The organism is Kitasatospora sp. NPDC093550 (genome assembly GCF_044764985.1).
GTDB lineage: Bacteria > Actinomycetota > Actinomycetes > Streptomycetales > Streptomycetaceae > Kitasatospora.
The window spans coordinates 56,412-110,936 of the sequence record NZ_JBIWJF010000015.1; the positions used below are offsets into that span (position 1 = coordinate 56,412).

Below are 54,525 nucleotides of genomic sequence, written 5' to 3' on the forward strand. Positions count from 1 at the left end.
AGCCGCGAGACGTGCATCTGGGACATCCCCAGCTCGGTGCTGATCTGGGACTGGGTCAGGTTGGCGAAGAACCGCAGCATCACGATCCGGCGCTCCCGCTCGGGGAGCTGGACCAGCAGATGGCGGACCATGTCGCGGTGCTCGACCTCGGCCAGCGCGGAGTCCTCGTAGCCGAGCCGGTCGAGCAGGGCGAGCCCGCCCTCGTGCTCCTGCGCGGCCTCCAGGGACGCCGCGTTGTAGGCCCGCCCGGCGTCCAGGCAGGCCCGGACGTCCTCCTCGGGGATCCGCAGGCTGGCGGCGATCTCGGGCACCTTGGGCGCCCGCCCGTGCAGCACCGTCAGTTCCTCCATGGCGCCGCTGACCTGGACCCACAGCTCCTGGAGCCGGCGCGGGACGTGCATGGTGCGGACGTTGTCCCGGAAGTAGCGCTTGATCTCGCCCAGGATGGTCGGCAGCGCGTAGGTGGGGAACTGGACGCCGCGGGTGGGGTCGAAGCGGTCGATCGCGTTGATCAGGCCGATGGTGCCGACCTGGACGACGTCCTCCATCGGCTCGCTGCGGCTGCGGAACCGGGTGGCCGCGTAGCGGACCAGCGGGATGTTCACCTCGATCAGGGCGGCCCGGACCCGCTCCCGCTCGGGGGCGTCCGGGGGCAGTTCGGCGAGCCGCTCGAACAGCACCCGGGTCAGCGTCCGGACGTCCACGGCGGGGCGGCCGCCGGGGCCGCGCAGCCCGTCCGGGCGGAGCTCGCCGGCCGGGCTGATGATCGCCGCCAAGACCTCGTCCACGGACACGTCACCCCTCCCAAAGTCGACAACGGCGGGCCCTGCGGATCGGGTGTCGCGGCTGGTTGGTCACCTCGCCATGTCCGGCAAAACCGGTCATAGCATCACAAGGTGGGCGCAGGTCGGGCAAGCACCCGGTGGAGGTGTGTTGGTGGGGTGTTCGACCTTCGCCGGGCCCGTCGGTGAGGCGTGGCAAGGATCGTTCCCGGACGGAGCAAGGCGCCCCGTCCGGAGGCCGGACGGGGCGCCGCGGTCCGTCCGGGGGAAGGCCCGGGACGGGTGCCGGCCGTGCTGCGGCCGGACGGGGGATCAGACCTCGACGTCGGCGATCACCCAGGTCGCGAACTCGCGCCACTGGCCGGCCGCGGCCTGGTGGGCCGGGTGGGTCAGGTAGGCCTGCAGGGCGTCGCGGTCCTCGACCAGGCTGTTGATCGCGTAGTCGTACGCGATGTCGCGGTCGGTGGTGTTCCAGCCGCACTCCCACTCGCGCAGCTCGGGGATGACCGAGCCGAGCTCGGAGAACGCCTTGGCGCCGGCGAGCGCGCGCTCGTCGTCCTTGCTGACGCCTTCGTTGAGCTTGAACAGGACCAGGTGCCGGATCACGATTGCCGCTCCTCGCGGACGGGGGTAGAGGGTCGCGCCCACCGTAGCCGGTGCCGAGGTGCGGGTGAACGGCCCGTCCGCCACCCGGGCAACGGGCGGTCGGGCCGGGCCGGCTACTTGATCAGTCCGGTCATGAAGGTGCCGACCGCCTTGGCCGCGTTCGAGATGCCCTCGAAGCCCAGCTGGACCAGCTCGGCGGACCGGGCCGGCGAGGTGATGATCGAGTAGAGCACGAAGATGAGCAGGAGGATCATGCCGATCTTCTTCGCCTGCGCCATCGGGTGGCCTTCCTCCCAGCTGTGGGCCGCCGTCATCCGGTCCCCGAGCGGCCTGCAGGGGGCAGCTTATCCACCCGGACGGGCTATCAAGTGTGCGACGCGTTCGGCCGGCGGGACGAAGGTCCCCGCGAGTGGGGCCTTTCTCCGGGTGCCCGGTCGGGAGCCGGACGGCAGGATGGACGACGTACCGAGGATCTGGCAGGAATCCCCGGTGCGTGGATCCGGAGCTCCCCGCTGTGGGACCGGTCGCCGCGGCTTCCCCCCGACGCGGTGCCGGTTGTGGGACTCCGCCGGGGGAGCGGTCAGTCCCCCCGAGCCGCTCCCCCGCCCAGGCTCCGTACGGGCCGGGCCCGGTGGTCATCGGCCCGGTGTGCGGAGCCCTTTCCGCGTCCGAGGGTGCGCGGAAACGCCGAGGGCCCGTCCGGATCGGACGGGCCCTCGGGCTTTCTGGCGGTAGCGGTGGGATTCGAACCCACGGTGGAGTTGCCCCCACACACGCTTTCGAGGCGTGCTCCTTTGGCCGCTCGGACACGCTACCGAGGGGAACTCTACCGGACGGGTGGCGCGGTCACGAAATCCGTATCGGGATGGCCGTCGGGCAGGGGTCAGCGGTGGGTGTCGAAGAACGCCCGCAGCTGCTCGCCGCACTCGTCGGCGAGGACGCCCCAGATCACCTCGGGGCGGTGGTTGAGCCGGCGGTCGCGCATCACGTCGAAGAGCGAGCCGGCCGCGCCGGCCTTCTCGTCGAGGGCGCCGTAGACCACCCGGTCGATCCGGGAGAGCACGATGGCGCCGGCGCACATCGTGCACGGCTCCAGCGTGACGACCAGCGTGCAGCCGGAGAGCCGCCACTCCCCGGTCTTCTCCGCCGCCTGCCGGATCGCCACCACCTCGGCGTGCGCGGTCGGGTCCCCGACCGCCTCGCGCTCGTTGTGGCCGCGCCCGATCACCTCGCCGTCCGGGCCCAGGACGAGCGCCCCGACCGGGACGTCACCGGTGGCCGGCGCCAGGGCGGCCTCGGCCATGGCGAGGCGCATCGGCGCCGCCCAGCGGTCGCGGACCGGGTCGGGGCGGACGGGGGCGGGCAGCGGGGGGACGTACGGGACGGTCTGCACGGTGGATGCGGGCTGCATGGCATCCAGTGTCGGGCATCCGCCCGCTACCGGACCGCCTCCAGGACCTCGCCGCAGCCCAGGGCCTCGGCGATCTCCTCCAGGGCGTCGCCCGGTACCGCGCCCTCGCCGCTGAGGGCGAGCAGCTCGTCGGAGGGCAGGCCGAACTCGGTGAGCAGGTGGGAGTCGCCGAGCGGGCCGACCGGGACTCCGCCGCGCGGCTCGGCGTCCTCGTCCTCCTGGTCCTGCGTCTCCGCCTCCTCGTCCAGCAGGTGGTCCAGGTCGCCGAACTCGCTCTCGCCGGCCTGATCGACCAGCTCGTCGGTGAGGACGGAGCCGTAGGAGCTGCGGGCGGCGGCGGCGCCGTCGGACACGAAGATCCGCGGGTCGTCCTCACCGTCCACGCGGACGATGGCGAACCAGGAGTCCTCCTGTTCGATGAAGATCAGGACGCTGTCGTCGTCCTGCGCGGAGTCGCGGGCCAGGTCGGCCAGGTCGGCCAGGGTTTCGACGTCGTCGAGCTCCGTCTCGCTCACGTCCCACCCGTCCTCGGAGCGAGCAAGCACTGCAGCGAAGTACGCCACCAGGGACACTCCCAAGATCATCGGTCTCGGCTGTGGCGCGCTCGGGCAACGCGGAAATCTGGCCGCCCCCGCGCCAGAGGCGGTCCGCTGTTCGGACCGTCCCATCGGAATCGTGACAGAAAGGCAGCGCTTGCGGGGGGTGTTCTGCAGCGCGTCTTTGCAGGTCGTGTCAGAAGGACCGGGTGGCGGAGGGCGGAGCCGCGCCGGGGCGGTCCGAAGCCGGTCGAAATTTGTTCCGGAGGCCCGGCGGGGCCGCCGGAGAGCCCGGTCGCAGGCCCGTCAGATCCGGAAGGTTCGCATCCGCATCGCTTCGCGCATCCGCCGTTCCTTGGTCCGGCGGGGCTGCACCCGCTCCCGGAGCTCGCGGGCCTCGGTGAGCTCGCGCAGGAAGACGGCCCGCCGCTTGCGGCGCTCCGCCTCCGTCTCCGGGTGGTCGTCCGGCGGGCCCGCCCCGCCGACGGGCTCGTCCGCCGAGCCGCCCCCGGCCTTCGGGTTGCTCGTCATAAGACGTGACATTCCCAGAACGGCCCGGTTGATACCACAGGAGACGCTTCCGTCCTGACATTCGCCCTGCGTCACGGCGTGTCACGGAGTGGTCACCCGCTCCGGCGTCCGGGTCGGGCACGGCGTGTCGTACAGGCGTCCAGACCCGGGCTAACCTCGGTACATGCGTCTCCACGTCGTCGACCACCCCCTGGTCGCCCACAAGCTCTCCACCCTGCGCGACGAGCGCACCGACTCGCCGACCTTCCGTCGCCTGACCGACGAGCTGGTGACCCTCCTCGCCTACGAGGCCACCCGGGACGTCCGTACCGAGGAGGTGGAGATCACCACGCCCGTGGCGGTCACGCTCGGTACCCGGCTCAGCTACCCGCGCCCGCTGGTCGTGCCGATCCTGCGGGCCGGTCTCGGCATGCTGGACGGGATGACCCGCCTGCTGCCGACCGCCGAGGTCGGCTTCCTCGGCATGGTCCGCAACGAGGAGACCCTCGAGGCCTCCACCTACGCGACCCGGATGCCGGACGACCTCTCCGGCCGCCAGGTCTACGTGCTCGACCCGATGCTGGCCACCGGCGGCACCCTGGTCGCCGCGATCAGGATGCTGATCGAGCGCGGAGCCACCGACGTCACCGCCGTGGTGCTGCTGGCCGCCCCCGAGGGCGTCGAGGTGATGCAGCGGGAGCTGGCGGACCTGCCGGTCACCGTGGTCACCGCCGCCCTGGACGAGCGGCTCAACGAGAACGGCTACATCGTCCCCGGCCTCGGCGACGCGGGCGACCGGCTGTACGGCACCGCGGGCTGATCCCGGACCGGTAGAACGACGAGGGCCCTCCGGCAGCGCGCCGGAGGGCCCTCGTCGTGCGTGCCGGGCGTCAGCAGCTGCCCGTGGTGGTCGGGGTGGGGGAGGGCTTGGTGGCCAGGGCGAGGGCGGCGGCCGCCTGGGTCTCGTCCAGCAGGGCGTTGTAGCTGTCGCCGATCACGAAGTCCACGCTGGCGTCGGTGCGGGCGTCGGCGGTGACGGCGGCCCCGGCGATCTGCGAGCCGACCAGGGTGCCGGCCCCGGCGCCGGCCGGGCCGGCGATCACCTGGGCGGTGCCGGGCACCTTCTTGTCCAGCTCGGCCGGGGCGTTGCCGACCTTGCCGATGGTGAAGCCGCGCTTCTTGAACTCCTCGGCCGTCCGCCCGGCCAGACCGGCCTTGGTGGTGGCGTTGTAGATGTTCACCGTGACGGCGGCGGGCTGCGGGACGGCGTGCGGGTCGCCCTGGCCGGCGGGTGCCCCGGAGGCGGCGGGGGACCCCGGGGTGGCGCCCGGGGTCGGGGCGGCCAGCGGCTTGCCGGAGGCGGTCGCGCAGGCCTGGGCGGAGGAGTTCTTGTTCCGGCCCGTGAAGATGTCGTACAGCTGCAGACCGCCGAGGGCGATCAGGGCCAGGGCGAGCAGACCGGCGAGTGCGGCGATCACCTTGCGGCTCTTCTTGGGGGGCCGGCCCAGCCGCGGGTAGGAGTTGCCGGTGACGCGGTACTGCTTCCCCTTGAGGCCTTGGGGAGTCAACATGCTCATGGTTTGTCTCCCCCTCGTACCGGGGCGGGGTCGGGATGACGGATCGGCCGGGTGCGGGCATCCCCCGGTGCGGGCGGATCCCCTGGTCGCGGCCGTAGTCAGCAGCGTAGTGCCGGACTGCCGTGAAGGTACTAAACGATCATCATCTGGAGTACCCCGGTACCCGAAAGGGGGTACGGGGGTACGCGCGGACCGCCCTCCGCCCGGAGGCGAGGGGGCGGTCCGGAAGCCTGTGGGTCGGTGCGACGAGCCCGGCGCCGGCGGCCCGTCACTCCATTTCGAGGACGCGGGCGTGCAGCACCTGGCGCTGCTGCAGCGCGGCCCGTACGGCCCGGTGCAGCCCGTCCTCCAGGTAGAGGTCGCCGTGCCACTTCACCACGTGGGCGAAGAGGTCCCCGTAGAAGGTCGAGTCCTCGGCCAGCAGGGTTTCGAGGTCGAGTTGGCCCTTGGTGGTCACCAGCTGGTCGAGCCGCACCGGACGCGGGGCGACGTCAGCCCACTGTCGGGTGCTCGTCCGGCCGTGATCCGGGTACGGCCGCCCATTGCCGATGCGCTTGAAGATCACACGGAAAGCCTACCGTTTGGGCGGCGAATGGCGCAGCAGCCGCGACGGCGCCACGCGCGGCGGTGTGAACTGCGGGTGGACGAATGCGGCTGTTTGATGGGAAATGTCGCGAACATCGCTCCGGGACCGATCGGCTTCCGGTGCCGATGTCGACGCGTTCCGTCGCGTTCCGATGCGTTCCGATCCGCCCAGGAGTGTGCACCGATGTCCAGCGCCCCCACACCGCAGACCGTCCGGGAGATCGCCGAGGGGTACGCCTTCACCGGGCCCGCCCTCGACCTCGGTGCGGTGCTGCTGGACGGCACGGCCTACCCGGACGCCCAGGTGCGCATCCCGCTGGGCGTGCTCAACCGGCACGGACTGGTCGCCGGGGCCACCGGCACCGGCAAGACCAAGACCCTCCAGCTGATCGCCGAACAGCTCTCCGCGCAGGGCGTGCCGGTGTTCCTGGCCGACATCAAGGGGGACGTCTCCGGGGTCGCCGCGCCCGGCACTCCGAGCGAGCGCACCAGCGCCCGGGCCGCCGAGGTCGGGCAGCAGTGGACGGCGCGGGGCTGCCCGGCCGAGTTCTACTCGCTCGGCGGGCAGGGCACGGGCATCCCGATCCGGGCCACCGTCACCAGCTTCGGGCCGCTGCTGCTGGCCAAGGTGCTCGACCTGAACGAGACCCAGGAGTCCTCGCTCAGCCTGGTGTTCCACTACGCCGACGGCAAGGGCCTGGAGCTCTACGACCTCAAGGACCTGACCGCGGTGATCGCCTTCCTCGCCTCGCCCGAGGGCAAGGAGGAGCTGAAGACGATCGGCGGCCTCTCGGCGGCCACCGCCGGGGTGATCCTGCGCGCGCTCACCGTGCTGGAGACCGAGGGCGCCGGGGCGTTCTTCGGCGAGCCCGAGTTCGACACCGCCGAACTGCTGCGGACCACGCCGGAGGACAGGGGCGTGGTCTCGGTGCTGGAGCTGCCCGCGGTGCAGGACCGGCCGCGGCTGTTCTCCACCTTCCTGATGTGGCTGCTCGCCGACCTGTACCAGGAGCTGCCCGAGGTGGGCGACCTCGACAAGCCCAAGCTGGTGTTCTTCTTCGACGAGGCGCACCTGCTGTTCAAGGGCGCCTCCAAGGCCTTCCTGGAGGCGATCACCCAGACCGTGCGGCTGATCCGCTCGAAGGGCATCGGGATCTTCTTCGTGACCCAGACGCCGCGGGACGTCCCGTCCGACGTGCTGGCGCAGCTGGGCAACCGGGTGCAGCACGCGCTGCGCGCCTTCACCCCGGACGACGCCAAGGCGCTCAAGGCCACCGTCTCGACCTTCCCGCGCTCCTCGTACGACCTCGGCACGGTGCTGACCTCGCTCGGCACCGGCGAGGCGGTGGTGACCGTCCTCTCCGAGAAGGGCGCGCCGACACCGGTCGCGGCGACCAGGCTGCGGGCGCCGCAGTCGCTGATGGGCCCGATCGAGGCGGGGGCGCTACGGGCGGCCGTGGACGCCTCGCCGCTGACGGCGCGCTACCGGGACGCGATCGACCGGGAGTCGGCGTACGAGAAGCTGGCGGCGCGGGCGCCCCGGCCGGAGGCGGCGCCGACCGGGCCGGGCCCGGAACCGGTGGGGGAGCCGGACCGGGAGCGGGCGGCGGAGCCCGCCGGGGGGCGGCGGGAGTCCCGCGCGGCGGAGAAGGAGGGGGTGGGCGGGTTGCTCGGGTCGCTGCTCGGCAATCCGACGGTGAAGTCCTTCGCGCGCTCGGCCGGGCGGCAGCTCGGGCAGGAGATCTCGCGCAGCCTGTTCGGGACGTCCAAGCGGCGGCGGTGAGTCCCCGGCCGACGGGCAGGCGGGTCCCCCGGCCGACCGGGCTCAGCCGGAGAGGGCGGCGCCGATCCGGTCCAGGGAGGACAGCCGCATCAGCCCGTAGTGGTAGAACTCGACCTCGGGGACGCCGAGTTCGCGCAGGACGGCGATCTTGGCGGCGAGGTTCTCCGGGCCGTCGCAGTCGGAGGACATCGGGCGCAGGATCACCGCGAGGTCCCGGGGGTGGACGCCGTGCAGGGCGAAGGCGGCGACCTTCTCCCGGACCGCCTCCGGGGTCCTGGCGTAGCCGAGCGTCTCGATCCGGTCGGCGGCCTTCGCCAGGGCGGGCAGGTCGATCCCGGCGAGCCAGCCCCGGCCGGGGCCGCCGCCGTCCATGAAGGTCAGCCGCATGCCGTGCCGACGGGCCTGCTCGGACAGGTCCGCGGCCAGCGCGGTGACGGTGGCCGCGGAGGCGTCCACGTACGCGGCGAAGGCGCCGTCGGCGAGGGCGCTCAGGTCGGCGGGCTCGGCGGCGGCGGACTCGTCGGCCAGCCGGCGGCGCAGCTCGGCCCGGACGGCCTCGGCGGCCTCCTCGGCCGGCACTCCTGCGGCGGTGGCGGCGGCGCGGCAGTGCGGGCAGAAGCAGACCCCGAGCAGGGCCTCGGCGGTCGGGCCCAGCTCCTCGAAGAAGCGCTCGTGGTGGTAGCCGTGGCGCAGGCCGTGGAAGTGCAGCGACTCGGCGCGGATCGCGTCCACGCCGTAGCGGGCCAGTTCGGCGACCAGGGTCAGCGCGTACGCGCGGACCTCCGGGTGGGCCGGGCAGAGCTCGGTGAGGTGGCGGTCGCCGAAGGCGTTGGCGGGGGCGCAGTCGGGGTGGACGAAGCCGAGCCGGTCGTTGTGGCAGAAGACCGTCCAGGCGTGCAGCTTCAGGCCGCGGCGGCGGGCCTCCCCGGCGGCCTCGGCGAAGGGGTCGCGCTCGCCGATGGCGGTCGACGGCACGGGCGCCAGGCGGCGGCCCCGCCAGGCGGCCGGGTCGGGGCGGAAGTACGCGGCGCCCGGCTCCAGGTAGCGGATCACCCGGCGGGGGTTGTGCGGGAAGACGTCGCGGGCCTCGTGGTAGACCGAGGCCAGGGTGACGCCGCCGACCCCGGCGCGGTCGGTGAGGTTGCCGAAGAAGGTGTCGGCGCCCTCGTCGAGCAGGTCGGTGGCGAAGGCGAGGACGGACGACTCCACGGTGCGGCTCCGGGGCTGGGGGCGGGGGCGCACCTCACGCTAGCCGCAGGGGTGGGGTTGGTCTAGACCTGACAGGGCGTGCTGCTCGCTCGGCGAGCGGCGCTCACCCGGCGAGCGGCGCTCACAGGCCCAGGTCGTCGAGCTCCTTGAGCAGGGCGGACCGGGAGTCGGCCGGGGTACCGGGCTTCGCGGCGGGCGCGGAGGCGGGATCCGGCCGCGCCGCCCGGTGCCGGTCACGGAGCAGGACGGCGGCGGCCAGTCCGCCGACCAGACCGCCCAGGTGGCCCAGCCAGCTGACGCCCTGGGTGACCGGCAGCACGCCGATCAGGAGGGTCGAGTAGACCGCGGCGACGGCGATGCCGACCACCGCGTCCAGCACCTTGCGGTCGAGCACCCCGCGCAGCACCACGTAGCCGAGGTAGCCGTAGACCATGCCGCTCGCGCCGGCCGTCACCGTGTTCGGCCGCTCCAGGAGCCAGACCGTCAGCCCGCCGGACACCGCGATCACCAGGCTGGCCAGCAGGAACCTGCGCATGCCGCGGAAGGCGGCCAGGAAGCCGAGCACGAACAGCGGCCAGGAGTTCGCCTCGATGTGGTCCCAACTGAAATGCAGGAAGGGCGAGGTGAACATCTCGGGCAGGTCCCCGAGCTGCTGCGAGCGCAGACCGAACTCGCGCGACAGCCCGTAGTCGTCCAGCCAGTTCACCACCTGGACCGACCAGATGACGGCCTGGAGGCCGAGCATGGCGAACAGCGCGGCGCGGGAGTCGGAGAGCAGACGGGTCATCCTGGTGGCCATGCCCCGACTGTAGGCGCCGCCGGATCGGACGTGCACCCCATTACAGTGACCGGTGTCATTCCGATCGCGAGAGGTGACCATCCATGAGCAAGCGTCCGCCGCTGCCGTACGAGTTCCTGCCGCAGGTCCCGTCCTTCCCGCTGAGCAGCCAGGACATCACCGAAGGCGGCACGCTGGACCGGGAGTTCATCCACGGCGGCGGCAACCTCTCGCCGCAGCTGGCCTGGTCGGGCCTGCCGGAGGGCACCAAGGGCGTCGCTGTGACCTGCTACGACCCGGACGCGCCCACCGGCTCCGGCTGGTGGCACTGGCTCGCCCTCAACCTGCCCGCCGACACCGTCGAACTGCCGCGCGGCGCGGGCTCCTCGGACGACAGCCTGCCGGGCGCGGCCTCCTTCCACGGGCGCAACGACTTCCCGGGCAACAAGTACGACGGTGCCGCCCCGCCGCCCGGCGCCCCGCACCGCTACGTCTTCGCCGTGCACGCCCTGGACGTGGAGAAGCTGGACGTCACCCCGGACACCCCGCCGGCCCAGGTCGGTTTCCACCTCACCTTCCACACCCTCGGTCGGGCGCTGCTGACCGCGGAGTACGGGGTCTGAGTCCGATGCCGGTGTCCGACCGTCCGGTCGAGGTCTGGCGGCTGCCCGAGGAGGAGCGGCGGGCGGGCCGCCGGGCCGCGGCCTGGACGGTCGGGCCGGCCGGGGAGCCGGCCGTCCTGCTGGTGCCGGAGGAGCACCTGACGCCGGCCGGGTCGTGGCGGCTGGTGAAGCCGCCCTACGACGGCGAGGTGGTCGTGCCGGCGGCGCGGGGGGAGTGGCGGGTGCCGCTGTCCGGCGTCGAGGTCGGGCCGGACCACCTGGCGCTGCTGCCGGGCGGCCGGGTGCTGCTGACCGAGGGCCGGGCCGAGCAGGTCGGCGCGGACTGGGTGCCCAACGCCGCGGTGTACGGGCCGGACGGGACGCCGGACCGGGTGCTCGGCCTCGGTGACGACATCCGGGCGCTGGTCACCGACCGGGGCGGCCGGATCTGGATGGCCTACGGGGACGAGGGCATCTACGGCGACCACCCGATCTCCGCGGCGGGGCTGCGGGGCGTCGACACCCGGGGCAGGGTGGTGTGGACCCCCGAGCAGAAGAAGCTGCCCGACTACCCGCTGGAGGGGCTGGCCGCGGCGACCGAGGGACCGTACGCCTGGCTGGCCTGGTACCCGAGCTCCTCGGGCAGCTACCTCACCCGGATCGATCCGGCCGACGGCTCCTCCACCACGGTGCCCTGCCCGGTGCGAGTGCCCCTCGGGTTCGCGGTCCGGGGCAGGGAGGCGGTCTTCCTCGACCGGGGAGGCGAGTTGACCTGGTACCTGCTGGTCGGCAAGGAGTGGAAGCGGACCGGGCGGCGCGGGCTCGACCGGTCCGGCCCCGACCTGCCCGGTGAGCTCGACCGGCGGCGGGCCCACGGCCGGGACGGGGCGCTGTGGTTCCGCCGCGGCGACGGCTGGTACCGGGTGGAGGCCTAGGGCCTCTCGTTGGGAGAGGGTCTAACCCTCTTCTCCTGCCGCGTGGTTGGCGCGTTCGGCGAGCCGCCGGAGGTGCTCGCGCAGCTCCGGCGGCTCGTGCACCTCGAAGGCGCGGTCCAACGACAGCAGCCGCATCGCCGTCCACTCCAGGGAGTCGGAGCGGGAACGCAGCCGGCAGCTGTGCTCGTCGACCGGCTCGATCTCGGAGTCGCCCGGGCGGAAGCGCTGCCGGACCAGCTCGGCCGGGGCGTGCACGGTGGCGACCACGGTGCCGCTCGGGGACGGGCGGCGCAGCTTGCCCGCCACGTACGCGGCGGCGTCCTCGGCCGGGAGCGGGCGCGGGGTGAAGCGGGCGCCGGTGGCGAAGGGCTCGCTCAGCCGGTCGACCCGGAACAGCCGCCAGTCCGCGCGGTCCAGGTCGTAGCCGACCAGGTACCAGCGGCGGCCGACCGAGACCAGCCGCTCGGGCTCGACGTTGCGGCTCGTCCCGGTGCCGTCGTACGAGCGGTACGCGAAGCGCAGTCGTTCGTGGTTGGTGACGGCCCCGGCGATCAGTGTGAGGTCGTCCGGGTCGACGGTCGGGCCGTCCCCGCCGAGCAGCGGCACGGTCGCGTTGTTGAGCGCGCCGACCCGGTGCCGCAGTCGGCCGGGCAGTACCTGGAGCAGTTTGCCGAGCGCCCGGACCGAGGCCTCCTCGATGCCGACCACCGCGTGACCGGCGCCCGCCCGCAGCCCCACCGCGATCGCCACCGCCTCCTCGTCGTCCAGCAGCAGCGGCGGCATCGCCGTACCCGCGACCAGCCGGTAGCCGCCGACCGCGCCCATGGTGGCCTGCACCGGGTAGCCGAGGTCGCGCAGCCGGTCGATGTCGCGCCGGATCGTCCGGGGGCTGACGCCGAGCCGCTCGGCCAGCTCGCTGCCGGGCCACTCGCGCGGCGTCTGGAGCAGGGACAGCAGGTTCAGCAGCCGGGCCGGGGTGTCGGTCATGCCGTCCAGCATGCCGGATGAAGTGGGACAGGATCTGACCTAGATGGCCCGTACCGTCGTGGACGTCGAGATGAGCGGGAAGAGCGAGAAGTCGAGGAGTACCGAATGACTGCGGCGGGAGCCGACCGGCGGAGGTGGATCGCGCTGGCGATCGTGATGGTGGCCTCCTTCATGGACCTGGTGGACGTCACCATCGTCAACATCGCCATCCCCAGCATCCAGGCGGACACCGGCGCCTCCTTCAGCGCCGTGCAGTGGGTCACCGGCGGGTACGCGCTGGCCTTCGCGATCGGGCTGATCACCGGCGGGCGGCTGGGCGACATCCACGGCCGCAAGCGGCTGTTCCTGATCGGGATCGGCGGCTTCACCCTGGCCTCCGCGCTCTGCGGGCTGGCCACCGGGCCGGAGATGCTGGTCGCGACCCGGCTGCTGCAGGGCGGGACGGCGGCGCTGATGGTGCCGCAGGTGCTGTCGATCATCCACGCGACCTTCCCGGCGGAGGAGCGCGGCAAGGTGTTCGGCATGTTCGGCGCGGTGGTCGGACTGGGCGCCGTCTCCGGTCCGATGATCGGTGCGCTGCTCACCGAGTGGGACCTGTTCGGCCTGGCCTGGCGGCCGATCTTCCTGATCAACCTGCCGGTCGGCATCGCGGGCCTGCTGCTCGGGCGCCGCTTCATCGACGAGTCGAAGGCCGACCAGGCGCTGAAGCTCGACCTGGTGGGCGTGCTGCTGGCCAGCCTCGGCCTGCTGATGCTGATCTACCCGCTGACGCACGGGCGGGAGGCGGGCTGGCCGCTCTGGGGCTACCTGTCGATGGCCGGCAGCCTGCCGGTGTTCGCCCTGTTCGTGGCGTACGAGAAGGTCAAGACGCGGCGGGACGGCTCCCCGCTGGTGGAGCTCGCGCTGTTCCGGGTGAAGTCCTTCGCGGCCGGGATCTGCGTGCAGCTGGCCTTCGGCGTGGCGCTCGGCATCTTCTTCCTGGTCTGGACGCTCTACATGCAGGTGGGCCTGGGCTGGAGCCCGCTCAAGGCCGGCGCGACCGGCATCCCGTTCTCGATCGCGGTCTCGGTGGCGGCCGGGCTGTCGGTGCAGCAGCTGGTGCCGCGGTTCGGGCGCAAGGTGCTGCAGGCGGGCGCGCTGGTGATGGCCGCGGGCGTGCTCACCTACATCTGGGAGGCCGACCGGTACGGGACGGCGATCGCGCCCTGGCAGATGGCGCTGCCGCTGGTGGTGATGGGCCTCGGCATGGGGCTGATCGTCGCGCCGATCACGGACGCGGTGCTGGCCGAGGTGCCGCGCGAGCACGCCGGTTCGGCCTCCGGGCTGATCAACACCGTGCAGCAGGTGGGGAACGCGCTCGGGCTCGGACTGGTGTCGGTGGCCTTCTTCGGGGCGATGGACGACGTGGTCCCGCCGGAGGCGGTCGGCACGGCGTTCGGCGGGGCCTTCGTGCACGCGCTGTGGTGGGTCGCGGGGGTGCTGCTGGCGGTGTTCCTGCTGATGTTCGCGCTGCCGCGGCGGCGCGGGGCGGCGGTCGCCGCCGCCGGTGCCGAGGACGCGGCGGAGGACCGGGAGACCGTGCTGGTCTGACCGGTTCCGTCGGCACCGGTTCTCCAGCCGGCACCGGTCCGCCGTCCGGCACCGGTACGGCACCGGGCGCCGGGCGGGGAACGAGGGCCTCGGTCGCACTGCGCGGCCGGGGCCCTCGGTGCATGCTGGGAGAGCCATGGAACGTACGGCGGTGGACTCCTCGGTGCTGCGCTCGGTCGGCTACGACCCGGTGGCGCGGGTGCTGGAGCTGGAGTTCACCGGTGGGTCGGTGTACCGGTACGCGGGGGTTCCGGCGCGGGTGCACCGGGAGTTGCTGGCGGCGGAGAGCCTCGGGCGGTACTTCCTCCGGCGGGTCCGCGGGCGGTACGACTACGCCCGCCTGGACGCCGGGGCCCGCTGAGCGCTGTCGGGTGCGCCCGTCCACCGGGTGCCGGGCACGGCGCTACCGGCCGGCGGTCGCCGCCGCGGCCGTCGTGCGGGTGGTGGTGCGGGGCTTGGCGGCGGCCTTGGCCTCCTTCGCGGCGCGCTTCATCTCCTGCTTGAACTCCCGCACCAGGACGAGGGATTCGGGACCGGTGATGTCGGCGACCGAGCGGTGCGCGCCCTCCTCGCCGTAGGCGCCGGCCGCCTCGCGCCAGCCCTCGGGCCGGACGCCGTACTGCTTGCCGAGCAGGGCGAGGAAGATCTGCGACTTCTGCTTGCCGAAGCCGGGCAGGGCGTTGAGGCGGCTCAGCAGTTCCTTGCCGGTGCGGACGTCCTTCCACAGCGCGGCGGCGTCGCCGTCGTACTGCGCGACCAGGAACTGGCAGAGTTGCTGCACCCGTTTGGCCATCGCGGCCGGATAGCGGTGGACGGCGGGTTTCGCGGAGAGGAGCGCGACGAACTCCTCCGGGTTGTAGGTGGCGATCTCGTGGGCGTCCAGGTCGTCCCGGTCGAGGCGCTGCGCGATGGTCAGCGGGCCGGTGAACGCCCACTCCATCGGGACCTGTTGGTCGAGCAGCATGCCGACGAGCGCGGCGAGCGCACTCCGTCCGAGCAGTTCGTCGGCCTCGGGCTGCTGTGCGAGCCGAACGGTGACGTTCATGGGCTTGCCCTCCTCGGAGTTGACGTCGGGTCGGCGCCCAGTCTGGTGGACGCGGGGTTGACGGGGGCCGTCAACACGCCCGTACCGGGGGAAGTCTTGGTGTTCCAGGCCTTGCCATGCCTGCTTTGTTCGTTGGCGGAGCGGTTGTTGGGGGTCTGCGGGGTCGGCGCGGAATATTTTTTGCCCGCGCCGGTCACATCCCTCGCGGGCGCCGGGTCAGAGGAGTGTCGAACCGAACAGCCATCGAGTGGGGAGCACTTCAATGTCCGTCGCCTGCACCGTCGTCACCGTCCTCGGCGCCCTCATGGTCGGCTTCTCGGCCTACTCGGTCTTCGCCGGCGCCGAGTACGTCGTGAAGCCCCTCGCCGACTACGGCGTCCCGCGCGCCTGGTGGACCTGGCTCGGCGTCGCCAAGGCGGCCGGCGCCCTCGGCCTGCTGGTCGGCCTCGCCGTCCCGGCCGTCGGCTACGCCGCCGCCGTCGGCGTGGTGCTCTACTTCCTCGGCGCCGTCCTCACCGTGATCCGGGCCCGCGCCTACGCCCACATCCCCTTCCCGCTCGTCTACGCCGCGCCGGCGGCGGCCTCGCTGGTCCTGGGACTGGCGGTCTGAGCGGGCGGGCCGGGGCCCCGGGACTCGGCCTTCGCAGGGGCGGACCGCGATCGCGGTCCGCCCCTGTCGGTCGTGTTCGGGGCGGGGCTCGGGATCCGGCGCGGGGCGCGTGGGGGTGGGGGTGCGCTCGGCCGGGTGGGTGGTTCGGGTGGGGCGGGAGGGGCAGGGGGGGGGGGCCGTACGTACGTTCCGGGGCTGGTCGGTCGCTCGGGCGATCGTTCGATCTGGGGTTCGAGCAGGTGGGTCATCTCATATGACTGTTCCTGTTGTGCCGGTGTGGCGTCCGGGTGGCGGGTCATTCTTGGTCCAAACGACGCGTCCAGAAAGGCTCGCCCGCCGTGACCCAGCCGTTCGAACTGCCGTCCTTCTACGTGCCGCACCCGGCACGCCTCAACCCCCATCTGGACGAGGCGCGGACCCATTCCACCGACTGGGCCCGGGAGATGGGCATGCTGGAGGGCTCCGGCATCTGGGACCAGGCGGACCTGGAGGCCCACGACTACGGCCTGCTCTGCGCCTACACCCACCCGGACGCCTCCGCCGAGGCGCTGTCGCTGGTCACCGACTGGTACGTCTGGGTCTTCTTCTTCGACGACCACTTCCTCGACATGTACAAGCGCACCAACGACCGGGAGGCGGGCAAGGCGCACCTGGACCGGCTGCCGCTGTTCATGCCGGCCGACCCGGCCACCCCGGTGCCGGAGCCGGAGAACCCCGTCGAGGCGGGCCTGGCCGACCTCTGGCGGCGGACCGTGCCGGCGATGGGCGAGGACTGGCGGATCCGGTTCGCGCGGAGCACCCGCAACCTGCTGAACGAGTCGCTCTGGGAGCTCGCCAACATCGACGCGGGACGGGTCGCCAACCCGGTCGAGTACATCGAGATGCGCCGCAAGGTCGGCGGCGCGCCGTGGTCCGCGCAGCTGGTCGAGTACGCCGCCGGGGCCGAGGTGCCGAAGGAGGTGTCCGGCTCTCGGGCGCTGCGGGTGCTGATGGACGCCTTCTCCGACGGCGTGCACCTGCGCAACGACATCTTCTCGTACCAGCGGGAGGTGGAGGACGAGGGCGAGCTGAGCAACGGCATCCTCGTGCTGGAGCGGTTCCTGGAGTGCACCACCCAGGAGGCCGCCGAGGCGGTGAACGACCTGCTCACCTCGCGGCTCCAGCAGTTCGAGAACACCGTGTTCACCGAACTGCCCGTGCTGTTCGCGGAGACCGGGCTGGACCCGGAGGGCCGCGCGAGGGTCATGGCGTACGTCAAGGGTCTGCAGGACTGGCAGTCCGGCGGGCACGAGTGGCACCTGCGCTCCAGCCGGTACATGAACGGCGGTGGGGCGTCGGCGGGTTCGGGCGGCGAGGTGGCACCCGGGGCGGGTGGCGCGCTGCCGGGGCTGCCGGGCTTGTCGGGGCTGCCGGGACCGTCGGGTGCCGGACGGTGGTGGGACCAGTACGCGATCGGCGGCATCGGGACCTCGGCGCTGGACATCCTGCGGGGTGGGGGCGCGGGTGCCGCGAGCGGGGCCGAGGCCGTCGCGGACGGGGTGGCCGGGGCGGACGGACCGGGCGGGGTGGCCGCCGCGAGCGGGGCGGTCGGTCCGGCCGAGCGGCGGGCGCGTTCGCACGCGCACGTGCCGTTCCAGGCCGTCGGGCCCTCCCTGCTGCCCGAGTTCACGCTGCCGTACGAGCGCAGGCTGAGCCCGCACCTGGACGGCGCCCGGGAGCGTGCGGTCGAGTGGGCCGGGCGGATGGGCCTGCTGGAGGCCGACCCGGCCGTCCCCGGATCCGGTATCTGGGACACCGAGGCGATCCGGGACTACGACCTCGCGCTCTGCTCGGCCGGCCTGTACCCGGAGGCCACCGCCGACCAACTCGACCTCGCCACCGGCTGGTTGGTGTGGGGCACCTGGGCCGACGACTACTACCCGAGGATCTTCGGGCGCGCCCGCGACCTGGCCGGGGCCAAGGCCACCAACGCGCGGCTGTCGCTGTTCATGCCGGTGGACGGCACCCCCGCGCCGGAGCCCGTCAACGCGCTGGAACGCGGGCTCGCCGACCTCTGGGGGCGCACCGCCGTCCTGCTGGACACCGAGGGCCGGGAACGGTTCCGCGCGGCGGTCGAGATCATGTTGGAGGCCTGGGCCTGGGAACTGGCCAACGCGATCCAGCACCGGATCCCGGACCCGGTGGACTACCTGGAGATGCGCCGCTCCACCTTCGGCTCCGAGCTCACCACCAGCCTGTGCCACATCGGCCACGGTGGGACCGTCCCGGACGAGGTGTACGACCACGGCTCGATGCGCGCGCTGGAGCACTCCGCGATGGACTACGCGTGCATGATGAACGACCTCTTCTCGTACCAGAAGGAGATCGAGTACGAGGGCGAGTTGCACAACGTCGTCCTGGTGGTGCAGTCCTTCTTCAACTGCGACTACGCGGCGGCGGTCCGGATCGTCGACGACCTGATGCACTCCCGGCTGAGTCAGTTCCAGCACGTGGCGCAGCTGGAACTCCCGGTCATGTACGAGGACTTCGGGCTGGAACCGGCGGCCAGGAAACTGCTCGACGGGTACGTCGGCGAGCTGGAGAACTGGCTCACCGGCATCCTGGGCTGGCACGAGGGCTGCCGCCGGTACGGCGAGGCGGACCTGGAACGGCACTTCGGTGCCGAGCGGGACCTGGCGGCGGCCGCGCGGGCGCGGCGGGCGGCGGGGCACTCCGGGGCGCTGCCGGGTGCGGCCGTTCCGGTGGCGCCTGTGCCGGCGGTGTCCGAGCGGTCGGTGCCGGAGCCGGCGGTGTCCGAGCGGTCGGTGCCGGAGCCGGCGGTGCCGGTGCCGAGCGGTGTGGTGCCGCTGGGCCCGACCGGTCTGGGCACGAGCTCGCTGCGGCCGCCGCTGAGCGGGGCGGTGCCGAAGCACTGAGCGGCCGGCGCGCGCGCAAGCGCCGCCTGAGTCTCCGGCGCACCCGTGCGGGCCATCCCGCGCGGGTGCGCCGCGTCGTGGCTAGGCTGACGAGTCGGGGGTCGGCGTGCGCCTGCCGGCGTGCGCACTTCGCCGCACACGAGGGCAGAGAGATGGCTGCGCTACCTGAGGGCACACCCTGTTGGGTCGACGCGATGTTCACCGACGTGGAAGGCGCGAAGGCCTTCTACGGAGACGTACTCGGCTGGACCTTCGGCGAGAGTTCGTCGGAGTTCGGCAACTACACGCAGGCCTACTCGGACGGCAAGGCGGTGGCCGCGGTCGTCCCGCCGATGCCCGGTGAACAGGTGCAGTCGGCCTGGTGCCTGTACCTGGCCTCGCCGGACGCCGGGGCCACCGCCGCGCGGATCCGCGCCAACGGCGGCGAGGTGGTCATGGGGCCGATGCAGGTCGGCGACTTCGGCACGATGGTGATCGCCAAGGACCCGGGCGGCGTCGTGTTCGGTGTCTGGCAGGCCGAGCGGCACGAGGGCTTCGAGAAGCAGGGCGAGCCCGGTGCGTACAGCTGGGCCGAACTGGTGACCCGGGAGCCGGGGAAGGCGGACGCCTTCTTCCCGGCGGTCTTCCCCTACGGCGTGAAGAAGATGGACTCCGAGGAGTTCGACTACCGGATGTTCCAGGTCGGCGACCGGCCGGTGCTGGGCCGGATGGGGGCGGAGGGCGACTTCCTGCCGCCCGAGGCGCCCTCGTACATCAGCGTCTACTTCGCCGTGGACGACACCGACGCCGCGATCGAGCGGCTGACGGCGCGCGGCGGAAAGGTCCACTTCGGGCCGATGGACAGCCCGTTCGGGCGGTTCGCGGCGGTCGGTGACCCGCAGGGTGCGGCCTTCGGGATCATCGACCTCGGACGGACCGTCGGCGACCAGCCGAACACGGTGGACGTCTGATGGGGGAGCGCGAGGACCTCGTCGAGACGCTCGACACCCACCGCGGCCTGCTGCGGCGCACCGTCCGCGACCTCACCGACGCCCAGGCGGCCGAGCGGACCACGGTCAGCGAGCTGTGCCTGGGCGGGCTGATCAAGCACGTGGCGGCGGTCGAGGCGCGGTGGGTGCGGTTCATGACCGGCGGCGCCGAGGCCATGCGGGCCGGGGACGCGGACCCGACCGGGGAGGACGCCGCCGCGGCGTGGCAGGCCCAGTTCCGGATGGTCGAGGGCGAGACGCTGGCCGGGCTGCTCGCCGAGTACGAGCGGGTGGCGCGCGGGACGGACGAACTGGTCCGCACCCTGCCCGACCTCGACCTCAGCCACCTGTTGCCGCCGGCGCCGTGGTTCGAGCCGGGCGCGACCTGGTCGGCCCGGCGGGTGCTGCTGCACGTGATCGCCGAGACCGCGCAGCACGCGGGGCACGCGGACATCATCCGGGAGTCGTTGGACGGGGCGAAGTCGATGGGGTGAGGGCGGCCGGCGTCGGGGGCGGCGGGTGTCGGGGGCGGGAGGTGTCGGGGGCAGGTCGTCGAGGGCGGGGGAGGGCGTCAGGGGGCTTCGACGCCGAGGAGTTCGCGGAGCGCCCGGCCGCCGTCCGGGGTGACCCGCAGGGCCCGGCCGGAGCCGATCCGTTCCACCCAGGCGCGGTCCAGGGCGGTCCGGCAGAGTGCCGCGCCCAGCGCGCCGCCGAGGTGGCTGCGGCGCTCCGTCCAGTCCAGGCAGCTGCGCACCACCGGGCGCCCGCCGCGGCGGCCCGTGCGTGGCGGCAGCTCGATCGCCTGCGCGGCCAGCCAGTCCCGGCCGCGCTCGGTGACGGCCAGCCCGGCCTCGTCGGCGACCAGGCCGCGGGCGAGCAGCGCGTCGGCGACGGCCACGCCGAGGCGGCCGGCCAGGTGGTCGTAGCAGGTCCGGGCGCGGGCTTCGGCGCTCAGCCGGGTGGCCTCGCCCAGGTTGCGGGGCGCCGGGGTGCCGGGGCCGCCGGACTCGGCGAAGGACGTCAGGTCTTCGAGCAGGGTGGCCACGGCGGGCGAGGCGATCCGGACGTAGCGGTGCCGGCCCTGCCGTTCCTCGGCGAGCAGGCCGCCCGCGATCAGCCGCGACAGGTGCTCGCTGGCCGTGGACGGTGCGACGCGGGCGCTCCGGGCCAGTTCGCCGGAGGTCCAGGCGCGGCCGTCGAGCAGCGCGGAGCAGAAGGCGGCGCGGGTCGGATCGGCGAGCAGGGCGGCGAGGGCGGCGAGCGCCGCGCCGCCGTGGCCGGAGGGCCGCCGGGGCGGGGAGCCGGGGCCGGCGGGGGAGTTCGGGCGCGGGGTCGGTGGGCGGGGCTCGGAGGGGTGGGGTTCCGAGGCGCGGGGTGTCGGGGGCATGCCTCCATGGTCGCTCCGGCACAGTTCGGCGGGGGCCGAAACGAGCCGGGGCCACGATGACGGCATGAGCGAAACGACGGTGGTCTCCGGCTCCGGAACCATGACCTTCTCCCACTACGACGACGTCACGGCGGCCCTCGCCGATCCGGCGCTGGTCCCGCTGCCCGCGGCGCCCGTCGCCCCGGGCGCGCCCGCCGGGGTGGCCTGGCTGCGGGCCACCGTCGCCCGGTTCAGCTCCGGCGAAGCGCACGCCCGGCGCCGGGCGCTGGTGCTGGCCGATCTGGCGCGGCTGGACCCGGCCGCGCTGCGGGTGGCCGCCGCGGGCGGCTTCGAGACGGACGTACGGCTGCGCGTGGTGCGGGTGCTGGCGTGGGCGCTCGGGCTGGCCGATCCGGAGGCCGTGGCGCGGGACGTCGCGACGGTCGCCCGCTCGTACTTCGCGGACGCGCCGGAGGACCCGGAGGCGGACGCGGCGGTGGCCCGGCTGCTGCCGGCGGTGGGCCTGGCCGGCGGCGCGGTCGAGGGGGACGGCGCTGCGGGTGACCCGGACGGCGGCGCGGCCGACCCGGCCCGTGAGACTGCTGCCAACCGGATCGGTCTGCTGGTCCAGGCCTGCGACGCCACCGCGGCGCTGGTGGAGCGGGCCCGTGGGCACCGGGACGGACTCGTCGGCGCGCTGCGCGAGGACCCGCCGGTGCGCGTGATGCGCCGGCTCGCCTCCCGGGCGACCGAGGTCGGCGGGGCCGCCGTACCGGCCGGAACGCAGGTGGTGCTGGACATCGCGGCCGCCCAGACGGAGGCGCCGGACGGCGTGGCACTCGGCTTCGGCGCCCCGCCGCGGATCTGCCCGGGCCGCTCGCACGCCCTGGTCCTCGCGGAGGGCATCCTGTTCGGCGCCTCCGACCCGGCGGACCCGTACGTGGCGGACGTGGGCGCGGCGGACCCGGACGTGGCGGAATCCGGCCCGGAGGAGGTGCTCGGCAAGGCCGAACTCGCTTCACTGGTGCCGGAGATGGTCGACCACGTGCTCACCGTGGCCGCGTCCTGGACGGCCTGGGACGGCCGCCCGATCGTCAACGAGGACGGTCGAACCTACGCACCGCACAAGGCCGTTCGCCGTGTCAGCGACCATCTCCTCGACCACCTGGCCGAGTTGGACGCCAGGATGGCCGGCGAGCCGACCGAGCCGGACCACTGGCACGCCTCCCACACCACCACCCCGGCCGACCTCGCCCCGTTCACCGCCGCCGACCTGGACGAGGCCCGCAGCCGTCTCACCCGGCTGGCCGGCATCTGGTCCCGCCGGGTGGCCGCCCTGCCGGAGGCCGTCCTGGACCACTCGCCCGGTACCGGCTGGAGCTTCCGGCGGATCGTCCACCACGTCGCGGGGTCCGGGTACTACGCGGATTCCGTGGGGTGCCTCCGGCGGCCGGAATGAGGCCGTCGGCCGCACGAGCCCGCATCAGTCCGTCCGAGCAGCACCGAGGAGACCGCGCCATGACCCCCGGAACCCCCATCACCCCCTTCGCCGCCCTGCACCACCGCCCCGGCCGTCCGCTGCTGCTCCCCAACGCCTGGGACCACGCCTCGGCCGTCGCCCTCGCCGCCGCGGGCCACGCCGCGATCGGCACCACCAGCCTGGGGGTGGCGGCCGCGGCCGGGCTGCCCGACGGCGCGGCCGCCACCCGCGCGGAGACCGTACGGCTGGCGCGGCGGCTCGGGCGCGGCGACTTCCTGCTGAGTGTCGACGCGGAGTCCGGCTTCAGCGACGACCCGGACGAAGTCGCCGAGCTGGCCGTCGAGTTGGCGAAGGCGGGAGCGGTCGGCATCAACCTGGAGGACGGTCGGGCGGACGGCACGCTGGCGCCGGTCGACGTCCACGCGGCGAAGGTGGCGGCGGTGAAGGCGGCCGTGCCGGAGCTGTTCGTGAACGCCCGTACCGACACCTACTGGTGCGGGCAGGACGACCCCGAGCCGGAGACCCTCCGGCGCCTGGAGGCGTACCAGGGGGCGGGCGCGGACGGCGTGTTCGCCCCCGGGCTGGTCGAGCCGACGGCCATCGCCCGGCTGGTCGGCGCCCTCTCCGTCCCGCTCAACATCCTCTGGACGCCGACCGGTCCGGCGCTCGCCGAGCTGGCCGCGCTCGGGGTGGCCCGGGTCAGCCTGGGCTCACTGCTCTACCGCTCCGCGCTGGCGGCGGCGGTGGCGACGGCGGGCGCCGTCGCCACGGGCGATCCGGTCGGGCCGGTGCCGGGCTACGCGGAGGTGCAGGCGTTCAACGAGCTTTAGCGCAGCCGGAGTTCAGTTCGCGTGGTGGCCGGCGGTCCGGGCCGCCCAGGCGGCCTCGACGCCGTCGAGGATGAGCCGGACGCCGCTGCGGAAGGCGGAGTCCCGGCCAGCCTCGATCTCCTGGCCCACGTGGGCGGTGTAGAGCCGGTGCAGTCGCGGGTGGTCCTTGGTGGCCTCGGTGACGGCGGGCAGGAGCTGCTCCATCCACTCCTGCTCGTCCCGGCCGCGCTTGGCCAGCGCGCTCAGCCAGGCGGCCTCCACGGTGGCCGAGCCGATGGTGTAGCCCATGACGACGCCCATCGCCTCGTTGGCGTCGACGAGGTCGAGCCCGGAGGTCTCCAGCAGGGTCAGGAAGGCCTCGGACAGCCGCATCCAGCTGGGGCCGAAGTAGACCATCCCGACGTCGCCGATCACCGAGACCATCCACGGATGGCGCAGGATGACCGCGCGCACGCCTTCGGCGCACTCTTCGATGGCGGGGCGCCAGGCCTTCGGGCCGCTCGTGGCGGAGTCCGGCTCCGGCAGCGGGATCTCGGAGAAGACCTGGTCGACGGCGAGGGCGAGCAGCTCGTCCTTGTTGGCGACGTGGGTGTACAGCGAGGTGGCGCCGGCGTTGAGGCGGGCGCCGAGCTTGCGCATGCTCAGCGCCTCGGCGCCGTCGCTGTCGAGGAGGGCGAGGGCCTCGGCCACGATCTGTTCGCGGCTGAGGGCGGGCTGCTCCCGGCGGGGTCGCTGCGGTCGGGTCCACAGCGAGGGGATGCCCGCCGTACCGTCCTCCGACTTGGCCGTCATCCGGCTCTCCTTCGTCTCTCGTCGTCCGGATCAGCATAAGTCGTTCCGCACACCGTACGGCGTTGCGAACAGTGTGCGGCGTCCGTACAGTGTTCGGAGCGGCGCACACCGTACCCGTGGGGACGGAGGGCGGTGTGCCCGCTCCGGCTTTCCGACGGGTTCGCGAAGGCCGCGAAGGTCGCGAAGTGCGAGAAGTACGAGAAGTGCGAGAAGTTCAAAGGGGGAACGCGGTGGAACGGAATCCGCGGCGCTGGTTCATCCTGGTCGTGCTCTGCCTCAGCAGCCTGGTGCTGGTGATCGACAACATGGTGCTCACGGTGTCCATCCCGCCCATCGCGGAGGACCTCGGGGCCGGGGCCCAGGACATCCAGTGGATCATCGATTCGTACATCCTGGTCTTCGCCGGCCTGCTGCTCACCTCGGGCAGCCTCTCCGACCGCTTCGGGCGGCGGAAGGTGATGATCGTCGGACTGGCGTTGTTCGGCGCCGCCTCCCTGGTCGCGGCCGTCGCCGACAGCCCCGGCCAGCTGATCGCCGGGCGCGTCCTGATGGGCGTCGGCGGTGCGCTGGTCATGCCGAGCACGCTCTCCATCCTGATCACCGTCTTCGACGACGACGAGCGGCCGAAGGCGATCGCCGCCTGGAGCGCGGTGGCCATGGTCGGACTGGTCGGCGGGCCGGTGCTCGGCGGTGCGCTGATCGCGCACTTCTGGTGGGGCGCGGTCTTCCTGCTCAACGTGCCGGTCGCGGCGGTCGCGATCCTCGCGGCGGTGCTGCTGATGCCGGAGTCCAAGGGGCCGTGGCGGCGCCCCGACCTGCCGGGCATGGTGCTGTCGATGGTCGGCATGACGGCGCTGGTCTGGTCGATCGTCGTGCTGCCGCGCGACGGCTTCACCAGCGCGGGCACGCTCGGCGCGATGGCCGTCGCGGTGGCCGCGCTGACCGGGTTCGCCGTCCGGCAGGTCCGTACCGACTCGCCGATGGTCCCCCTCAAGCTGTTCCGCAACCGGGTGTTCACCGGCGCCAGCTTCTCGCTCGTCCTGCTGACCTTCGCCACCGGCGGGCTGATGCTGGTGCTCACCCAGTACCTGCAGTTCGTGCTGGAGTTCTCGCCCACCGACACCGGGCTGGCCTTCATCCCGCTCGCCGTCGCCTCGCTGGTCTTCAACGGGGTGGGCGCCGCGCTCGGCAAGAAGGTCCCGGCGCGGGTGCTGACGGCCGTCGGCATGCTCGTCATCGCGGGCGGCTTCGGACTGCTGGCCACCCTCTCGGTCGGCGACGGCTTCACCAAGGTCGCCCTCGCCATGCTGGTGCTCGGCGTCGGCTCCGGTCTCGGCATGCCGGCCGCCGCCAACGCGCTGATGAGCGCGATCCCCGGCGAGCACGCGGGCGTCGGCTCCGCGCTCAACGACACCATCCAGCAGTCCGGCGCCGCGCTCGGCGTGGCCGTCCTCGGCACCGTCCTGTCCGCCACCTACACCGGCGCGATGCCCGACGGCGCCCCCGCCGCCGCGCGCCACGACATCACCGGCGCGCTCGCGGTCGCGGGTTCCACGGGTTCCACGGGCTCCACGGGCGACGGCGGGCTGGTCGCGGCGGCCCGCGAGGCGTTCAACACGGCCACCTCCACCACCTTCACGGTGGGCGGCATCGCGGTGGTGGCGGCCGCGGCGCTCACCCTGGTGCTGATGCGCGGGGGCGGGGCCGCGGGTGGTGCGGCGGACGCCGGGGATGCGGCGGCCGGGGCGGAACCGCTCGTGGACACGGCCGGCTGAGCCTCGGCCCGGACGGCCTGGTCGCGGGCGCCCGTTCGCCTGCTCGCTCGCCTGCCCGCCTGCCCGCCCGCTCGCCTGCCCGCCTGCCCGCCCGCTCGCCTGCCCGCTCGCCTGCTCGCCGCGGCCGGGCGCTCCCGGGTGCGGGCGCGTAGCCTTCGTCCCATGCCCCCCGAGTACGTCGAGCGCGCGTCCCGGCTGCTGCCCGGTGCGGTCGTCTGGACGAAGGGGGCCGTCGGCGTCGGCGACGGTGCCGCGGGCGGCCCGGTGCTGCCCGACGGCTGCATGGACCTGCTGTGGACGGAGGGCCGACTGCTGGTCGCCGGCCCCGACACCCGGGCGTTCCGCCCCGGACCCGGGCTGCCGGGCCCGTGGGCGGGCGTGCGCTTCCGCCCCGGCACCGCGCCCGCACTGCTCGGCGTCCCCGCGTACGAGCTGAGGGACCGCCGGGTCGACCTGGCCGACCTGCGAGCGGGCGCGGAGGTGCGGCGACTCACCGAGCGGATCGACGCGGCACCCGACCCGGCCGCCGCGCTGGAGGCCCTGGCGCTGCGCCTGGCGGCCGCGGCGCCGCCCGAGGACCCGCAGGTCCGGGCGGTGGTCGCCGCACTCGCCGCCGGCCGCTCCGTCTCGGCGACGGCCGAGGCGGTCGGCCTCGGCGCACGGCAGCTGCACCGCCGCTCGCTCGCCGCCTTCGGCTACGGGCCCAAGACGCTCGCCCGCGTCCTGCGCATGCAGCGCGCCCTCGCACTGGCCCGCACCGGCGTCCCGCTCGCCGAGACGGCGGCCCGGACGGGTTACGCGGATCAGGCCCATCTGGCGCGTGACATACGGGAGTTGGCGGGCATGCCGGTGACCGCCCTGCTGCGCGCCCAGGGCGCCTCCGGCGCGGCCTAGCCGAGCGGCGCGAGCAGGTCCACCCCATTGCCGTCCGGGTCGTGCACCACGGCGTACCGCTGGCCCCAGAAGGCGTCCCAGGGCTTCAACTCCCCGTGGTACCCGGCGCCCGTCAGCTCCTCGTACAGCGCGTCCACGTGCGCGGGGCTCTCGCAACGGAACGCCAGCGCCGTACGCCCACCGCCGGACGGCGGCTGCCAGGCGGGGTGGAACGAACGGATGGTGGACTCGGCGTCCAGCACCAGGAGCAGCCCGCCGGGCAACTCGGCCTCGACGTGCGGCTCCTGCTCGACACCGTCGGGGAACGCGATGCCGAGCCGCCGGTAGAAGGCGATCGAGGCGGCCACCTCCGAGACGGCGAGCCCGATGAAGGCGAACCGCGGTGCGGCGTCGATGGTTCCTGCGGTACCAGGGGTGCCCGTGGGGCTGGGTGTGCTGGTCATGCCCGTCACGCTAGGCGGCCCGGACACGGCGGGTCTTGAACGATTCGGACATCCGGTCAGTCGGTCCGGGGGTCCTCCTCCTGCAGGAGTTCGACGATGATCTCGATGCCGAGCGCGTAGGCCGGGGTGCCCGAGGTGATGAGCGCGGTCTCGGCGACTCCGATGAGGTCGGCGATGCCGGCGCCCGCGTGGAGTGCTCCCCGGGCGTGGATCCGGGCCGGTTCGGCTCGGCCGAGGGACAGCAACTGACCGAAGTGGACCAACTGCTGTACGCGGCCACCGAGCGGGCTGTCGGCCAGCACGATGTGCCGCAGGGCCGTGAACGCCTCTTCGGTGGGGAGCCGGCCGTAGGACCGGGCCACCCGCAGACGGTCCTCCACCGCGTGGGGGACGGCTCCGAGCGTCGCGCGGTAGCGGTCCCGCAGGGCTTCGGCACGCTCGGCGTCTGTGCGGTCGCTGGAGGCCCGGCCGGTGGAGGCGCGATCGGCGACGGTGTGGTCGGGGACGGCGTGGCCGGCGACGGTGTGGTCGGCGAGGGTGGGATCGGTCATGACGCGACCCGGGCGATCGAGGCCTGGACGGCTTCCAGGGCGCCCTCGGGGAAGTCCACCGCCCCGCCGATCGCGGCGGCGGCGATCTCGGCCTCGGCGCTCTCCTCGATCGCCACCACCAGGTGGGCGGCGGCCGCGGCGTCCGGGCCGAACACCAGCAGCCCGTGGTTGGCCAGGAGGACCGCGGACGTCGTCGGGCGCCGGTCCAGGACGTCGGCGATGCCCCGGACCGACACGTCCGACCCGCGCGGCCCCCAGGGCACCACCGGCACCTCCTCGGGCTGTCCGAAGCGGAGCATCGGCTCGGTGCGGCACGGCAGCGGCCGGTGGGCGACCGCGAAGGCCGTCGCGGCGGGCGAGTGGGTGTGGATGATCGCGCCCACCTGCGGGCGGGCGCGGTAGACGACGCTGTGCATGGTGATGATCTCGGCGCTGACGGAGCGCAGTTCCCCCGCCAGGACCTGCCCGTCGAGACCGACGGTCGCCAGCTGGTCGGCCTCCAGGTCGCGGACGAACCCCGGGGTCAGCAGGAAGCGGTCGGCGTCGAGCCTGACGCTCAGGTTGGCGTGCCCGGAGTGCGACATCACCCCCGCCACGAACAGTTGCCGGGCGGCCTCGACGAGCTGGTGGGCCCGGCTCTTCCCTGCGGATGCGTCTGTCATCTCGTGGTCTCCCAAATCTCCGTCGGCGGTGGCCGGTTCGCCGCCGCCGCAGCTGCCGGCCACTCTGCGACTTGAACTAAGGTTCAAGTCAAGCGCCGGGACGGGGACCGTAAGAGGAGGGGCGGAGCATGCGCCTGACGATCGGCCAGCTCGCCGAGATCACCGACGTTCCCGCGTCGGCCATCCGGTTCTGGGAACGCCACGGCCTGCTGCCCCCGGCCGAGCGCCAGAGCGGCCAGCGCCGCTATCCGCCGCAGGCCGCCGAGCGGATCGTGCTGCTGCGCAAGTTCCAGCGAGCCGGGCTGAGCCTGGCCGAGGTCAGGGAGTTCCAGCAGGACCAGCCGCGCCGGCAGGCGATGATCCGCGCCAAGATCGCCGAGATCGAGCAGCGCATGGTCGACCTCGACCACGCCCACCAGCTCCTGACCCACGCCCTCCAGTGCGGCAAGACGGACATCGTCGGCTGCCCGACCTTCCGGGACCAGATGGCGACGTGGAACCAGCCCGAATGACGAGGGCTCGGCCGGGCCGAGCCGCGGAAGGGGCGCGTGTAACGCCTTCGAGCGCCGGAGCCAAGTAGAGGTGTAAGGCAGTGCTCGTCGTCCCAAGGAGTCATCCGTGTCAGCGGAGCACCCGATAGCACCACCCTCGCGCGACCCGGCGGCGTTCGCCGTGTTCTACCGGCAGCAGTTCGACACCGTGCTCGGCTTCGTCACCCGGCGCACCGACAGCGTGCACCTGGCCGCCGATCTGACGGCCGACATCTTCCTGACGGCGCTGGAGCAGGCCGACAGTTACGATGCCCGCCGCGGCGCGCCCGCCGCCTGGCTGTACGGGATCTCCCGCAACGTCCTGGCCGCGCACTTCCGCGGCAGTGCCCGCGAGCTCCACGCGGTGGCCAGGATCGCAGGTCAGCGGCTGCTGGACGATCAGGACGTGTCCGCGATCGAGGGTCGCATCGACGCGGCCCGCGAGGCCCGCGGGCTGGCCGGTCGGCATGCCGCCCTGTCCGAGCCGCTGCGCGCGGTGCTGGATCTGGTGGCCGTCGACGGGTTGGCCGTCCGGGAGGCCGCGAAGGTGCTCGGCATCAGTGCGGCCACCGCCCGGGTGCGGCTGCACCGGGCCCGCAAGGCACTGCAGAAGGTCGCTCCGCAGACCAACGCCACCAGCCCGTCCGTGAACGCTCTCCTGGAGGCCGCCTCGTGACCACGCCCCTGAACTTCCAGCAGCAGCTCGGCGCCGAACTCGCCGCCCGCGCCGCGGACCTGCCCGCCGCGGGCACCACGGTCCGGGGTCGGCCGCGCCACACCCGCAGGCTGGTGGCGACCGGCTTCGGGCTGGCCGCCGCGGTCACGGCGGTCGTCCTGATGCCGCACACCGGCGCCACCGGCGTGGCTCCCGCGCCGCAGGCCGGTACCGGCGCCTCCCCGACGGCCGGTGCCCCGACGGCCGGTGCCCCGACGGGCGGTGGCGGCTCGACCGCGGTGCGGCTCAGCACCGCCTCCTACACGGTGACCCCCAACGAGGACGGCACCGTCTCCTTCCAGCTGATCGGTGCCGACTGGTCCGGGCTCCAGGGCGCCCTGCGCTCGGTGGGCGTGCCCGCGCTGGTCATGACGCCCTCGGCCTCCTGCCACACCCCGGTGGCCACCGACAGCAGCCGACTGGAGGCGGTGATGTCGCTGGACCCGAACAACGGCCGCATCGCGATCCTGCACCCCGCCGCCATCCCGCCCGGCGAAAGCCTGCTGCTGCTCAACGTCGCCCCCAAGGGCGCGGTCCACCCGAGCACCGTCGGAAGCCTGGAGATCTCCCTGACCGCGGAGGCCCCCAGCTGCTTCCCCCTCTCCCAGACCAACGGCGTCGGCGTGGGCTGAGCCGGCCGGAACGCCGACAGGCGTCGCGGCCCGGGCCCTCGCCCCCATCGGGGGCCCGGGCCGCGGGCGGAACACGAAGGGTCTCCGGGAGACGACGAGGGGCCCCGACCGGAAACCGGTCGGGGCCCCTCGTGTCATGGAAGTGCACGCTCCGGACCTCACGGAAGACGATCAGTCGACCGCGGATCACGCCTGCCTCCCCGCCAGGCTCTGCGGCGTCCGGCTCACCGTCCGACCGGCCTTGGCGGCCGCTCGGGCGAAGGCGACGGCGTCCAGGGGAGCCGCGCCGCCGGAGTCATTGTTGAAGTACGCGTACACGTCGGCCTCATCCGGCCAGGCTTCGCCGACCCTCGCGACCCAGGTGGCCAGCGACTGCCGGCCGTACCGGGGCGGCGGCTGCGCCAGGCCGGCGTGGAAGCGCAGATAGCCCCAGCCGGCGGTTCGCCACAGGGGCGTGACCGGGCGGGCCCGCCGGTCCGCCCAGCAGAGGGCGGCGCCGCGCCGTTCGAGCACGGCCCGGATCTCCGGCACCCACCATGAATCGTGGCGGGGTTCGACGGCCACTCTCACCCCGGGCGGGAAGCAGCCCAGGCAGCCGTCGAGGACGTCGACGTCCGCCCGCAGGGTGGGCGGGAGCTGGATCAGGACCGGTCCGAGGCGTGAGCCCAGCCCCGCGGCGGCCGACAGGAGCCGCCGCACCGGCTCCTGCGGGTCGTGCAGACGCTTGATGTGCGTGAGATAGCGGCTGGCCTTGAGCGCCATCACGAACCCCTCCGGGGTCCGCTCCCGCCAGGCGGCGAAGGTCTCGGCCGTGGGCAGGCGGTAGAAGGCGTTGTTGTTCTCCACCGTGGCGAAGTGCTGGGCGTACTCCTCCAGCCAGAGCCGCCGCGGCGTCCCCGGCGGGTAGAGGACGCCACGCCAGTCGTCGTACTGCCAGCCCGAGGTGCCGACGTACAGAGGCACACGTCCATGGAAGCACGAACCGCCTGGTGGCCGGTGGCTGCCCGGAGGAGGCGGGTCGGTCCGCAGCGGGACCCGAACGGCAACCGCAGAACGACGAAGGCCCCGACCGGCGAACCGGTCGGGGCCTTCGATCAAGGCGGAGGATACGAGATTCGAACTCGTGAGGGGTTGCCCCCAACACGCTTTCCAAGCGTGCGCCCTAGGCCTCTAGGCGAATCCTCCGTGGGAGAGCTTAGTACATGTTTCGGGGTGGTCGCGACCACCTATCCCGCAGGCCGGGGGGTGGGGGTGGCCTGTGGATCGTCGGGGCCGGGATCCGGTAGTGTGGGGGTCAGCCCCTCGTGTGGCGTTATCTCTCTGAACCCCCCCAGGGCCGGAAGGCAGCAAGGGTAGGAGGGCTCTGGCGGGTGCACGGGGGGTCTTCGCGTTCCCGGGGTGGGGGCGTGCGGGGGCGGGGGAGTGAGGGGCGACGCGTTTGTCCGTCCGTCCCGATATCGTCGGTGGTGTGTCCCTAGCCCTGTACCGCCGCTACCGCCCCGAGACCTTCGCGGAGGTCATCGGGCAGGAGCACGTGACCGCTCCGCTCCAGCAGGCCCTGCGCAACAACAGGGTCAATCACGCGTACCTGTTCAGCGGGCCGCGCGGCTGTGGGAAGACGACGAGCGCGCGCATCCTGGCCCGCTGTCTGAACTGTGAACAGGGGCCGACGCCGACGCCCTGCGGGGAGTGCCAGTCCTGCCGGGACCTGGCGACCGGCGGGCCCGGCTCGATCGACGTGATCGAGATCGACGCCGCCTCGCACGGTGGTGTGGACGACGCGCGTGAGCTGCGCGAGCGGGCGTTCTTCGCGCCGGTGCACAGCCGGTACAAGATCTTCATCCTGGACGAGGCGCACATGGTGACCTCGGCCGGGTTCAACGCGCTGCTCAAGGTGGTCGAGGAGCCGCCGGAGCACCTCAAGTTCATCTTCGCGACCACCGAGCCGGAGAAGGTGATCGGGACGATCCGGTCCCGGACGCACCACTACCCGTTCCGGCTGGTCCCGCCCGGCACGCTGCGCGACTACCTGGCGGACGTCTGCGGCCGCGAGCGCATCCAGGTCGAGGACGCGGTGTTCCCGCTGGTGGTCCGCGCCGGGGCGGGCTCGGTGCGTGACTCGATGTCGGTCATGGACCAGCTGCTGGCCGGGGCCGGCGAGGACGGCGTCACGTACCAGATGGCGACCGCGCTGCTCGGGTACACCGACTCCGCGCTGCTGGACGAGGTGGTGGACGCCTTCGCCGCGCACGACGGGGCGACGGTGTTCCAGGTGATCGACCGGGTGGTCGAGGGCGGGCACGACCCGCGCCGCTTCGTCACCGACCTGCTGGAGCGGCTGCGCGACCTGGTGATCCTGGCCACCGTGCCGGACGCCGGGGAGAAGGGCCTGATCGACGCCCCCGCGGACCGGGTCGCGGTGATGCAGGCGCAGGCGGACGCGTTCGGCGCGGCCGAGCTGAGCCGCGCCGCGGACATCGTCAACACCGGGCTGACCGAGATGCGCGGCAACGCGGCGCCCCGGCTGCAGCTGGAGCTGATCTGCGCCCGGGTGATGCTGCCCGGCGCGTACAGCGACGAGCTGTCGCTGCAGGCGCGGCTGGACAAGCTGGAGCGGCGGGCGGCGGCGGGTGGCTTCGCCGCGCCGATGGCGGTACCGGGGGCCGCGCCGGCGGGGATGCCGGCGGCGGCTCCGGCAGGAGTTCCCGCGGCTGCTCCTGGGGTGGTTCCGGAGGCGCCGGTCGAGGCTCCGGTGCAGGCCGTGCCGGTGGCGGCTCCCGTGCAGCCGGCTCCCGTGCAGGCCCCGCCGCCTGTGGCCGCGCCCGCCGCGCCCGCCGGGCCCGCGCCGGGCGCCTGGCCGATCCCGCGCAGCTTCCCGCCCGCGGGTGGCGGCGCGCCCGCCCCGGCTCCCGCGGCGCCGGCCCCTGCCGCGCCGCAGCCGCAGGCCGCTCCGGCGCCGGTTCCGGTGCCCGCTCCGGCCCCTGCGACGGCTCCCGGCGGGCAGCCGTCGGCCTCCGCGCAGCAGGGCGCGGCGCAGGTCCGGCAGCTGTGGCCGCAGATCCTGGAGGCGGTGAAGAACCGCCGCCGCTTCACCTGGATCCTGCTCAGCCAGAACGGCCAGGTGGCCGGGTTCGACGGCAGTGTGCTCCAGGTGTCGTTCATCAACGCCGGCGCCCGGGACAGCTTCGTCGGCAGCAACAGCGACGACGTGCTGCGCGCCGCGCTGGCCGACGCGCTGGGCGTGGACTGGCGGATCGAGTGCATCGTCGACCCGTCCGGTGGTGCCGGAGCCGCCCCGGGCGGCGGCGCTCCGGGCGGTGCCCAGGGCGGTGGGGGCTGGGGAGCCCCGGCCCGTCCGGCCGCCCCGCCGGCGATGCCGGCGCCCGCCCCTGCTCCGGCGCCCGCGACGGCGCCGCCGGTGCAGGCTCCGCCCGTGCGGTCCGCGCCCGTGCAGGCGCCGCCGGTCGCGGCGCCCCCGTCCCGTCCGGTGCGGTCGGTGGCCCCGGAGGACGACATCCCGGAGGAGGACGACCCGGACCTCAAGGAGGACACGTTCTCCGGCCAGGACCTGATCATCCGCGAGCTGGGGGCGACGGTGCTGGAGGAGATCCACCACCGGGGCGGCTGAGCCGTCGGGGCACCCGAGCAGGACGCAGCACGTAGGCTCGGCGGTGACGTACGACTCACCGCAGACAGCCGTGACAGCAAGGAGAGAGCCGTGTTCCCCGGTGGTGGCCAGCCCAACATGCAGCAGCTGCTGAAGCAGGCGCAGAAGATGCAGCAGGATCTCGCGAAGGCCCAGCAGGAGCTGGCCGAGACGAAGGTGTCCGGTACGGCGGGCGGCGGCCTGGTCGAGGCGACGGTGACCGGCGCCGGTGAGCTGGTGGCGCTGACCATCGCCCCGGCCGCGGTCGACCCGGAGGACACCGAGACCCTGGCCGACCTGATCCTGGCGGCGGTCCGGGACGCGAACCAGACCGCGCAGAAGATGCAGGCCGAGCGCATGGGCCCGCTGACCCAGGGCCTGGGCGGCGGCATCCCCGGCCTGCCGTTCTGAGCCTGCCGCTCTGAGCCCCGCCGTGCCGAGCCGGCTGCGCTGAGCGACGGGGCCCGGAAAAGGTCTGAAGTTCAGACGACAGACCCATGTGATTTATGTGGGAGTCGGGCGTCGGGCGCTGTGTCCGACGCCCGATTCGTTGGATGATGGCACCGGGCACCACCGACCATCCGAAGGAAGGCGCGACGTTGTACGAGGGCGTGGTTCAGGACCTGATCGACGAACTGGGCAGGCTGCCCGGCGTCGGGCCCAAGAGCGCCCAGCGGATCGCCTTCCACGTGCTGCAGGCCGACCCGATCGACGTGCGCCGGCTCGCCCACGCGCTGCTGGAGGTCAAGGACAAGGTCCGCTTCTGCGTGGTCTGCGGCAACGTCGCGGAGGCCGAGCAGTGCCGGGTCTGTCTGGACCCGCGCCGCGACCTCGCCGTCATCTGCGTGGTCGAGGAGCCCAAGGACGTCGTCGCCATCGAGCGCACCCGTGAGTTCCGCGGCCGCTACCACGTGCTGGGCGGCGCGATCAGCCCCATCGAGGGCGTCGGCCCGGACGACCTGCGCATCCGCGAGCTGCTGTCGCGCCTCGCGGACGGCACGGTCACCGAGCTGATCCTGGCCACCGACCCCAACCTGGAGGGGGAGGCGACCGCCACCTACCTGGCCCGGCTCTGCAAGCCGATGGGCCTGAAGGTGACCCGTCTGGCGAGCGGCCTGCCCGTCGGCGGGGATCTGGAGTACGCGGACGAGGTCACCCTCGGCCGCGCCTTCGAAGGGAGACGACTGCTCGATGTCTGACCGGACGATCAACCAGCAGCACACCCACGCGCACGGCTCGGAGCCCGACGACTTCGCCGTGCAGATCGCCGACTCGGTGGAGAGCTTCGTGCTCGCCGTCACCGAGGTCGCCAAGGGCGACGAGCCGGGCAGCGCGGTCTCGCTGCTGCTCCTGGAGGTCTCGCAGCTGCTGCTGGCCGGAGGCCGGCTGGGTGCCATCGAGGACGTCGTCCCGGAGGACCGCTTCGAGCCCGACGCCGGTCCCGAGCCGGACGGCGAGCAGCTGCGCGAGCGGCTGGCCGAGCTGCTCGCGCCGATCGACGTCTACCACGAGGTCTTCGACCCGTACGGCCCGCCGGAGAAGCCCAACGCCTTCCGGATCTCCGACGACCTGGCCGGCGTGGTCAGCGAGCTGCAGCACGGGCTGACGCACTACCGCGAGGGCCGGGTCAGCGAGGCGCTGTGGTGGTGGCAGTTCTCCTACCTCTCCAACTGGGGCACGACCTGCAGCGCGGTGCTGCGGGCGCTGCAGTCGCTGATCGCGCACGTCCGGCTGGACAGCCCGATCGGCGCGGTGCCGGACGGCGCGGACACCGACGACGACGGGCTCACCGACGAGCAGCTGGAGCAGCAGGCCGGGGACCTGATGGCGGCCGAGCTGGGGTTGCAGCGGTAGGTCCGCGGCGCGGTGCTGCGCCGGGGTACTGCGGCGAGGTGCCGCGGTGCCACCGAGTGTGACGAAGGCCTCAGGGATCCGCCCGGAAGGGAAATCCGGCCGGATCGCCGTCCGTCGGTCCGCGGTTTCTTCGGGCCCGCACCGCATTGCCCGCAGACCTGCCGGTGGGGCCCTCCGTTCCACCGGTCACCTGGTGAAACGGCCGTCTCATCATATGGAAACCGCCGGTCGGGGCACCCCTGCTCGGTAGACTGGCGCGGACCGCACACCCCCTCCCCCCGGGGGTACGGGGGCCCCGCGCCCCCGAAGACGACACGAGTCGAGGAGCGCACGTGGGCCTTGTCGTGCAGAAGTACGGCGGCTCATCCGTTGCGGATGCCGAAGGCATCAAGCGCGTAGCCCGCCGAATCGTTGACGCCAAGAAGGCCGGCCATGAGGTCGTCGTCGTGGTGTCCGCGATGGGCGACACGACGGACGAGCTCATCGAACTCGCCGAGCAGGTGTCACCGCTGCCTGCCGGGCGTGAGTTCGACATGCTGCTGACCGCTGGAGAGCGCATCTCCATGGCGCTGCTGGCCATGGCGATCAAATCCCTGGGTCACGAGGCCCAGTCCTTCACGGGCAGCCAGGCCGGCGTCATCACCGACTCCGTCCACAACAAGGCGCGCATCATCGACGTGACACCGGGCCGCATCCGCACCGCCCTGGACGAGGGCAACATCGCGATCGTGGCCGGCTTCCAGGGGGTGTCCCAGAGCAGCAAGGACATCACCACGCTGGGCCGCGGCGGCTCGGACACCACCGCCGTCGCCCTCGCCGCCGCCCTCAAGGCCGAGGTCTGCGAGATCTACACCGACGTGGACGGCGTGTTCACCGCCGACCCGCGCGTGGTGAAGAAGGCCCGCAAGATCGACTGGATCGCCTACGAGGACATGCTGGAGCTCGCGTCCTCCGGCTCCAAGGTGCTGCTCGACCGCTGTGTGGAGTACGCCCGCCGCTACAACATCCCGATTCACGTACGCTCGTCCTTCTCGGGTCTCCCCGGGACGATCGTCAGCAACGACAACCCGAACCAGCCCGAAGGGGGCGAGATGGAGCAGGCCATCATCTCCGGAGTCGCCCACGACACCTCCGAGGCCAAGGTCACCGTCGTCGGCGTGCCCGACAAGCCCGGCGAGGCGGCCCGCATCTTCCGCGCCATCGCCGACGCCGAGGTCAACATCGACATGGTGGTGCAGAACGTCTCCGCCGCGTCCACCGGCCTGACCGACATCTCCTTCACCCTGCCCAAGACCGAGGGCCAGAAGGCCATCGACGCGCTCGGCCGGGTCAAGGACGGCATCGGCTACGAGTCGCTGCGCTACGACGACGCGATCGGCAAGATCTCCCTGGTCGGCGCCGGCATGCGCTCCAACCCGGGCGTCACCGCGACCTTCTTCGAGGCGCTCTCCGCCGCGGGCGTCAACATCGAGCTGATCTCCACCTCGGAGATCCGCATCTCGGTCGTCACCCGCGCCGAGGACGTGCCGGAGGCCGTCCGCGCCGTGCACAGCGCCTTCGGCCTGGACAGCGAGACGGACGAGGCCGTCGTCTACGGCGGCACCGGGCGATGACCCGGCGGCGGAGCGGAGGCACCGGGCGATGACCCGGGAGCCGAGCCGGGACACCGGGCGATGACCCGGCGGCCCGACCTCGCCGTCGTCGGCGCCACCGGCGCGGTCGGCGAGGTGCTGCTCGGCCTGCTCTCGCTCCGTCAGGACGTCTGGGGCGAAGTCCGACTCGTCGCCTCCCCGCGCTCGGCCGGCCGCAAGGCGGTCGTGCGCGGCGAGGCCGTCGAGGTCCTCCCGCTGAGCGAGGAGGCGTTCGAGGGCGTCGACGTCGCCGTGTTCGCCGTCCCCGACGAGGTCGCCGCCCAGTGGGCGCCGATCGCGGCCGCCAAGGGCGTCGTGGTCGTCGACGACTCGGCCGCCTTCCGCACCACCGAGGACGTGCCCCTGGTCGTCCCCGAGATCAACGCGGCCGCGCTGCGGATCCGCCCGCGCGGCATCGTGGCCAGCCCGGCCAGCACCACCCTCGCGATGATCGCGGCCGTCGGCGCGCTGCACGCCGAGTACGGGCTCAGCCAGCTCGTGGTCGCCTCCTACCAGGCCGCCGACGGCGAGGGCCGGGCCGGCGAAGCGGCGCTGCGCGAGCAGACCGCGCTCGTCGCGGGCACCGAGGTCGGCCGGCAGACCGGCGACCTGCGCGCGACCATCGCCGACCACGGGCCGTTCGCCGCACCGCTCGCGCTCAACGCCGTGCCCTGGACCGGCGGACTGCGCGAGGGCGGCTGGGCCGCAGAGGAGATGGGCATCCGCGACGAGTCCCGCAAGATCCTCGGCCTGCCCGCGCTGAAGGTCTCCGCGACCTGCGTCCACATCCCCGTCGTCCGCACCCACGCGCTGGCCGTGCACGCCCGCTTCGAACGCGAGGTCACCCAGGAGCACGCGCAGGACATCCTCCGGGACGCTCCCGGCGTGGTCCTCTACGACGACCCGGCGGCGGGCGAGTTCCCCACCCCGAACGACGTGGTCGGCACCGACCCGGTCTGGGTCGGGCGGGTCCGCCGGGCCCTCGACGAGCCGGACGCCCTGGACCTCTTCCTGTGCGGGGACAACCTGCGCAAGGGAGCGGCGCTCAACCTGCTCCAGATCGCGGAGCTGGTGGCGGGCGAGCTGACGGCCCGCTAGGGGCGTGTCCGTCGGACGCGCCCTGGGACCGCCCGGGTCGGTGCGGTCCTGACATGTGTTCCGATCTGCCCGGTTGTGTCCGTACCTGCGTTCATACCTGTGTCCGCTCCTCGACACAATCTGTCCGGAATCCCGAGGGAATCCCCTGGAGGCCCCTTCCGCCCATGCGGAAGAATGGGCCCCGGGCTGGGCAACCATGACAGGGGATCGAGTGTCCAACGGGCGTGGCGGACGTGATGGTGGGGGCGAGGGCGGGCATTCCGGCGAGGGCCGTGGTGTCGTTCCCCTCGCGCGCCCCGAGGCCTGCGAGTAGGCCGGAAGACGACCATATGACGGCGGCCGCACCCGGTGCGGCGGACTCCGGTGCCGGTACCGACGCGGGTACCAGCGAGGACCTGCTCACCGAGACCTACCAGGCGCACTACCGCTCGCTGCTGCGGCTCGCCGCGCTGCTCCTCGACGACCTCTCGACCTGTGAGGACGTCGTCCAGGAGGCGTTCATCCGGGTGCACGCCGCCCGGCGCCGGGTGCGCGAACCCGAGAAGACCCTGGCCTACCTGCGACAGACCGTCGTCAACCTCTCCCGCTCCACGCTCCGCCGACGGATCCTCGGGCTGAGACTGCTGCAGAAGCCCATGCCTGACATGGCCAGTGCAGAAGAAGGTGCCTACGATGCCCTGGAGCGCGACCAGTTGAAGGCCGCGCTGCGTGGTCTGCAACGCCGTCAGCGGGAGGTTCTGGTGCTGCGTTACTTCGTGGACATGACGGAGGCGCAGGTCGCCGACACCCTGGGCATCTCACTCGGCTCGGTGAAGGCCTACGGATCGCGCGGACTCGCCGCCCTGCGCGCCCAGATGGAGGCCGGTCATGGCTGAGGCGGACGGCGCCCGGCGGGCGGTGGGCGCCGCGGGTGGCGCGGGCAGCACGGGCGCGGGCGGCCTGGGTGGCGTCCAGGGCGCGGGTGGCCCGGCCGGTGGCGGCGGGCGTGCGGAGGCATCGGAGCTGTCGGAGCTGTCGGAGCTGTCGGGGGTGTCACGGTTGTCCACCGACGAACGGGTGGTGCGGGAGCTGATGCACCACGCCGTCGCCGGGATCCAGCCCTCGGCCGGCGGACTGCCCCGGATCCGCAGCGCCGTACCCCGTCGACGGGCCGCCCGGCGCGGCGCCTGGACCGGCGCCGCCGCCCTCGCCCTCGCCGTCGCCGTCGCCCTGCCGGTGCTGCACGAAGGGGAACACCTCGGACTCTCCGGCGGCCCCGGCTCGGCCGACGCCAAGAGCCCCGCCGCCACCTCCCCCAGCGGCAGCGCCATCGGCACCAGCGGCCCCGGCAGCGCCCGGCCCACCGGCCCCACCGGCACCGGGGACGCCCCACCCGCCGCCGGTACGGCCGCCACCTCGCACACCCCCGGAACCGGAGCCCCGCGCACCGACGGCGCCGTCACGCCCACCGGAACCTCCGGGGCCGGCGACGGCGGCATCGTCCCGCTCTGCACCCGGACCGACCTCGGCGGCGGCATCGCCCAGGTCGGTACGGCCGACGCGGCCGGACGGATCTACGGCTCGTTCACCGTCTACAACGTCTCCGGGCACAGCTGCCGCATCGGCGGGCCCGGCGCGGTCGCCGTCACCGGCGTCAGCGGCGGCGACCGCAACCGCGTCCGCACCGCCGACCACGCGCCGGGCGACCCGGCCGGCGGCCTCACCGCGATGGACGCGGAACCGCCGGTCCTCGCACCGCAGAGCGGGTACCGGGTGCCGTTCGCCTGGATCCCCGACCAGAGCTGCACCGACCCCGGCGGCGCCACCAGCGCACCCACCGGCGTCAACCAGGTGTCCCTGACCTCCCAGGCCCCCGTCTCCTCCGGCGTCCCGGCCTCGGGTGCCACCGGCGCCCCCAGCGCCAACCCCCGGGCCACCTCGTCCCCCTCGGCGGGGCCCACCTCGGCCCCCAGCCCCACCGCCACCCCGACCGCCAACCCCACCACCTCCGCCCCCACCGCCACCATCGCCCACACCCCAGCCCCGGGCAGCCCCACCGCGGCCACCGCGACCCTGCCGGTGGCGTGCAGCGGGACGCTGTACCGGGGTGGGGTGCAGGCGGTGGGTGGGTCGGGGGTGGTGGCGTCGGGTTCGCCTTCGGCGGGGTGAGGGGCGGGCGGTGGATGGGGCTGCGGGCCGTCGCGGCTCTGCGGATGGTGCGTGGTCGGACGCTGTACCGGGGTGGGGTGCAGGCGGTGGGTGGGTCGGGGGTGGTGGCGTCGGGTTCGCCTTCGGCGGGGTGAGGCGGTTGGTCGGCCGTGAACCGCTGTGAGGGCGCAGGGGGCCCGCGGTGCGCGTCGTGCCGAGGTGGGGTGTGCGCTGCCGTGAGGGTTCCGGTGGCTGGTGGGGCGATGTGCGGGGCCGGGGTGGATCGGTAGGACCGGGCCCGGGGGCGGGGTGGGTGTGAGGAGTGGTTACCGTGGGGGGTGTGTACCGGTTCCTCCTGACTCCGCGATGGCTGGGCGGCACCGCTTTGGCCGTGGCGGCCGTGGCGGTGTGCGTGTGGCTGGGCTCCTGGCAGCTCGGCCGGTTCGAGGACCGGGTGTCCACGCACCAGGAGACCGAGAAGGCGATCACCGCTTCGGGTGATGTGCGGCCGATCGACGCGCTGCTCGGTCCGGCGACCCCGCAGGTGACCACGGAGACGGTCGGCAAGCCCGTCACGGTGACCGGCAGCTACGACACCGAGCACCAGCTGCTGGTGCCCAACCGGGTGGTGGACGGCAAGCAGGGTTACTACGTGCTCACGCCGCTGCGCACCGCCGACGGGCACGCCGTCGCCGTGGTGCGCGGCTGGGCGCCCGGGGCGCCGACCGCGGGGGCGGCCGCCGAGCCGCCGCCGGGCGGGTCGGTGACGGTGACCGGTCGGCTGCAGGCCAACGAGGCCGTGGGTGCCAACGGTGCGGTGGCCGGCGGGCTGCCGGCCGGGCAGCTCGGCATGATCAACCGGGCCTCGCTGCTGAACGTACTGGAGTACGACGGCTGGTACGACGGCTGGGTGGCCGCCGACCAGGCGCCCGCCGGGCTGACCCCGGTGCCGACCGTGCAGCCCCAGGGCGGGGACGGTCTCACCCTGCGCGCGTTCCAGAACCTGGGCTACACCCTGGAGTGGTTCGTCTTCGCGGGTTTCGTCGTCTTCATGTGGTACCGCCTGCTGCGCCGCGAGGCGGAGGCGGAGCAGGACCGGGCCCTGGGACTGGACCCGGTCCTGGACTGACCGGGGGCCGACGCTCAGCGCTTGGTCGGCACCGGCGCGGGCACCGGAGCCCCGGCCGTCGGCTTCACCGGCGGCAGCCCCGGGGCCGGCAGCCCCGGGGCCGGGGCCGGTGGCTGGACCGGCGGCTGGGCCGGCGTCGTCGAGCCGACGGGCACCGGTGTCGGGTTGCCCGGGCAGTGGCTGTGGCCGCCGCTGCCGACGGTGTCGTCCGAGTCGTAGTGGTCGATGTGGTGGTGCACGGTGCGGCCGCTCTTCGAGCCCTTGGACCCGGAGCCCGACGAGCCCTTGGAGCCGCTCGACCCCTTCGATCCCTTCGAGCCCTTGGCGAGCTGGACGGTGCCGTCGCCGTCGGTCGGCTCGTACGCCGCCAGCACGACGGCCGCTCCCGCCCCGGCCGCGCTCGCCTTGGTCGCCGTGGCCGCCGTCGCCAGCGGCGTGGCGGGGACGGGCGGGGCCGGTACGGCCGGCTTGGCGGCCGTGGGGCTCGGGGCCGGCGGGCCGGCCGGGGGCGGGCAGGAGGCGTTGTCGCCGCGCGAACCCGAGCAGCCGGTGAGCACCAGGGCGCCGGCCACCACCGCTCCCGCGAGCATCAGCGCGCGTCTCACACCGACTCCCCGGCACCGTGGTCGGCGGTCGCGTCGTCGGCGGCGGGCAGGTGCCGACGGACGAAGTCGATCTCCAGCCGCAGCTGCTTGATCCGCTCCTCGACGACCAGCGAGCCGTGCCCGGCGTCGTACCGGTAGACCTCGTGCGGCTTGCCGAGCTGCTCCAGCCGTTCGACGTAGTTCTCGATCTGCCGGATCGGGCAGCGCGGGTCGTTGACCCCGGCGCTGATGTACACCGGCGCCCGCACCTGCTCGACGTACGTCAGCGGCGAGGAGGCGGTGAAGCGGTCCGGGACCTCCTCCGGGGTGCCGCCGAAGAGCGTGCGGTCCAGCGACTTGAGCGCCTCCATCTCGTCGGCGTACGCGGTGTGGTAGTCCGCGACCGGCACGGCGGCGATGCCGAGCGCCCAGGCGTCGGGCTGGACGCCGAGGCCGAGCAGCGTCAGGTAGCCGCCCCAGCTGCCGCCGGCGAGCACCAGCCGGCGCGGGTCGGCGAGGCCACTGGCGACCGCCCACTCCCGGACCGCCGCGATGTCCTCCAGCTCGATCAGGCCGACCCGCCCGTGCAGGGCGTCCGTCCAGGCCTGGCCGTAGCCGGTCGAACCGCGGTAGTTGACCCGGACCACCGCGAAGCCGTGGTCCAGCCAGGCGGCCGGGCCGGCGGCGAAGGAGTCGCTGTCGTGGTGGGTCGGTCCGCCGTGGATCTCGAACACGGTCGGGAGGGGACCGTCCTCGGGGCCGGTGCCGGCCGGACGCTGCACGAGCGCGTGCACCCGCCCGCCGGGTCCGTCCACCCAGACGTCCTCGACCGGGACCGAACCGGGCGGCACCGGGCCGGGCGCCCGCAGCACGACCGTCCCGGCGGTCGACCGGACGGCGGACGGCTCGGCGGCGGAGGACCACAGGTACTCGACGGTGCCGTCCGGACGGGCGGTGGCGCCGCTGACGGTGCCGCGCGGGGTCTCCAGGCGGACGAGCCGGCCGTCGGCGAGCGCGTACGTGAACAGCTCGCTGCGCGCCTCGTACTCGTGCTCCACCAGCAGTTCCTCGGCGCCGGGCCGCCACTGCGCGGAGACGTCGCCGGGCAGCTCGCGGCCCTGCTCGTCGCGCAGCTCCAGCGGGGTCTCGGCGCCGGTGGCGACGTCCCAGATCATCGGCTCCCAGCGGCCGGTGCGCTGGTGGGCGACCAGCAGGCGGGTGTCGCCCGCGACCGGGGCGAAGCCGAGGCAGGCGACGCCGCGCGGCTCGTCCCGGCCGGTGACCTCGTCCAGCTCGGCGACGGTCTCGACGGCGCCGGTCCCGGTGATGCGGACCACGCGGATCGCGGAGTGCATCGCGTCGCCGTGCTCGGTGTGGTCGATGGCGAGCAGCGTGCCGTCGTGGCTGAGGTCCCCGACGCCGCCGTACTCCGCGTGCCGGTAGATCTCGACCGGCCCGGCGTCGCCGGGGCGGCACAGGTGCAGGGTGGTGCCGTCCTCGTCGGTGGAACGGCCGACGACCGCGGTGCCGTCGCGGCCGAGGGCCAGCCCGGCCGAGTAGGAGGGGGCGAGGCCGGGCACCGCCTCCTCGTCCGGTCCGCCCGCGAACGGCTGGCGCCGCCAGACGCCGAACTCGTCACCGTCGTGGTCGTCGAACCACCAGATCCAGGCGCCGTCCGGGGACAGCTCGGCATCGGTGGTGCCGTTCGGGCGGTCGGTGACCCGGCGGTGGGTGCCGGTGGCGCGGTCCCAGGCGTAGACCTCGTAGGTGCCGGTCGCGTTGGACACGTACAACGCCCGGTCGGGGGCGTCCTCCGCCCAGTCGGGCAGCCACACCCGGGCCGCCCTGAACCGCTGCTCCCACGCCGGAACGGCGCTCTTCTCCTCGCTCATCCGACCATCCAACCCGATCGGGGGGAGGGAATGGAACGGGCGGGTGGGCCCGAGGCCACCCGCCCGGTGGTTCGGGGCGTGCGGGGAGGGAGCGCGGTGGTCGGTGCCCGCCGGTGCCCGCCGGGTGGTGGGCCCTGGTGCGGCGGTGGGAGGAGGCTCGGTGCGGTGGGGGCGGCCGTCGGATGAGGCGTCAGGTCCTGCGGGGCAACAGGCGGACCAGGACCACGAGGACCAGCTCCACTGCGGCCAGCACCAGGACGCTGTGACCGAACGCGGCGGTCGGGTCGCCGGCGCCGTAGTAGACGAGACCGATCAGCGCGATCCCGAGTGCCCCGCCGACCTGCTGCACGGTGGACACCACCCCGGCGGCGGAGCCCGCCAGCCGCGGCTCGACGCCCTCCAGGACGACGGCGGTCACCGGGGCGATCACCAGGCCCATGCCGAGGCCGTCCACGAACAGCCCGGGGGCCAGCCACCAGACGCTGCCGTGCGCGCCGCCGTGCACGGTGTCGGCCACGGCGCTGAGCGCGGTGTGGTGGGCGGTGCCGTTCGCGGTGCCGTACGCGGCGAGGGCGAGCAGGGCCAGCCCGGCGGCCATCAGCAGCCCGCCGACGGTGATCGTGCGGCGGCCGCCGAGCCGGGCGGTGACCCGGTGGACGGTGTGGGAGGTGATCAGTTAGCCGAGGCCGATCGCGGTGAAGACCAGCCCGGCGCCGAGCGCGTCCAGGCCTCGGCCGAACTGCAGGTGCAGCGCGAGCACCAGGAAGAAGGAGCCCTGGCCGAGCCAGAAGGCGAGTTGGGCGAGCACGCCGGCGCTGAAGGCGCGGCTGCGGAACAGGCGGGTGTCGACCAGGGCGGTGCCGGCGCCCTCGCCGCGGTGCGTGGTGGTGCGGTGCTGGTGCGCGGCGAAGGCGGCGAGCAGGACGACGGAGGCGCCGAGGCAGAGGACGGTCCACAGCGGCCAGCCCAGGGAGGGGCCCTGGATCAGCGGCAGCACCAAGGCGGTCAGCGCGGTGGTGACCAGCAGCACCCCGACCGGGTCCAGGCCGGGCCGCTGGGCGGCGCGGGACTCCGGCAGGCAGCGGCGGACCATCACGAGGGCGGCCAGGCCGATCGGCAGGTTGATCAGGAAACAGCTGCGCCAGCCGAGGCCGAAGAGGTCCGCGCGGATCAGCAGACCGCCGATCAGCTGGCCGAACACCGCGCCGACGCCCATCGTCAGCCCGTACCGGGCGAAGGCCCGCGCCTGCGCCGGGCCGCTGAACGCGGTCCGCAGGATCGCCAGCACCTGCGGGCCCATCAGTGCCGCCGCCAGGCCCTGCACCACCCGGGCGCCGACCAGCGCGGCGGCGGTGGGGGCGAGGCCGCAGCCCGCGGAGGCGAGGGTGAACAGGGCCAGGCCGAGCCCGAACACCCGGCGGCGGCCGTAGCGGTCCCCGAGGCGGCCGGCGGTGACCAGACCCGCCGCCAGGGCCAGGCTGAAGCCGGCCATCACCCACTGGACGGCGGCGGGGCCGGCGCCGAGGTCGCCCTGGAGGGAGGGGAGGGCGACGTTGACCACGAAGATGTCGAGGGCGGTCATGAAGGTGGCGGTCAGGACGACCGGGAGCAGGCCCTTGGGGGGCGGGGCGGGTGTCGGTGGGGCGTGCGGTGGTGCTTCCGGGGTGGCGTGCGGAGCGGCTTCCGGTGCGGGTGCGGGTACGGGTGCGGGTGCGGGCGCGGCCGGCGTCGGGCGGCGGGCGTTCAGGGCGGTGCTCATCTCGGGCTCTCCTCCGGGCGTGGGTGGTTCGGGGAGGGGAGGGGCGGGCCGGGTGCCGTGGGGGAGGGCCCGCCCCTCGGGTGGTCGGGTCCTCAGGCGCCCGGCACGCGGTCGAGGAAGCCGTACACCGCGCCGATCCGGCCGTCCGGGGTGGCCGTCAGCACGTCGAAACCGATCACCACCGGCTCGGCGCCGGCCGGGCCCAGGTTCCAGGTGAAGCGGGCGATGTCGTGGTGCGCGTCCACCGGGCCGAGGGTGAACTCCAGCCCCGGGAACTGGGCCTGGGCCGCGCCGATCAGCGCGTCGATCGCGTCCCGGCCGGCGACCGCGGCCAACGGGTCGGTGTAGCGGCCGTCCTCGGACCACACCTCGTCGATCAGCTTGCGGCGGGCCGCCGGGTCGGTCTCGTTCCACACCGCGAGGTAGCGCTCGGCGAGCTGCTGCAGGGCGGCGGTGGTGATCTCGGTCATCGTCATCTCCCGTGTTCCGGTGGGGTGTTGGCCGGTCGTTCCCGGTGCTCACCACGGTAGGGACGGGCGGGCGACGGCGAATCCGTCACGTATAGGCATGCGGGTACGTAGGTGTCGGGACGGGTGCCGAGGCCCCGCGGCGGGGGAGGTTCGCGCCGGGTGGCGCGGCCCGGATGAGTAGGGTCGGGAGCATGCTGTACGGGAGGGAAGACGAACAGGCCGCCGTCGACGGACTGTTGGACGCGGCACGCGCCGGTCGCAGCGGAGTCCTGCTGCTCCGGGGCGAGGCCGGCATCGGCAAGACCGCGCTGCTGGACGACGCCGTCGCGCGGGCGGGGGAGACGTTCCGGGTGATCCGGGCGACGGGCGTCGAGTACGAGGCCGAACTGCCGTACGCCGGACTGAGCCTGCTGCTCGCGCCCGGACTGGACCGGCTGGACGCCCTGCCCGGGCCGCAACGACGCGCCCTGGAGGCCGCCTTCGGACTCGCCGACGACGGGGACGCCGCCGGCCGGCCGGCCGACCGGCTGCTGGTCGGGCTCGCCACGCTCGCCCTGCTCGCCGAACTCGCCTCCGAAAAGCCGCTGTTGTGCGTCCTGGACGACCTCCAGTGGCTGGACCGGGCCTCGCTGGACGCGCTGCTGCTGGCCGCCCGGCGGTTCCAGGCCGAAGGGGTGGCCCTGCTGCTCGCCGCCCGCACCGGCGCAGGTCCCTCGGCGGACGTTCCGGCCGAACGCGGGCTCGGTCTCCCCGCGCTGGAGGTGACCGCCCTGGCCGAGGCCGACGCCACCCGGCTGCTGACCCGGCGGACCGGTCCCGACCTGCCCGCCGCCGTCCGCGACCGGCTGCTCGCCGAGGCCGCCGGCAACCCGCTCGCGCTCACCGAACTCCCCGTCACCGCCGGGCCGCAGGCGTACCAGCCGGGCGCCCTGCCCCCGGACGGCCTGCCGCTCACCAGCCGGCTGCTGATCGCCTTCCACGGCCAGGTCACCGGCCTGCCCGGGGCCACCCAGACCCTGCTCCTGGTCGCCGCCGCCGAGGAACGCGGCGAACTCGACGTCGTCCTGCCCGCCGCGGCCGCGCTCGGCGTCACCGCCGAACACCTCACCCCCGCCGAGGAGTCGGGCCTGGTGGCGGTCACCGCCGACCGCCGGATCGCCTTCCGGCACCCGCTGCTGCGCTCAGCCATCCTCCAACGCGCGCCGCACCACCAGAAGTCGCGCGTCCACCGGGCCGTGGCCGAGGCGCTGCCGGAGGGCGACCGCCGCACCTGGCACCTCGCGCTCGCCGCCACCGCCCCCGACGCCGAACTCGCCGACGCCCTGGAACGCGCCGCCGTCCGGGCCGAGCGGCACGGCGGACGCGGCGGCGCCGCCGCGTACGAGCGCGCCGCCCGACTCACGCCGGACCGCGACGCCGCCACCCGTCGACTCGTCCTGGCCGCCGAAGCCGCCACCGAGGAGGGCGAGTTGGCCCGGGCCGAGGCACTCGCCGACGAGGCCGCCGCCCGCACCGACAGCGTGCTGGCGCACGCCCTGCTGGACCAGGTCAGGGCCACCGCGCACTTCTGGCGCGGCTCGTACCCGACCGCCTACCGGCTGCTGCTCGACGCCGCCGGCACCGGCATCGACCCGTCGCACGCCGCCCGGATGCTCTTCCAGGCCTTCCACACCGCCTGGTACGCGGGGGAGGAACCGGTGGTCGCCGTCCTCGACCGCCTCGCCGCCCTCCCGCTCGCCGACGGCCACCCCCTCGCCCCGCTCGCCCGCCACCTGCCCGCCGCCGTCCTCCCGGCCCTCGGCCGGCCCGCGGCCGCACCGCTGCCGCCCGTCCGGGAAGCCGCCGAGGCCGCCCGACGGGCCGGTGCCGAGAGCCCCGTCGACCTGGTCCAGCTGTGCGGTGCCACCCTCGTCCTCGGCCGCGACGAGGAGACCGCCGAACTGGGCGCGGAACTGGTCGCCGAAGCCCGCGCCAAGGGCACCGTCGGCGTGATGCCCACCCTGCAGTTCTTCCTCGCCGAGGCCGAACTGTTCCACGGCCGCCACCGCGACGCGGAACTCACCGCCACCGAGGCCCTCGGACTCGCCCGCGACACCGGCCAGCACCAGTGGGTCAGCCAACTCACCGCGCTGCTCGCCTACCTGGCCGCCCTCGACGGCCGCACCGACCGGTGCGCCGAACTCGCCGCCACCGCCCTCGCCACCACCGGCCCGCAGACCGCCGCCCCCGCCGCCGGACTCCCCTGGGCCCAGTGGGCACTCGCCCTGCTCGATCTCGGCCAGGGCCGCGCCGGTGACGCCGCCGACCGCCTGCACACCCTCACCACCGGCCCGCACCGGCACCACGTCAGCGCCACCCGGGCCGTCCCCGACCTCGTCGAGGCCGCCGTCCGGCTCGGCACCCCCGAACGCGCCGCCGAGCCGTACGAACGCTTCGCCCGCTGGACCGCCGCCGCCGACCGCCCGTGGGCGGAAGCCCTCCGACTGCGCTGCCAGGCCCTGCTCGGCCCCGACGAACGCGCCGAAGCCGCCTACCGCGCCGCCCTCGCCCGGCACGAGCCCGGACACCGTCCCTTCGAACAGGCCCGCACGGCCCTCCTCTACGGCGAATGGCTGCGCCGCACCCGCCGCCGCACCGACGCCCGTCCCCACCTGCGCGGCGCCCTGGAAAGCTTCGACCGCCTCGGCGCCCACCCCTGGGCCGCCCGCGCCCGTACCGAACTCTCCGCCACCGGCACCCCCGCCCCCGACCCCGCGGGCGCCCCGCAGTCCCCGCTCACCCCTCAGGAACTCCAGATCGCCCGGCTCGCCGCCCGGGGCCTCACCAACCGCGACATCGCGGCCCAGCTCTTCCTCAGCCCCCGGACCGTCGCCCACCACCTCTACAAGGCCTACCCGAAGCTCAACATCACCTCCCGCACCGAACTCACCACGGTCCTCTGAGGGACCGGTACGGCCCGGGGCCCACCGAGAAGCGCCCGGCGGGCCCCGGGCCGGTTCGGCTCCGGTCGGCGGAACCGTCGTCGGCCGAGGGGGCTGTGCAGCGCTGCCCGAGGGGGCCGAGGGTGGTGCGGGGCGACCGGGTGACGGGGGTCACGGTCGGTGGGGCGGGGGCGGATACAACGTCAGAGGGCCCATCGGATTTCTCCGATGGGCCCTCTGCACTGGGTCGGGGTGGCGGGATTTGAACCCACGGCCTCTTCGTCCCGAACGAAGCGCGCTACCAAGCTGCGCCACACCCCGGTCCTGCGGTTTGTCGCTCCGTCTCCGTCGCAACGAGTAGAACTCTACCGGACGCTCGCCGAGACACGAAATCCGGTTTCGGGCGGGCGTCCGGTGGGGGTCAGCGGGGGGCCGGGGTGAGGGTGAGGAGGGTGGCTTCGGGGGGGCAGGCGAAGCGGACGGGGGTGTAGCGGTTGGTGCCGCAGCCGGCGGAGACGTGGAGGTAGGAGCGGTGGCCGCCGGCGGTGTGGGTGGAGAGGCCCTTCACGCGGCGGGTGTCGATGTCGCAGTTGGTGACGAGGGCGCCGTAGAAGGGGATGCAGAGCTGGCCGCCGTGGGTGTGGCCGGCGAGGATCAGCGGGTAGCGGTCGGCGGTGAAGGCGTCGAGGACGCGCAGGTAGGGGGCGTGGACGACGGCGAGGGAGAGGTCGGCGTCGGCGGAGGGGCCGCCGGAGACCTCGCTGTAGCGGTCGCGGCGGATGTGCGGGTCGTCGAGGCCGGTGAACTCGAGGTCGAGGCCGTTCAGGGCGAGGCGGCCGCGGGTGTTGGTGAGGTCGAGCCAGCCGGCCGCGTCGAAGCCGTCGCGGAGCTTCTCCCAGGGGTTGTGGACGGCGCCGGTGATGCCGCGGCGGGCGGTGCCGTCGGGGTTGTTCATGCCGTGGACGCCGCTGCGCATGGCCTGGAGGTAGCGGGCCGGGTTCTTGCGGGCCGGGCCGTAGTAGTCGTTGGAGCCGAAGACGTAGACGCCCGGGAACTCCATGAGCGGTCCGAGCGCGTCGAGGGTGGCGGGGACGCCGAGCGGGTCGGAGAGGTTGTCGCCGGTGTTGACCACGAGGTCGGGGCGCAGGCCGGCCAGGCTCTTCAGCCAGCGCTGCTTCTTGCCCTGGCCGCTCACCATGTGGATGTCGGACACCTGCAGGATCCGGAGGGGCCGGGCGCCGCGGGGGAGGACGGGGACCTCGACCCGGCGGAGGCGGAAGGCCCGCACCTCGTACCCGGCGGAGTAGGCGAGGCAGGCGGCGCCGGCGGCGGCGAAGCCGAGGGGAACGGAGTACAGCGGTCGCATCAGCCCATGCTCTCAGACGGTCGATCAGCTGGTGCACGCCCGGCGGAGCCGGGGCCGGAGCCGGAGCCGGGGTTCGGCCCGGAGGGGGCCGGGGGCGTCGGGCCGGGCTCGCGGCGGGCGCGCAGGGCGCGGACCTTGTGGCGGTTGCCGCAGCGTTCCATGGAGCACCAGCGGCGTCGGCCCGGCCGGGAGGTGTCGACGAAGAGCAGTCGGCAGTCGTGCGCGCCGCACTCGCGGACCCGGTCGGCGTAGGGGCCGGTGAGCAGGGCGATGGCGTCCCGGGCGAGGGTGGAGACCAGCTGTGAGCCGTCGGCGGGCAGCGGGGCGGCGGCGGTGCCGTCCGGGGCGATCCGGGGGACCAGCGGGGGGTGCTCGGCGGCCCGGTTGAGGACGGCGTAGTCCTCGGCCCCGCCCGGTTCGCCGTGGGCGCGGGCGGCGGCGACGCGCCAGAGGGCGTCGCGCAGGGTACGGGCGGCGGCCAGCTCGGGGGCGGAGATCCGGACGGCGTCGGCGGGCAGCCGCAGGCTGGAGCTGGGGAGCCAGGCGGCGAGGTCGGCGGGCCGGTGGAGGACCTCGTGGCGGGCGTACGGACCGGGGCCGCCGGTGGTGAGCAGTTCGAGGCAGGGGGCGCCGGGGTCGAAGCGGAACCGGGTGCCCGCGGGGGTGGTGAGGAGCAGCCCGGGCGGGGTGGGGGTCCGGTCGGCTCCGCCGGTTTCGTTGGCTCCGTCGGTCATGAGGCCAAGGGTAGGCGTAACCGGGTTGACCGGTTACCGGACGGGAAGGGGGAACGCGGGTGCCGCAGGCACGCTCGATCGTCGGTCGAAGGCCCTTGGCACGGCATACTCGGTCACCTGCGCAAACCGCAGGGGATACCCGGTGGAAACCTGGTTGAGAGCACCCACAGCCGAAGGATAAGAAGAGGAAATGACAACGCTCAAGGAGCAGCTGCAGGAAGACCTCACGGCTGCCATCAGGGACCGGGACGAGCTGCGCGCGTCCACCATCCGGCTCACGCTGTCCGCCGTCACCAGCGAGGAGGTGGCGGGCAAGCAGAAGCGCGAGCTGTCCGACGCCGACGTGCTGAAGGTGATCGGCCGCGAGGCGAAGAAGCGCCGGGAGGCCGCCGAGGCCTTCGACGCGGCGGGTCGCACCGACCAGGCCGCCCGGGAGCGGGCCGAGGGCGAGCTGCTCGCCGGCTACCTCCCCAAGCAGCTCTCCGACGAGGAGCTGGCCGGGATCGTCGCGGAGGCCGTGGCCGAGAGCGGTGCGACCGGTCCGCAGGCGATGGGCGCCGTCATGAAGCTGGTGAAGCCCAAGGTGGACGGCCTGGCGGAGGGCGGCCGGGTCGCCGCCGCCGTCAAGGCGGCGCTGTCCTGACCGCGGCCGGCCACGGTCGGACGGGGCACCTGCGCGGCCACGGTCGGACGGGGCACCTGCGCGGCGGCCGGAACCGAGCGGCCCGGTAGCGCCCCTGGGGGCCCTCCCGGCCCCGACGGCCCGTCACCCCGGCAGCACGCCGAAGGGGCGTCCTCCGAACCGGAGGGCGCCCCTTCGTCAGTGTTCCGCGGGCTCGGCCCGGGCGGTCAGCACGTGTTCGGCCGCGGGTCAGCCGTTGCCGTTGCCGCCTCCGTGCTTGCCGCCGTTCCCGCCGCCGATCATGCCCGGCGGGAAGGTGAACCCGCCGCCGATCATCCCGCCGGGGCCGCCGCCGCCGTTGTTGCCGCCGCCGGCGTTGCCGCCGGGCTGCGGCGGCGGGGGGTTGCCGCCGGGCTGCGGGTTCGGGTCGGCCGGCGGCTGGGGCGCGGCCGGGGGAGCGGTCGGCTGCGGGTCCGGGATGTCGGCGGTCTGGATCGGCTCCATCGGCGTGCCCTGGAGCGCCTGGTTCATCGCCATCTGCCAGATCGGACCGGGGCCGTCGGCGCCGAAGACCTCGTCGAAGTGCTTGCCGCCGATGTTGATGTTCTTCATCTTGACGCCGCCGGCCGGGCCGCCGAGCCAGACCGAGGTGGCCAGCGACGGGGTGTAGCCGCTGAACCAGGCGGCCTTCTTCTCGTCGGTGGTACCGGTCTTGCCGGCGATCTTGCGGCCGCCGTCGAGGCCGAGCGCGGCCGCGGTGCCCTTCTCGGTCACGTTCAGCAGGACGGTGTTGAGCTTGTCCGCGGTGTCCTCGGAGAAGGCCTGGCTGCACTGGGTCTGCGGGACGGGGAGGTCCTTGCCGTCCACCGTGGTGATCTTGTTGATCGCGACCGGGGTGCAGTACTTGCCGCGCGCGGCGAAGGTCGCGTAGACGTTCGCCATCGTCAGCGGGGAGAGCTCCAGGGTGCCCAGGACCATCGAGGGCACCTCCTTGAAGGCGTCACCCTTCGCGGACTGGGTGATGCCCAGCTTGTTCGCCATCTGCTTCATCGCGCAGAGGCCGACCTGCTGCTCCATCTGCACGAAGTAGGTGTTGACCGACAGGGCCATGGCCTGCTTGAGCTGGTACGGCCCGACCTCCTTGTCGGACTCGTTCTTCACCGTGGCCTTGCCCTCGCCCGGCGCGGGGACGTTCTTCCAGGTGCCCGAGCAGGTGGACATCTGCGGGTACTCGATCTTGTTCTCGGACGGGAACGCCTGGGTGGGCGACATGCCCGACTCCAGCGCCGCCGCGGCCAGGATCGGCTTGAAGGTCGAGCCGGTCTGGAAGCCGTTGCCGCCGCCCATCGCGGCGTCCACGTTGAGGTTGACGACGGTCTGGTTCTTGTTCGGGTCCAGGCCGTACGGGCGGGTCTGGGCCATCGCCAGGATCTTGCCGGTGCCCGGCTCCATCATGGTCGCGGCCGCCGACACCGTGTCGGTGACGTTGACCTTCTTGGTGACGGCGTTCTGGGCCGCGGCCTGCTTGTCCGGGTCCAGCGTGGTGTAGATGTTCAGGCCGCCGGTGTCCCAGCGCTTCTTGCGCTCGTCGGCGCTCTTGCCGAACGCCGGGTCCTGCTTGATCACGTGGCGGACGTAGTCGCAGAAGAAGCCCATCCCGGCCTGGGCGGTGATGCAGCCGTTCTGCGGGTCCTTGTACTTCAGACCCAGCGGGGCGGCCTTCGCCTCCTTCGCCTGGTCCGCGGTGATGTGCTTGTTCTCCAGCATCTTGTCGATCACGACGTTGCGGCGCTTGACCGTGTTGTCGGGGTAGCGCACCGGGTCGTAGGACGACGGGTTCTGCACCATGCCGGCCAGGGTGGCGGCCTCGGCGATGGTCAGGTCCTTGTTGCTCTTGCTGAAGTAGCGCTGGGAGGCCGCCTCGACCCCGTAGGCCTGGTGGCCGTAGAAGGTGATGTTGAGGTAGTTGGTGAGGATCTGATCCTTGGTCAGGTCCTCCTCCAGCTTGATCGCGACCTTCAGCTCCTGGATCTTGCGGCCCAGGGTCTTGCGCTGGGCCTCCAGGACGGCCGCCTGGTCGTCGCCGGCCTTCTCCACGTTGACGTTCTTCACGTACTGCTGGGTGAGCGTCGACGCGCCCTGGGAGGCGGTGCCGCTCTCGGCGTTCTTGCTGATCGCCCGGAGCACGCCCTTGAGGTCGACGGCGCCGTGCTCGTAGAACCGGGCGTCCTCGATGTCCACCTGGGCGTGCCGCATGAACGGCGACATCTGGTCGGAGGTGAGGACGGTGCGGTCGCGCTCGTAGACCTTGGCGATCAGGCCGCCCTTGGCGTCGAAGATCTGGGTGGCCTGGGTGAGCGGCGGGGTCTTGAAGTCGTCGGAGATGTTGTCGAAGCTCTCCGCCGTGTCCTTGGCGGTCAGCCCGATGGCGCCGACGGCGGGCAGGGCGAGGCCTGCCAGCAGGACTCCGGAGAGCACGCTGACGCCCAGGAACTTCACGCCGTTGCCGACGTGGTCCAACGGTGATCCGCCGCTCCTGCCGCGCGGAGCTCCGGTGTTGCCTGGGGGCTGGGATGCCTGTGGGCGCTTCGGT

The 54,525-nt window shown here is 73.8% G+C and carries 54 protein-coding genes, 3 tRNA genes and 1 other RNA gene (1 of these 58 cut by a window edge); 29 read left to right on the forward strand and 29 right to left on the reverse strand.

Going from position 1 to position 54,525, the window contains the following annotated elements; translation table 11 throughout:
* From ACIRD3_RS23965 to ACIRD3_RS23995, 7 genes are all read right to left on the reverse strand, one after another.
* Positions 1-788, reverse strand: partial view of an RNA polymerase sigma factor SigF gene (locus ACIRD3_RS23965; RefSeq protein WP_402220112.1) — the 5' portion only. It extends 52 nt beyond the left edge of the window; only the first 788 of its 840 coding nucleotides appear in the window; its start codon is at positions 786-788; its stop codon lies off the left edge, out of view.
* Positions 789-1,094: 306 nt separating this feature from the next.
* Positions 1,095-1,388 carry a Dabb family protein gene (locus ACIRD3_RS23970; protein ID WP_402220114.1) on the reverse strand — a complete coding sequence of 98 codons (294 nt, stop codon included), beginning with the start codon at positions 1,386-1,388 and terminating at the stop codon, positions 1,095-1,097.
* Between the two features lie 113 nt (positions 1,389-1,501).
* Positions 1,502-1,666 carry a hypothetical protein gene (locus tag ACIRD3_RS23975; protein ID WP_387613602.1) on the reverse strand — a complete coding sequence of 55 codons (165 nt, stop codon included), beginning with the start codon at positions 1,664-1,666 and terminating at the stop codon, positions 1,502-1,504.
* A gap of 448 nt (positions 1,667-2,114) precedes the next feature.
* A tRNA-Ser gene (locus ACIRD3_RS23980) sits at positions 2,115-2,204 on the reverse strand.
* A 67-nt stretch (positions 2,205-2,271) separates the two neighbouring features.
* A complete protein-coding gene (tadA, locus tag ACIRD3_RS23985) occupies positions 2,272-2,799 on the reverse strand; it encodes a tRNA adenosine(34) deaminase TadA (protein ID WP_402220116.1) in 528 nt (175 codons plus the stop codon).
* Between the two features lie 26 nt (positions 2,800-2,825).
* Positions 2,826-3,383, reverse strand: a complete 558-nt coding sequence (locus ACIRD3_RS23990; RefSeq protein ID WP_402220119.1) for a tRNA adenosine deaminase-associated protein — start codon at positions 3,381-3,383, stop codon at positions 2,826-2,828.
* Between the two features lie 258 nt (positions 3,384-3,641).
* A complete protein-coding gene (locus ACIRD3_RS23995; protein ID WP_402220122.1) occupies positions 3,642-3,866 on the reverse strand; it encodes a hypothetical protein in 225 nt (74 codons plus the stop codon).
* Between the two features lie 163 nt (positions 3,867-4,029).
* On the opposite strand from ACIRD3_RS23995, the gene upp reads away from it, so the two are divergent.
* Positions 4,030-4,665, forward strand: coding sequence for a uracil phosphoribosyltransferase (gene upp, locus ACIRD3_RS24000; RefSeq protein ID WP_402220125.1), 636 nt, complete (start codon positions 4,030-4,032; stop codon positions 4,663-4,665).
* 70 nt (positions 4,666-4,735) lie between these two features.
* Here the strand turns inward: upp and ACIRD3_RS24005 are convergent, their stop codons facing one another.
* Both ACIRD3_RS24005 and ACIRD3_RS24010 read right to left on the reverse strand, forming a co-directional pair.
* Positions 4,736-5,422 carry a LytR C-terminal domain-containing protein gene (locus tag ACIRD3_RS24005; protein ID WP_402220128.1) on the reverse strand — a complete coding sequence of 229 codons (687 nt, stop codon included), beginning with the start codon at positions 5,420-5,422 and terminating at the stop codon, positions 4,736-4,738.
* A gap of 268 nt (positions 5,423-5,690) precedes the next feature.
* Positions 5,691-5,987 (reverse strand): type II toxin-antitoxin system VapB family antitoxin, encoded by a 297-nt coding sequence (locus tag ACIRD3_RS24010; RefSeq protein ID WP_030061387.1) that lies wholly within the window; start codon positions 5,985-5,987, stop codon positions 5,691-5,693.
* Positions 5,988-6,191: 204 nt separating this feature from the next.
* Here ACIRD3_RS24010 and ACIRD3_RS24015 point away from each other — a divergent pair, with 204 nt between their 5' ends.
* Entirely contained in the window at positions 6,192-7,790 is a 1,599-nt protein-coding gene (locus ACIRD3_RS24015) for a helicase HerA-like domain-containing protein (protein WP_402220131.1), read from the forward strand.
* Between the two features lie 42 nt (positions 7,791-7,832).
* Here ACIRD3_RS24015 and ACIRD3_RS24020 read toward each other — a convergent pair whose 3' ends face one another.
* Entirely contained in the window at positions 7,833-8,999 is a 1,167-nt protein-coding gene (locus ACIRD3_RS24020) for a hypothetical protein (protein WP_402220133.1), read from the reverse strand.
* A gap of 121 nt (positions 9,000-9,120) precedes the next feature.
* Positions 9,121-9,798: a rhomboid family intramembrane serine protease gene (locus tag ACIRD3_RS24025; RefSeq protein WP_402220135.1), complete on the reverse strand. Its 678-nt coding sequence runs from the start codon at positions 9,796-9,798 to the stop codon at positions 9,121-9,123.
* 83 nt (positions 9,799-9,881) lie between these two features.
* Between ACIRD3_RS24025 and ACIRD3_RS24030 the strand changes: the two genes are divergently transcribed.
* Together ACIRD3_RS24030 and ACIRD3_RS24035 are read left to right on the forward strand one after the other, a co-directional pair.
* Positions 9,882-10,400 carry a YbhB/YbcL family Raf kinase inhibitor-like protein gene (locus tag ACIRD3_RS24030; RefSeq protein ID WP_402220137.1) on the forward strand — a complete coding sequence of 173 codons (519 nt, stop codon included), beginning with the start codon at positions 9,882-9,884 and terminating at the stop codon, positions 10,398-10,400.
* A gap of 11 nt (positions 10,401-10,411) precedes the next feature.
* On the forward strand, positions 10,412-11,314 hold the full coding sequence (locus ACIRD3_RS24035; protein WP_402220139.1) for a hypothetical protein: 903 nt from the start codon (positions 10,412-10,414) through the stop codon (positions 11,312-11,314).
* 21 nt (positions 11,315-11,335) lie between these two features.
* Here the strand turns inward: ACIRD3_RS24035 and ACIRD3_RS24040 are convergent, their stop codons facing one another.
* On the reverse strand, positions 11,336-12,301 hold the full coding sequence (locus ACIRD3_RS24040; protein WP_402220142.1) for a helix-turn-helix transcriptional regulator: 966 nt from the start codon (positions 12,299-12,301) through the stop codon (positions 11,336-11,338).
* Positions 12,302-12,406: 105 nt separating this feature from the next.
* Between ACIRD3_RS24040 and ACIRD3_RS24045 the strand changes: the two genes are divergently transcribed.
* Entirely contained in the window at positions 12,407-13,891 is a 1,485-nt protein-coding gene (locus ACIRD3_RS24045) for an MFS transporter (protein WP_402220144.1), read from the forward strand.
* A gap of 136 nt (positions 13,892-14,027) precedes the next feature.
* A complete protein-coding gene (locus ACIRD3_RS24050) occupies positions 14,028-14,252 on the forward strand; it encodes a KTSC domain-containing protein (RefSeq protein ID WP_402220146.1) in 225 nt (74 codons plus the stop codon).
* Between the two features lie 42 nt (positions 14,253-14,294).
* Here ACIRD3_RS24050 and ACIRD3_RS24055 read toward each other — a convergent pair whose 3' ends face one another.
* Entirely contained in the window at positions 14,295-14,936 is a 642-nt protein-coding gene (locus ACIRD3_RS24055; RefSeq protein ID WP_402220149.1) for an HhH-GPD-type base excision DNA repair protein, read from the reverse strand.
* Positions 14,937-15,198: 262 nt separating this feature from the next.
* Between ACIRD3_RS24055 and ACIRD3_RS24060 the strand changes: the two genes are divergently transcribed.
* The 4 genes from ACIRD3_RS24060 to ACIRD3_RS24075 all read left to right on the forward strand — a co-directional run bounded on the left by ACIRD3_RS24060 (position 15,199) and on the right by ACIRD3_RS24075 (position 19,923).
* Positions 15,199-15,546 (forward strand): DoxX family protein, encoded by a 348-nt coding sequence (locus tag ACIRD3_RS24060; RefSeq protein ID WP_402220152.1) that lies wholly within the window; start codon positions 15,199-15,201, stop codon positions 15,544-15,546.
* A gap of 338 nt (positions 15,547-15,884) precedes the next feature.
* Positions 15,885-18,461 carry a germacradienol/geosmin synthase gene (locus ACIRD3_RS24065; RefSeq protein ID WP_402220154.1) on the forward strand — a complete coding sequence of 859 codons (2,577 nt, stop codon included), beginning with the start codon at positions 15,885-15,887 and terminating at the stop codon, positions 18,459-18,461.
* A gap of 152 nt (positions 18,462-18,613) precedes the next feature.
* The gene (locus ACIRD3_RS24070; protein WP_402220156.1) at positions 18,614-19,411 is read left to right on the forward strand and encodes a VOC family protein; all 798 of its coding nucleotides are present in this window, start codon (positions 18,614-18,616) and stop codon (positions 19,409-19,411) included.
* Positions 19,411-19,923: a DinB family protein gene (locus ACIRD3_RS24075; protein WP_402220159.1), complete on the forward strand. Its 513-nt coding sequence runs from the start codon at positions 19,411-19,413 to the stop codon at positions 19,921-19,923. The genes ACIRD3_RS24070 and ACIRD3_RS24075 overlap by 1 nt, the downstream gene beginning before the upstream one ends.
* A gap of 77 nt (positions 19,924-20,000) precedes the next feature.
* Here ACIRD3_RS24075 and ACIRD3_RS24080 read toward each other — a convergent pair whose 3' ends face one another.
* The gene (locus ACIRD3_RS24080; protein WP_402220161.1) at positions 20,001-20,816 is read right to left on the reverse strand and encodes an ArsR/SmtB family transcription factor; all 816 of its coding nucleotides are present in this window, start codon (positions 20,814-20,816) and stop codon (positions 20,001-20,003) included.
* A gap of 64 nt (positions 20,817-20,880) precedes the next feature.
* On the opposite strand from ACIRD3_RS24080, the gene ACIRD3_RS24085 reads away from it, so the two are divergent.
* Positions 20,881-22,254 (forward strand): hypothetical protein, encoded by a 1,374-nt coding sequence (locus tag ACIRD3_RS24085; protein ID WP_402220163.1) that lies wholly within the window; start codon positions 20,881-20,883, stop codon positions 22,252-22,254.
* A gap of 59 nt (positions 22,255-22,313) precedes the next feature.
* A complete protein-coding gene (locus tag ACIRD3_RS24090; RefSeq protein ID WP_402220166.1) occupies positions 22,314-23,105 on the forward strand; it encodes an isocitrate lyase/phosphoenolpyruvate mutase family protein in 792 nt (263 codons plus the stop codon).
* Positions 23,106-23,117: 12 nt separating this feature from the next.
* Here the strand turns inward: ACIRD3_RS24090 and ACIRD3_RS24095 are convergent, their stop codons facing one another.
* On the reverse strand, positions 23,118-23,897 hold the full coding sequence (locus ACIRD3_RS24095) for a TetR/AcrR family transcriptional regulator (protein WP_402220169.1): 780 nt from the start codon (positions 23,895-23,897) through the stop codon (positions 23,118-23,120).
* A 230-nt stretch (positions 23,898-24,127) separates the two neighbouring features.
* Here ACIRD3_RS24095 and ACIRD3_RS24100 point away from each other — a divergent pair, with 230 nt between their 5' ends.
* Positions 24,128-25,672 (forward strand): MFS transporter, encoded by a 1,545-nt coding sequence (locus ACIRD3_RS24100; RefSeq protein WP_402220171.1) that lies wholly within the window; start codon positions 24,128-24,130, stop codon positions 25,670-25,672.
* A 162-nt stretch (positions 25,673-25,834) separates the two neighbouring features.
* A complete protein-coding gene (locus ACIRD3_RS24105; RefSeq protein ID WP_402220173.1) occupies positions 25,835-26,566 on the forward strand; it encodes a helix-turn-helix domain-containing protein in 732 nt (243 codons plus the stop codon).
* Here ACIRD3_RS24105 and ACIRD3_RS24110 read toward each other — a convergent pair.
* From ACIRD3_RS24110 to ACIRD3_RS24120, 3 genes are read right to left on the reverse strand one after another with little or no spacing between them, the layout of a single operon-like run.
* Positions 26,563-27,009, reverse strand: a complete 447-nt coding sequence (locus ACIRD3_RS24110; RefSeq protein WP_402220175.1) for a VOC family protein — start codon at positions 27,007-27,009, stop codon at positions 26,563-26,565. The genes ACIRD3_RS24105 and ACIRD3_RS24110 overlap by 4 nt on opposite strands.
* A gap of 56 nt (positions 27,010-27,065) precedes the next feature.
* Positions 27,066-27,560, reverse strand: a complete 495-nt coding sequence (locus tag ACIRD3_RS24115) for a carboxymuconolactone decarboxylase family protein (protein ID WP_402220178.1) — start codon at positions 27,558-27,560, stop codon at positions 27,066-27,068.
* Complete coding sequence (locus ACIRD3_RS24120) at positions 27,557-28,222, reverse strand: class II aldolase/adducin family protein (protein ID WP_402220180.1); 666 nt, start codon at positions 28,220-28,222, stop codon at positions 27,557-27,559. The genes ACIRD3_RS24115 and ACIRD3_RS24120 overlap by 4 nt, the downstream gene beginning before the upstream one ends.
* A gap of 128 nt (positions 28,223-28,350) precedes the next feature.
* On the opposite strand from ACIRD3_RS24120, the gene ACIRD3_RS24125 reads away from it, so the two are divergent.
* The 3 genes from ACIRD3_RS24125 to ACIRD3_RS24135 all read left to right on the forward strand — a co-directional run bounded on the left by ACIRD3_RS24125 (position 28,351) and on the right by ACIRD3_RS24135 (position 30,099).
* Positions 28,351-28,734, forward strand: a complete 384-nt coding sequence (locus ACIRD3_RS24125; RefSeq protein WP_402220182.1) for a MerR family transcriptional regulator — start codon at positions 28,351-28,353, stop codon at positions 28,732-28,734.
* 106 nt (positions 28,735-28,840) lie between these two features.
* Positions 28,841-29,428 carry an RNA polymerase sigma factor gene (locus ACIRD3_RS24130; protein WP_402220184.1) on the forward strand — a complete coding sequence of 196 codons (588 nt, stop codon included), beginning with the start codon at positions 28,841-28,843 and terminating at the stop codon, positions 29,426-29,428.
* Positions 29,425-30,099: a hypothetical protein gene (locus ACIRD3_RS24135; protein ID WP_402220187.1), complete on the forward strand. Its 675-nt coding sequence runs from the start codon at positions 29,425-29,427 to the stop codon at positions 30,097-30,099. Before ACIRD3_RS24130 ends, ACIRD3_RS24135 begins: the two co-directional genes overlap by 4 nt.
* Before the next feature lie 186 nt (positions 30,100-30,285).
* On the opposite strand, the gene ACIRD3_RS24140 is transcribed toward ACIRD3_RS24135, so the two are convergent.
* Entirely contained in the window at positions 30,286-31,062 is a 777-nt protein-coding gene (locus ACIRD3_RS24140) for a DUF72 domain-containing protein (RefSeq protein WP_402220189.1), read from the reverse strand.
* 137 nt (positions 31,063-31,199) lie between these two features.
* A tRNA-Ser gene (locus ACIRD3_RS24145) sits at positions 31,200-31,284 on the reverse strand.
* Between the two features lie 108 nt (positions 31,285-31,392).
* On the opposite strand from ACIRD3_RS24145, the gene ffs reads away from it, so the two are divergent.
* The 10 genes from ffs (at position 31,393) to ACIRD3_RS24195 (ending at position 41,584) form a co-directional block, all read left to right on the forward strand.
* An RNA gene (ffs, locus tag ACIRD3_RS24150) (signal recognition particle sRNA small type) lies at positions 31,393-31,489 on the forward strand.
* A 78-nt stretch (positions 31,490-31,567) separates the two neighbouring features.
* Positions 31,568-33,727, forward strand: a complete 2,160-nt coding sequence (locus tag ACIRD3_RS24155) for a DNA polymerase III subunit gamma and tau (protein ID WP_402220191.1) — start codon at positions 31,568-31,570, stop codon at positions 33,725-33,727.
* Between the two features lie 90 nt (positions 33,728-33,817).
* Positions 33,818-34,156: a YbaB/EbfC family nucleoid-associated protein gene (locus ACIRD3_RS24160; RefSeq protein ID WP_402220194.1), complete on the forward strand. Its 339-nt coding sequence runs from the start codon at positions 33,818-33,820 to the stop codon at positions 34,154-34,156.
* A gap of 188 nt (positions 34,157-34,344) precedes the next feature.
* A complete protein-coding gene (gene recR, locus ACIRD3_RS24165; protein WP_402220407.1) occupies positions 34,345-34,944 on the forward strand; it encodes a recombination mediator RecR in 600 nt (199 codons plus the stop codon).
* A complete protein-coding gene (locus ACIRD3_RS24170; RefSeq protein ID WP_402220195.1) occupies positions 34,937-35,599 on the forward strand; it encodes a DUF5063 domain-containing protein in 663 nt (220 codons plus the stop codon). The genes recR and ACIRD3_RS24170 overlap by 8 nt, the downstream gene beginning before the upstream one ends.
* A 332-nt stretch (positions 35,600-35,931) precedes the next feature.
* Positions 35,932-37,212: an aspartate kinase gene (locus ACIRD3_RS24175; RefSeq protein WP_402220197.1), complete on the forward strand. Its 1,281-nt coding sequence runs from the start codon at positions 35,932-35,934 to the stop codon at positions 37,210-37,212.
* 60 nt (positions 37,213-37,272) lie between these two features.
* A complete protein-coding gene (locus tag ACIRD3_RS24180) occupies positions 37,273-38,328 on the forward strand; it encodes an aspartate-semialdehyde dehydrogenase (protein ID WP_402220199.1) in 1,056 nt (351 codons plus the stop codon).
* Between the two features lie 329 nt (positions 38,329-38,657).
* Positions 38,658-39,203, forward strand: coding sequence for a SigE family RNA polymerase sigma factor (locus ACIRD3_RS24185; RefSeq protein WP_350519763.1), 546 nt, complete (start codon positions 38,658-38,660; stop codon positions 39,201-39,203).
* Positions 39,196-40,476, forward strand: a complete 1,281-nt coding sequence (locus ACIRD3_RS24190; RefSeq protein ID WP_402220201.1) for a hypothetical protein — start codon at positions 39,196-39,198, stop codon at positions 40,474-40,476. Before ACIRD3_RS24185 ends, ACIRD3_RS24190 begins: the two co-directional genes overlap by 8 nt.
* A gap of 319 nt (positions 40,477-40,795) precedes the next feature.
* Positions 40,796-41,584, forward strand: a complete 789-nt coding sequence (locus tag ACIRD3_RS24195; RefSeq protein WP_402220204.1) for an SURF1 family protein — start codon at positions 40,796-40,798, stop codon at positions 41,582-41,584.
* Between the two features lie 14 nt (positions 41,585-41,598).
* Here ACIRD3_RS24195 and ACIRD3_RS24200 read toward each other — a convergent pair whose 3' ends face one another.
* The 5 genes from ACIRD3_RS24200 to ACIRD3_RS24220 all read right to left on the reverse strand — a co-directional run bounded on the left by ACIRD3_RS24200 (position 41,599) and on the right by ACIRD3_RS24220 (position 46,289).
* Complete coding sequence (locus tag ACIRD3_RS24200) at positions 41,599-42,189, reverse strand: hypothetical protein (RefSeq protein WP_402220207.1); 591 nt, start codon at positions 42,187-42,189, stop codon at positions 41,599-41,601.
* The gene (locus ACIRD3_RS24205) at positions 42,186-44,060 is read right to left on the reverse strand and encodes a S9 family peptidase (RefSeq protein ID WP_402220210.1); all 1,875 of its coding nucleotides are present in this window, start codon (positions 44,058-44,060) and stop codon (positions 42,186-42,188) included. Before ACIRD3_RS24205 ends, ACIRD3_RS24200 begins: the two co-directional genes overlap by 4 nt.
* Before the next feature lie 190 nt (positions 44,061-44,250).
* On the reverse strand, positions 44,251-44,658 hold the full coding sequence (locus ACIRD3_RS24210) for a hypothetical protein (protein WP_402220212.1): 408 nt from the start codon (positions 44,656-44,658) through the stop codon (positions 44,251-44,253).
* Positions 44,659-44,736: 78 nt separating this feature from the next.
* The gene (locus ACIRD3_RS24215) at positions 44,737-45,819 is read right to left on the reverse strand and encodes an MFS transporter (RefSeq protein ID WP_402220214.1); all 1,083 of its coding nucleotides are present in this window, start codon (positions 45,817-45,819) and stop codon (positions 44,737-44,739) included.
* A 92-nt stretch (positions 45,820-45,911) separates the two neighbouring features.
* On the reverse strand, positions 45,912-46,289 hold the full coding sequence (locus tag ACIRD3_RS24220; RefSeq protein ID WP_121174687.1) for a nuclear transport factor 2 family protein: 378 nt from the start codon (positions 46,287-46,289) through the stop codon (positions 45,912-45,914).
* Positions 46,290-46,480: 191 nt separating this feature from the next.
* Here ACIRD3_RS24220 and ACIRD3_RS24225 point away from each other — a divergent pair, with 191 nt between their 5' ends.
* Positions 46,481-49,231: an AAA family ATPase gene (locus ACIRD3_RS24225; RefSeq protein ID WP_402220217.1), complete on the forward strand. Its 2,751-nt coding sequence runs from the start codon at positions 46,481-46,483 to the stop codon at positions 49,229-49,231.
* Positions 49,232-49,457: 226 nt separating this feature from the next.
* Here the strand turns inward: ACIRD3_RS24225 and ACIRD3_RS24230 are convergent.
* From ACIRD3_RS24230 to ACIRD3_RS24240, 3 genes are all read right to left on the reverse strand, one after another.
* Positions 49,458-49,531: transfer RNA gene (locus ACIRD3_RS24230), tRNA-Pro, on the reverse strand.
* Between the two features lie 100 nt (positions 49,532-49,631).
* Positions 49,632-50,576, reverse strand: coding sequence for a metallophosphoesterase (locus ACIRD3_RS24235; protein ID WP_402220220.1), 945 nt, complete (start codon positions 50,574-50,576; stop codon positions 49,632-49,634).
* Complete coding sequence (locus tag ACIRD3_RS24240) at positions 50,576-51,310, reverse strand: CGNR zinc finger domain-containing protein (RefSeq protein ID WP_402220222.1); 735 nt, start codon at positions 51,308-51,310, stop codon at positions 50,576-50,578. Before ACIRD3_RS24240 ends, ACIRD3_RS24235 begins: the two co-directional genes overlap by 1 nt.
* A gap of 190 nt (positions 51,311-51,500) precedes the next feature.
* Between ACIRD3_RS24240 and ACIRD3_RS24245 the strand changes: the two genes are divergently transcribed.
* A complete protein-coding gene (locus ACIRD3_RS24245; RefSeq protein WP_402220225.1) occupies positions 51,501-51,953 on the forward strand; it encodes a GatB/YqeY domain-containing protein in 453 nt (150 codons plus the stop codon).
* A gap of 228 nt (positions 51,954-52,181) precedes the next feature.
* On the opposite strand, the gene ACIRD3_RS24250 is transcribed toward ACIRD3_RS24245, so the two are convergent.
* Positions 52,182-54,452, reverse strand: coding sequence for a transglycosylase domain-containing protein (locus ACIRD3_RS24250; RefSeq protein ID WP_402220228.1), 2,271 nt, complete (start codon positions 54,450-54,452; stop codon positions 52,182-52,184).
* Positions 54,453-54,525: the final 73 nt, after the last annotated feature.

Coding starts and splice junctions, on each gene's coding strand:
- ACIRD3_RS23975 (WP_387613602.1), bottom strand. CDS start 1,666: ATGGCGCAGGCGAAGAAGATCGGCATGATCCTCCTGCTCATCTTCGTG.
- tadA (WP_402220116.1), bottom strand. CDS start 2,799: ATGCAGCCCGCATCCACCGTGCAGACCGTCCCGTACGTCCCCCCGCTG.
- ACIRD3_RS23990 (WP_402220119.1), bottom strand. CDS start 3,383: ATGATCTTGGGAGTGTCCCTGGTGGCGTACTTCGCTGCAGTGCTTGCT.
- ACIRD3_RS23995 (WP_402220122.1), bottom strand. CDS start 3,866: ATGACGAGCAACCCGAAGGCCGGGGGCGGCTCGGCGGACGAGCCCGTC.
- upp (WP_402220125.1), top strand. CDS start 4,030: ATGCGTCTCCACGTCGTCGACCACCCCCTGGTCGCCCACAAGCTCTCC.
- ACIRD3_RS24005 (WP_402220128.1), bottom strand. CDS start 5,422: ATGAGCATGTTGACTCCCCAAGGCCTCAAGGGGAAGCAGTACCGCGTC.
- ACIRD3_RS24015 (WP_402220131.1), top strand. CDS start 6,192: ATGTCCAGCGCCCCCACACCGCAGACCGTCCGGGAGATCGCCGAGGGG.
- ACIRD3_RS24025 (WP_402220135.1), bottom strand. CDS start 9,798: ATGGCCACCAGGATGACCCGTCTGCTCTCCGACTCCCGCGCCGCGCTG.
- ACIRD3_RS24030 (WP_402220137.1), top strand. CDS start 9,882: ATGAGCAAGCGTCCGCCGCTGCCGTACGAGTTCCTGCCGCAGGTCCCG.
- ACIRD3_RS24040 (WP_402220142.1), bottom strand. CDS start 12,301: ATGACCGACACCCCGGCCCGGCTGCTGAACCTGCTGTCCCTGCTCCAG.
- ACIRD3_RS24045 (WP_402220144.1), top strand. CDS start 12,407: ATGACTGCGGCGGGAGCCGACCGGCGGAGGTGGATCGCGCTGGCGATC.
- ACIRD3_RS24050 (WP_402220146.1), top strand. CDS start 14,028: ATGGAACGTACGGCGGTGGACTCCTCGGTGCTGCGCTCGGTCGGCTAC.
- ACIRD3_RS24055 (WP_402220149.1), bottom strand. CDS start 14,936: ATGAACGTCACCGTTCGGCTCGCACAGCAGCCCGAGGCCGACGAACTG.
- ACIRD3_RS24060 (WP_402220152.1), top strand. CDS start 15,199: ATGTCCGTCGCCTGCACCGTCGTCACCGTCCTCGGCGCCCTCATGGTC.
- ACIRD3_RS24070 (WP_402220156.1), top strand. CDS start 18,614: ATGGCTGCGCTACCTGAGGGCACACCCTGTTGGGTCGACGCGATGTTC.
- ACIRD3_RS24075 (WP_402220159.1), top strand. CDS start 19,411: ATGGGGGAGCGCGAGGACCTCGTCGAGACGCTCGACACCCACCGCGGC.
- ACIRD3_RS24080 (WP_402220161.1), bottom strand. CDS start 20,816: ATGCCCCCGACACCCCGCGCCTCGGAACCCCACCCCTCCGAGCCCCGC.
- ACIRD3_RS24085 (WP_402220163.1), top strand. CDS start 20,881: ATGAGCGAAACGACGGTGGTCTCCGGCTCCGGAACCATGACCTTCTCC.
- ACIRD3_RS24090 (WP_402220166.1), top strand. CDS start 22,314: ATGACCCCCGGAACCCCCATCACCCCCTTCGCCGCCCTGCACCACCGC.
- ACIRD3_RS24095 (WP_402220169.1), bottom strand. CDS start 23,897: ATGACGGCCAAGTCGGAGGACGGTACGGCGGGCATCCCCTCGCTGTGG.
- ACIRD3_RS24105 (WP_402220173.1), top strand. CDS start 25,835: ATGCCCCCCGAGTACGTCGAGCGCGCGTCCCGGCTGCTGCCCGGTGCG.
- ACIRD3_RS24110 (WP_402220175.1), bottom strand. CDS start 27,009: ATGACCAGCACACCCAGCCCCACGGGCACCCCTGGTACCGCAGGAACC.
- ACIRD3_RS24115 (WP_402220178.1), bottom strand. CDS start 27,560: ATGACCGATCCCACCCTCGCCGACCACACCGTCGCCGGCCACGCCGTC.
- ACIRD3_RS24120 (WP_402220180.1), bottom strand. CDS start 28,222: ATGACAGACGCATCCGCAGGGAAGAGCCGGGCCCACCAGCTCGTCGAG.
- ACIRD3_RS24125 (WP_402220182.1), top strand. CDS start 28,351: ATGCGCCTGACGATCGGCCAGCTCGCCGAGATCACCGACGTTCCCGCG.
- ACIRD3_RS24170 (WP_402220195.1), top strand. CDS start 34,937: ATGTCTGACCGGACGATCAACCAGCAGCACACCCACGCGCACGGCTCG.
- ACIRD3_RS24180 (WP_402220199.1), top strand. CDS start 37,273: ATGACCCGGCGGCCCGACCTCGCCGTCGTCGGCGCCACCGGCGCGGTC.
- ACIRD3_RS24185 (WP_350519763.1), top strand. CDS start 38,658: ATGACGGCGGCCGCACCCGGTGCGGCGGACTCCGGTGCCGGTACCGAC.
- ACIRD3_RS24190 (WP_402220201.1), top strand. CDS start 39,196: ATGGCTGAGGCGGACGGCGCCCGGCGGGCGGTGGGCGCCGCGGGTGGC.
- ACIRD3_RS24205 (WP_402220210.1), bottom strand. CDS start 44,060: ATGAGCGAGGAGAAGAGCGCCGTTCCGGCGTGGGAGCAGCGGTTCAGG.
- ACIRD3_RS24210 (WP_402220212.1), bottom strand. CDS start 44,658: ATGGCCGCCGGGCTGGCCCTGCTCGCCCTCGCCGCGTACGGCACCGCG.
- ACIRD3_RS24215 (WP_402220214.1), bottom strand. CDS start 45,819: ATGAGCACCGCCCTGAACGCCCGCCGCCCGACGCCGGCCGCGCCCGCA.
- ACIRD3_RS24220 (WP_121174687.1), bottom strand. CDS start 46,289: ATGACCGAGATCACCACCGCCGCCCTGCAGCAGCTCGCCGAGCGCTAC.
- ACIRD3_RS24225 (WP_402220217.1), top strand. CDS start 46,481: ATGCTGTACGGGAGGGAAGACGAACAGGCCGCCGTCGACGGACTGTTG.
- ACIRD3_RS24235 (WP_402220220.1), bottom strand. CDS start 50,576: ATGCGACCGCTGTACTCCGTTCCCCTCGGCTTCGCCGCCGCCGGCGCC.
- ACIRD3_RS24240 (WP_402220222.1), bottom strand. CDS start 51,310: ATGACCGACGGAGCCAACGAAACCGGCGGAGCCGACCGGACCCCCACC.
- ACIRD3_RS24245 (WP_402220225.1), top strand. CDS start 51,501: ATGACAACGCTCAAGGAGCAGCTGCAGGAAGACCTCACGGCTGCCATC.